General features: G+C 73.8%; 49 protein-coding genes and 1 riboswitch (1 of these 50 running past the window's edge). Of the genes, 22 read left to right on the top strand and 27 right to left on the bottom strand.

Annotation, left to right across the window (positions count from 1 at the left end; genetic code table 11):
- The 9 genes from ACFVXH_RS15015 to ACFVXH_RS14975 all read right to left on the bottom strand — a co-directional run.
- Positions 1 to 922, bottom strand: partial view of a hemolysin family protein gene (locus ACFVXH_RS15015; RefSeq protein ID WP_387823507.1) — the 5' portion only. 422 nt of this gene lie to the left of the window's left edge; 922 of the gene's 1,344 nt are visible here — the first part of the coding sequence; its start codon is at positions 920 to 922; its stop codon lies beyond the left edge, outside the window.
- A 246-nt stretch (positions 923 to 1,168) separates the two neighbouring features.
- On the bottom strand, positions 1,169 to 1,609 hold the full coding sequence (locus tag ACFVXH_RS15010; protein WP_049651343.1) for a PH domain-containing protein: 441 nt from the start codon (positions 1,607 to 1,609) through the stop codon (positions 1,169 to 1,171).
- 108 nt (positions 1,610 to 1,717) lie between these two features.
- A complete protein-coding gene (gene hisG, locus ACFVXH_RS15005) occupies positions 1,718 to 2,566 on the bottom strand; it encodes an ATP phosphoribosyltransferase (protein WP_049651342.1) in 849 nt (282 codons plus the stop codon).
- A gap of 57 nt (positions 2,567 to 2,623) precedes the next feature.
- Positions 2,624 to 2,896, bottom strand: a complete 273-nt coding sequence (locus ACFVXH_RS15000; protein ID WP_049651341.1) for a phosphoribosyl-ATP diphosphatase — start codon at positions 2,894 to 2,896, stop codon at positions 2,624 to 2,626.
- A 112-nt stretch (positions 2,897 to 3,008) separates the two neighbouring features.
- Entirely contained in the window at positions 3,009 to 3,482 is a 474-nt protein-coding gene (gene ribH, locus ACFVXH_RS14995) for a 6,7-dimethyl-8-ribityllumazine synthase (protein WP_049651340.1), read from the bottom strand.
- 48 nt (positions 3,483 to 3,530) lie between these two features.
- Positions 3,531 to 4,814, bottom strand: a complete 1,284-nt coding sequence (locus ACFVXH_RS14990) for a bifunctional 3,4-dihydroxy-2-butanone-4-phosphate synthase/GTP cyclohydrolase II (RefSeq protein ID WP_117491499.1) — start codon at positions 4,812 to 4,814, stop codon at positions 3,531 to 3,533.
- Positions 4,815 to 4,819: 5 nt separating this feature from the next.
- Positions 4,820 to 5,467: a nicotinamide mononucleotide transporter family protein gene (locus ACFVXH_RS14985; protein WP_049651339.1), complete on the bottom strand. Its 648-nt coding sequence runs from the start codon at positions 5,465 to 5,467 to the stop codon at positions 4,820 to 4,822.
- Complete coding sequence (locus tag ACFVXH_RS14980) at positions 5,464 to 6,210, bottom strand: riboflavin synthase (protein WP_387823502.1); 747 nt, start codon at positions 6,208 to 6,210, stop codon at positions 5,464 to 5,466. The genes ACFVXH_RS14985 and ACFVXH_RS14980 overlap by 4 nt, the downstream gene beginning before the upstream one ends.
- Positions 6,211 to 6,433: 223 nt before the next feature.
- Positions 6,434 to 6,561, bottom strand: a riboswitch (FMN riboswitch).
- Between the two features lie 202 nt (positions 6,562 to 6,763).
- Positions 6,764 to 7,078, bottom strand: coding sequence for an antibiotic biosynthesis monooxygenase family protein (locus ACFVXH_RS14975; RefSeq protein ID WP_380743535.1), 315 nt, complete (start codon positions 7,076 to 7,078; stop codon positions 6,764 to 6,766).
- Between the two features lie 228 nt (positions 7,079 to 7,306).
- Here ACFVXH_RS14975 and ACFVXH_RS14970 point away from each other — a divergent pair, with 228 nt between their 5' ends.
- A complete protein-coding gene (locus tag ACFVXH_RS14970) occupies positions 7,307 to 8,011 on the top strand; it encodes an MSMEG_1061 family FMN-dependent PPOX-type flavoprotein (RefSeq protein ID WP_117486974.1) in 705 nt (234 codons plus the stop codon).
- A 234-nt stretch (positions 8,012 to 8,245) separates the two neighbouring features.
- On the opposite strand, the gene ACFVXH_RS14965 is transcribed toward ACFVXH_RS14970, so the two are convergent.
- Positions 8,246 to 8,434: a DUF1508 domain-containing protein gene (locus ACFVXH_RS14965; protein ID WP_049651337.1), complete on the bottom strand. Its 189-nt coding sequence runs from the start codon at positions 8,432 to 8,434 to the stop codon at positions 8,246 to 8,248.
- 183 nt (positions 8,435 to 8,617) lie between these two features.
- On the opposite strand from ACFVXH_RS14965, the gene ACFVXH_RS14960 reads away from it, so the two are divergent.
- The 4 genes from ACFVXH_RS14960 (at position 8,618) to ACFVXH_RS14945 (ending at position 12,831) form a co-directional block, all read left to right on the top strand.
- Positions 8,618 to 9,031: an HIT family protein gene (locus ACFVXH_RS14960; protein WP_387823497.1), complete on the top strand. Its 414-nt coding sequence runs from the start codon at positions 8,618 to 8,620 to the stop codon at positions 9,029 to 9,031.
- 155 nt (positions 9,032 to 9,186) lie between these two features.
- On the top strand, positions 9,187 to 10,251 hold the full coding sequence (locus ACFVXH_RS14955) for a serine hydrolase domain-containing protein (RefSeq protein WP_387823494.1): 1,065 nt from the start codon (positions 9,187 to 9,189) through the stop codon (positions 10,249 to 10,251).
- 547 nt (positions 10,252 to 10,798) lie between these two features.
- Positions 10,799 to 11,491: a hypothetical protein gene (locus tag ACFVXH_RS14950; RefSeq protein ID WP_387823491.1), complete on the top strand. Its 693-nt coding sequence runs from the start codon at positions 10,799 to 10,801 to the stop codon at positions 11,489 to 11,491.
- Positions 11,492 to 11,640: 149 nt separating this feature from the next.
- Positions 11,641 to 12,831 (top strand): alpha/beta hydrolase family protein, encoded by a 1,191-nt coding sequence (locus ACFVXH_RS14945; RefSeq protein WP_387823488.1) that lies wholly within the window; start codon positions 11,641 to 11,643, stop codon positions 12,829 to 12,831.
- Positions 12,832 to 12,934: 103 nt separating this feature from the next.
- On the opposite strand, the gene ACFVXH_RS14940 is transcribed toward ACFVXH_RS14945, so the two are convergent.
- The gene (locus ACFVXH_RS14940) at positions 12,935 to 13,480 is read right to left on the bottom strand and encodes a helix-turn-helix domain-containing protein (protein ID WP_049651332.1); all 546 of its coding nucleotides are present in this window, start codon (positions 13,478 to 13,480) and stop codon (positions 12,935 to 12,937) included.
- Positions 13,481 to 13,602: 122 nt separating this feature from the next.
- On the opposite strand from ACFVXH_RS14940, the gene ACFVXH_RS14935 reads away from it, so the two are divergent.
- Together ACFVXH_RS14935 and ACFVXH_RS14930 are read left to right on the top strand one after the other, a co-directional pair.
- Entirely contained in the window at positions 13,603 to 15,057 is a 1,455-nt protein-coding gene (locus ACFVXH_RS14935) for an MFS transporter (protein WP_387823484.1), read from the top strand.
- Positions 15,058 to 17,209: 2,152 nt separating this feature from the next.
- Positions 17,210 to 20,893: a SpoIIE family protein phosphatase gene (locus tag ACFVXH_RS14930; protein WP_387823481.1), complete on the top strand. Its 3,684-nt coding sequence runs from the start codon at positions 17,210 to 17,212 to the stop codon at positions 20,891 to 20,893.
- 83 nt (positions 20,894 to 20,976) lie between these two features.
- Here ACFVXH_RS14930 and ACFVXH_RS14925 read toward each other — a convergent pair whose 3' ends face one another.
- Together ACFVXH_RS14925 and ACFVXH_RS14920 are read right to left on the bottom strand one after the other, a co-directional pair.
- On the bottom strand, positions 20,977 to 21,735 hold the full coding sequence (locus tag ACFVXH_RS14925) for an SDR family NAD(P)-dependent oxidoreductase (protein ID WP_387823478.1): 759 nt from the start codon (positions 21,733 to 21,735) through the stop codon (positions 20,977 to 20,979).
- A gap of 137 nt (positions 21,736 to 21,872) precedes the next feature.
- Positions 21,873 to 22,850 carry a pseudouridine synthase gene (locus tag ACFVXH_RS14920; protein ID WP_387823475.1) on the bottom strand — a complete coding sequence of 326 codons (978 nt, stop codon included), beginning with the start codon at positions 22,848 to 22,850 and terminating at the stop codon, positions 21,873 to 21,875.
- Between the two features lie 214 nt (positions 22,851 to 23,064).
- On the opposite strand from ACFVXH_RS14920, the gene ACFVXH_RS14915 reads away from it, so the two are divergent.
- Positions 23,065 to 24,156: a PP2C family protein-serine/threonine phosphatase gene (locus ACFVXH_RS14915; protein ID WP_049655986.1), complete on the top strand. Its 1,092-nt coding sequence runs from the start codon at positions 23,065 to 23,067 to the stop codon at positions 24,154 to 24,156.
- Positions 24,157 to 24,331: 175 nt separating this feature from the next.
- Positions 24,332 to 24,727, top strand: coding sequence for a DUF3224 domain-containing protein (locus tag ACFVXH_RS14910; protein WP_387823472.1), 396 nt, complete (start codon positions 24,332 to 24,334; stop codon positions 24,725 to 24,727).
- Positions 24,728 to 24,765: 38 nt separating this feature from the next.
- On the opposite strand, the gene ACFVXH_RS14905 is transcribed toward ACFVXH_RS14910, so the two are convergent.
- A complete protein-coding gene (locus ACFVXH_RS14905; RefSeq protein ID WP_387823469.1) occupies positions 24,766 to 25,605 on the bottom strand; it encodes a poly-gamma-glutamate hydrolase family protein in 840 nt (279 codons plus the stop codon).
- Positions 25,606 to 25,812: 207 nt separating this feature from the next.
- Here ACFVXH_RS14905 and ACFVXH_RS14900 point away from each other — a divergent pair, with 207 nt between their 5' ends.
- Positions 25,813 to 26,802, top strand: a complete 990-nt coding sequence (locus ACFVXH_RS14900) for a DUF5995 family protein (protein ID WP_387823467.1) — start codon at positions 25,813 to 25,815, stop codon at positions 26,800 to 26,802.
- Here ACFVXH_RS14900 and ACFVXH_RS14895 read toward each other — a convergent pair.
- A complete protein-coding gene (locus ACFVXH_RS14895; protein ID WP_049656920.1) occupies positions 26,763 to 28,202 on the bottom strand; it encodes a GuaB1 family IMP dehydrogenase-related protein in 1,440 nt (479 codons plus the stop codon). The two genes, ACFVXH_RS14900 and ACFVXH_RS14895, sit on opposite strands and share 40 nt — an antisense overlap.
- Before the next feature lie 462 nt (positions 28,203 to 28,664).
- Between ACFVXH_RS14895 and ACFVXH_RS14890 the strand changes: the two genes are divergently transcribed.
- Positions 28,665 to 30,083 (top strand): SDR family NAD(P)-dependent oxidoreductase, encoded by a 1,419-nt coding sequence (locus ACFVXH_RS14890; protein WP_234348576.1) that lies wholly within the window; start codon positions 28,665 to 28,667, stop codon positions 30,081 to 30,083.
- Between the two features lie 21 nt (positions 30,084 to 30,104).
- Positions 30,105 to 30,647 carry an NUDIX hydrolase gene (locus ACFVXH_RS14885; protein WP_387823464.1) on the top strand — a complete coding sequence of 181 codons (543 nt, stop codon included), beginning with the start codon at positions 30,105 to 30,107 and terminating at the stop codon, positions 30,645 to 30,647.
- A gap of 26 nt (positions 30,648 to 30,673) precedes the next feature.
- Here the strand turns inward: ACFVXH_RS14885 and ACFVXH_RS14880 are convergent, their stop codons facing one another.
- Genes ACFVXH_RS14880 through ACFVXH_RS14870 form a run of 3 tightly spaced genes read right to left on the bottom strand, consistent with a single transcriptional unit; the run spans position 30,674 to position 34,112 of the window.
- Entirely contained in the window at positions 30,674 to 32,902 is a 2,229-nt protein-coding gene (locus ACFVXH_RS14880) for an FtsX-like permease family protein (RefSeq protein WP_387823461.1), read from the bottom strand.
- Positions 32,899 to 33,591 (bottom strand): ABC transporter ATP-binding protein, encoded by a 693-nt coding sequence (locus ACFVXH_RS14875; RefSeq protein ID WP_049656924.1) that lies wholly within the window; start codon positions 33,589 to 33,591, stop codon positions 32,899 to 32,901. The genes ACFVXH_RS14880 and ACFVXH_RS14875 overlap by 4 nt, the downstream gene beginning before the upstream one ends.
- Positions 33,588 to 34,112, bottom strand: a complete 525-nt coding sequence (locus ACFVXH_RS14870) for a PadR family transcriptional regulator (protein WP_049656925.1) — start codon at positions 34,110 to 34,112, stop codon at positions 33,588 to 33,590. Before ACFVXH_RS14870 ends, ACFVXH_RS14875 begins: the two co-directional genes overlap by 4 nt.
- A gap of 417 nt (positions 34,113 to 34,529) precedes the next feature.
- On the opposite strand from ACFVXH_RS14870, the gene ACFVXH_RS14865 reads away from it, so the two are divergent.
- Entirely contained in the window at positions 34,530 to 35,186 is a 657-nt protein-coding gene (locus ACFVXH_RS14865; protein ID WP_387823457.1) for a hypothetical protein, read from the top strand.
- 163 nt (positions 35,187 to 35,349) lie between these two features.
- On the opposite strand, the gene ACFVXH_RS14860 is transcribed toward ACFVXH_RS14865, so the two are convergent.
- Positions 35,350 to 36,027, bottom strand: coding sequence for a YoaK family protein (locus tag ACFVXH_RS14860; RefSeq protein WP_387823454.1), 678 nt, complete (start codon positions 36,025 to 36,027; stop codon positions 35,350 to 35,352).
- Positions 36,028 to 36,142: 115 nt separating this feature from the next.
- Positions 36,143 to 36,877: an MgtC/SapB family protein gene (locus ACFVXH_RS14855; protein WP_375874863.1), complete on the bottom strand. Its 735-nt coding sequence runs from the start codon at positions 36,875 to 36,877 to the stop codon at positions 36,143 to 36,145.
- A gap of 360 nt (positions 36,878 to 37,237) precedes the next feature.
- On the opposite strand from ACFVXH_RS14855, the gene ACFVXH_RS14850 reads away from it, so the two are divergent.
- The 3 genes from ACFVXH_RS14850 to ACFVXH_RS14840 all read left to right on the top strand — a co-directional run bounded on the left by ACFVXH_RS14850 (position 37,238) and on the right by ACFVXH_RS14840 (position 41,360).
- On the top strand, positions 37,238 to 38,038 hold the full coding sequence (locus tag ACFVXH_RS14850; protein WP_117486990.1) for an ABC transporter ATP-binding protein: 801 nt from the start codon (positions 37,238 to 37,240) through the stop codon (positions 38,036 to 38,038).
- Complete coding sequence (locus ACFVXH_RS14845; RefSeq protein WP_387823450.1) at positions 38,035 to 40,776, top strand: FtsX-like permease family protein; 2,742 nt, start codon at positions 38,035 to 38,037, stop codon at positions 40,774 to 40,776. The genes ACFVXH_RS14850 and ACFVXH_RS14845 overlap by 4 nt, the downstream gene beginning before the upstream one ends.
- Before the next feature lie 212 nt (positions 40,777 to 40,988).
- Positions 40,989 to 41,360 carry a BlaI/MecI/CopY family transcriptional regulator gene (locus ACFVXH_RS14840; RefSeq protein WP_387823447.1) on the top strand — a complete coding sequence of 124 codons (372 nt, stop codon included), beginning with the start codon at positions 40,989 to 40,991 and terminating at the stop codon, positions 41,358 to 41,360.
- A 214-nt stretch (positions 41,361 to 41,574) separates the two neighbouring features.
- Here ACFVXH_RS14840 and ACFVXH_RS14835 read toward each other — a convergent pair whose 3' ends face one another.
- From ACFVXH_RS14835 to ACFVXH_RS14825, 3 genes are all read right to left on the bottom strand, one after another.
- Positions 41,575 to 42,594, bottom strand: coding sequence for an acetamidase/formamidase family protein (locus ACFVXH_RS14835; RefSeq protein ID WP_387823444.1), 1,020 nt, complete (start codon positions 42,592 to 42,594; stop codon positions 41,575 to 41,577).
- Complete coding sequence (locus tag ACFVXH_RS14830; protein WP_387823441.1) at positions 42,591 to 44,078, bottom strand: APC family permease; 1,488 nt, start codon at positions 44,076 to 44,078, stop codon at positions 42,591 to 42,593. The genes ACFVXH_RS14835 and ACFVXH_RS14830 overlap by 4 nt, the downstream gene beginning before the upstream one ends.
- Positions 44,079 to 44,204: 126 nt before the next feature.
- Entirely contained in the window at positions 44,205 to 45,281 is a 1,077-nt protein-coding gene (locus ACFVXH_RS14825) for an ABC transporter substrate-binding protein (protein WP_387823438.1), read from the bottom strand.
- A 55-nt stretch (positions 45,282 to 45,336) separates the two neighbouring features.
- Between ACFVXH_RS14825 and ACFVXH_RS14820 the strand changes: the two genes are divergently transcribed.
- A complete protein-coding gene (locus tag ACFVXH_RS14820) occupies positions 45,337 to 45,852 on the top strand; it encodes a MarR family winged helix-turn-helix transcriptional regulator (protein WP_117486994.1) in 516 nt (171 codons plus the stop codon).
- 108 nt (positions 45,853 to 45,960) lie between these two features.
- On the opposite strand, the gene ACFVXH_RS14815 is transcribed toward ACFVXH_RS14820, so the two are convergent.
- Positions 45,961 to 47,046, bottom strand: a complete 1,086-nt coding sequence (locus tag ACFVXH_RS14815; RefSeq protein ID WP_074002559.1) for a C40 family peptidase — start codon at positions 47,044 to 47,046, stop codon at positions 45,961 to 45,963.
- A gap of 561 nt (positions 47,047 to 47,607) precedes the next feature.
- Here ACFVXH_RS14815 and mutA point away from each other — a divergent pair.
- The 4 genes from mutA (at position 47,608) to ACFVXH_RS14795 (ending at position 54,010) form a co-directional block, all read left to right on the top strand.
- Positions 47,608 to 49,476 carry a methylmalonyl-CoA mutase small subunit gene (gene mutA / locus ACFVXH_RS14810; protein WP_380739657.1) on the top strand — a complete coding sequence of 623 codons (1,869 nt, stop codon included), beginning with the start codon at positions 47,608 to 47,610 and terminating at the stop codon, positions 49,474 to 49,476.
- On the top strand, positions 49,473 to 51,692 hold the full coding sequence (scpA, locus tag ACFVXH_RS14805; protein WP_387823432.1) for a methylmalonyl-CoA mutase: 2,220 nt from the start codon (positions 49,473 to 49,475) through the stop codon (positions 51,690 to 51,692). The genes mutA and scpA overlap by 4 nt, the downstream gene beginning before the upstream one ends.
- Positions 51,693 to 51,704: 12 nt before the next feature.
- On the top strand, positions 51,705 to 52,691 hold the full coding sequence (meaB, locus tag ACFVXH_RS14800) for a methylmalonyl Co-A mutase-associated GTPase MeaB (protein ID WP_387823430.1): 987 nt from the start codon (positions 51,705 to 51,707) through the stop codon (positions 52,689 to 52,691).
- 299 nt (positions 52,692 to 52,990) lie between these two features.
- Positions 52,991 to 54,010 carry a hypothetical protein gene (locus ACFVXH_RS14795; RefSeq protein WP_387823427.1) on the top strand — a complete coding sequence of 340 codons (1,020 nt, stop codon included), beginning with the start codon at positions 52,991 to 52,993 and terminating at the stop codon, positions 54,008 to 54,010.
- A gap of 73 nt (positions 54,011 to 54,083) precedes the next feature.
- On the opposite strand, the gene ACFVXH_RS14790 is transcribed toward ACFVXH_RS14795, so the two are convergent.
- The 3 genes from ACFVXH_RS14790 to ACFVXH_RS14780 are packed head-to-tail and all read right to left on the bottom strand — an operon-like array spanning position 54,084 to position 56,134.
- Positions 54,084 to 54,665 carry an HD family hydrolase gene (locus ACFVXH_RS14790; protein ID WP_387823424.1) on the bottom strand — a complete coding sequence of 194 codons (582 nt, stop codon included), beginning with the start codon at positions 54,663 to 54,665 and terminating at the stop codon, positions 54,084 to 54,086.
- 33 nt (positions 54,666 to 54,698) lie between these two features.
- Positions 54,699 to 55,268: a class IV adenylate cyclase gene (gene cyaB, locus ACFVXH_RS14785; protein WP_074002552.1), complete on the bottom strand. Its 570-nt coding sequence runs from the start codon at positions 55,266 to 55,268 to the stop codon at positions 54,699 to 54,701.
- A gap of 14 nt (positions 55,269 to 55,282) precedes the next feature.
- Positions 55,283 to 56,134 carry a helix-turn-helix transcriptional regulator gene (locus ACFVXH_RS14780; protein WP_074002551.1) on the bottom strand — a complete coding sequence of 284 codons (852 nt, stop codon included), beginning with the start codon at positions 56,132 to 56,134 and terminating at the stop codon, positions 55,283 to 55,285.
- 310 nt (positions 56,135 to 56,444) lie between these two features.
- On the opposite strand from ACFVXH_RS14780, the gene ACFVXH_RS14775 reads away from it, so the two are divergent.
- Positions 56,445 to 56,615 (top strand): hypothetical protein, encoded by a 171-nt coding sequence (locus ACFVXH_RS14775; protein ID WP_241852882.1) that lies wholly within the window; start codon positions 56,445 to 56,447, stop codon positions 56,613 to 56,615.
- The last annotated feature ends 102 nt before the right edge of the window (positions 56,616 to 56,717 follow it).

Genomic DNA, 56,717 nt, shown 5'->3' with positions numbered 1-56,717 from the left:
GCAGCTGGTCGAGCAGCCGCTCGGCGGGCAGCGTCTCGGGCACCAGCAGCGGCGGCGAGGCCAGCTCGGCGACCCGCACCAGGCCGCGCCGGGCGGCCGGGACGGCCAGGGCGTCCTTGAGCGTGACGATGCCGGTGACCTCGTCCAGGCTGTCGGTGTGCACCGGGAAGCGGGACAGGCCGGTGGCCCGGGTCAGGTTGATGACGTCGGAGGCGGTGGCGTCGCGCTGGAGCGCGGCCACGTCGACGCGCGGGGTCATCACGGACTCGGCGGTCAGCTCGCTCAGCGCGAGGGTGCGGACGAACAGGGTCGCCGACTCCTCGTCTATCGCGCCGGCCTTGGCCGAGTGACGGGCCAGCGAGACCAGCTCGTCGGGGGTGCGGGCGTGCCCCAGCTCCTCCTGCGGCTCGACGCCGAAGGCCCGTACGGTCCGGTCGGCGGTGCCGTTGAGGAAGCTGATCAGCGGGCGGCAGACCCGGGAGAAGGCCATGTGCGGGGCGGCGACCGCGCGGGCCACCTGGAGCGGGCGGGAGATCGCCCAGTTCTTCGGCACCAGCTCGCCGATCACCATCTGGACGACGGTGGCCAGCACCATGCCGACGATCACGGAGACGCCGCGGGCGGCCGAGTCGGGCACGCCGATGCCGGACATCACGGGTGCGAGCAGGGTCGACAGGGCCGGCTCGGCGAGCATGCCGACCACCAGCGAGGTGACGGTGATGCCGAGCTGGGCGCCGGACAGCTCGAAGGAGAGGTGCCGCAGGGCCCCGGCGACGCGGCGGGACTTGGCGTCGCCCGTCTCCGCGGAGCGTTCCACCTCACCGCGCTCGACGGTCACGAAGGCGAACTCGGCAGCCACGAAGAGGCCGTTGGCGAGGATCAGGAGAACGGCTGCGAGCAACAGCAGCCAGGCGGTGATCACAGTGCCGCCTGCCTTCCGGGGAGCGGAAGCGAGGCGGCGCAGGTACTACCGGACGGATCGTCCATCGAGGGGGAGTGTCACTCCTCTGGTCGGGTTCGGGCACTCGATTTTCGGGCAGGGCGAACTTTGCCCTGCTTTTACCAGCGTAGACCATACCCGGATGGGCGTAGGAAGCCCGTTCGGCCCGCCGGGGGCGGGGAACCCCAGGTGGGGGGCGTCCGCCCGGCTGCGGGCCGGGGCGCGGGCTCAGGCCTGGGCGTGGTGCTCGACCAGGTCGCGCAGCGCCCGGGCGTCCGCGATCGCCTGGTCCTTGCCGACGCCGGACTGGATGCCGACCGCGGCGAGCGAGGTGCCGTCGGCGAGGTCGAGGGTGGCCCACGGGTCGCCCTGGCGGAAGTTGACCCGGACGATCTCGGCCCAGGCCAGCCGGCGGCGGCGGACGAAGTTGACCACCGTCACGCCCTCCGCGTCGGCGCTCACCTTGGGGCGGGCCAGCATCAGGCCGACGCCGGCGAACAGCAGGCCGCTGGCCGTCATCATGATCCGGTCGTTGAGCTGCCAGTTCTCCGGGAGCAGCACGGCCATCGCGGAGAACAGCACCACCATCAGCACGCAGACCGGCAGCAGTACGGCGCGGGTGCGGCGCGGAGCCCAGGTGACGGGGAACTGGACGGACGGCGTGGACACGTGGGTTCTCCGGGGGTGGTTCTGGGGGCGGCAGCACGGCGGGGCGGGGACGCCGACCGGCGTCCCCGCCCCATTGAACCGTTCTTTACCCGCGCTCGGGCGGGCGGGTCAGAGGCGGCAGGCGTGGATGTTGGTGACCAGGATGGCCCGGGCGCCGATGCCCCAGAGGTCGTCCATGATCTGCTGAGCCTCCTTGCGGAGCACCATCGACCGCACCGCGACCCAGCCCTCGGTGTGCAGCGGCGAGACGGTCGGCGACTCCAGGCCCGGGGTGAGCGCGACGGCCGCGCCGACCTTCTCGGCGCGGATGTCGTAGTCCATCAGCACGTAGCGGCGGGCCACCAGCACGCCCTGGAGGCGGCGCAGGAACTGCTCCACCCGGGTGTCCTCGCCCGCGCCCTTGGGCCGGATCACCACGGAGTCGGAGACCAGGATCGGCTCGCCGAACACCTCCAGGCCGGCGTTGCGCAGGCTGGTGCCGGTCTCCACCACGTCGGCGATCACGTCGGCGACGCCCAGCTGCACCGCGGTCTCGACCGCGCCGTCCAGCTTGGTGACCGTCGCCTTCACGCCGTGGTCGGCCAGGTGCTGCTCGACCAGGCCGGTGTACGAGGTGGCGATCCGCAGGCCCTCCAGGCCCTTGACGTCCTCGACGTCCACGCCCTCGGGGCGCGCGAAGCGGAAGGTCGACCCGGCGAAGCCGAGGGCGAGCACCTCCTCGGCGTTGGAGTGCGAGTCCAGCAGCAGGTCGCGGCCGGTGATCCCGACGTCGAGGCGGCCGGAGCCCACGTACACCGCGATGTCGCGCGGGCGGAGGAAGAAGAACTCCACCTCGTTGTTCGGGTCGACGAGGACGAGCTCCTTGGGGTCCTTCCGCTGGCGGTAGCCGGCCTCATGGAGCATCTCCGCCGCGGGACCCGAGAGCGAACCCTTGTTGGGGACGGCGATGCGCAGCATGGGAGGTTGCTTCCTTACCTGTTCGGAGGATGGGGGTGCTCGGGAGAGCGGGGGTGTCTAGAGGTACTTGTAGACGTCGTCGAGCGTCAGTCCGCGGGCGATCATCATCACCTGGAGGTGGTAGAGGAGCTGCGAGATCTCCTCCGCCGTCTGCTCGTCCGTCTGGAACTCGGCGGCCATCCAGACCTCGGCGGCCTCCTCGACGACCTTCTTGCCGATCGCATGGACGCCCTGCTGGACGAGCTGCGCGGTACGGGAGGACGAGGGGTCGCCGGTGGCGGCCTTCTGCTGGAGCTCGGCGTAGAGCTCCTCGAATGTCTTCGAAGCCATGATGGGGCCACCTTACGGCGTGCGGGCGGACGGACGGTAAACGGTCCCGGAGCGTGGACAGTCGGGTGGACGTCCGCGCTCCGGGACCGGACGGACCGGGTGCGGCCCCGTGTCAGAGCGCGGCGCGCAGCGCCACGACGGTGGCGACGGCGGCGGTGACGGCCTCGTGGCCCTTGTCCTCGGCGGAGCCGGGCAGGCCGGCGCGGTCGATCGCCTGCTCCTCGTTGTCGCAGGTCAGCACGCCGAAGCCGACCGGGACGCCGGTGTCCACGCTGACCTGGGTGAGGCCGCTGGTGGCCGCCTGGCAGACGTAGTCGAAGTGCGGGGTCCCGCCGCGGATCACCACGCCGAGGGCCACCACGGCGTCGTAGCCGCGCTCGGCGAGGCGCTTGGCGGCGACCGGCAGCTCGAAGGTGCCGGGCACCCGCAGCACGGTCGGCTCGGCGACGCCCAGCTCCTTGAGCGCGCGGTGCGCGCCGTCCAGCAGGCCGTTCATCACCGTGTCGTGCCACTGGGCGGCGACGACGGCGACCTTGAGGCCGGCGGCGCCGTCGATGGTCAGCTCGGGGGCTCCGTGACCGCTCATGTTCTCTTCCGTTCCCTGGTGTCGTCGCTGGTTCTGAGGTGTGCGGCTTCAGGAGCCGAGGCCGGGCAGGTCGTGGCCCATCCGGTCGCGCTTGGTGCGCAGGTAGCGCAGGTTGTGCTCGCCGGGCGCGATCTCGACCGCTTCGCGCCCCTTGACCTTGAGCCCGTGCTCGGTGAGCGCGGTCAGCTTCTGCGGGTTGTTGGTGAGCAGGGTGAGCGAGCGGACGCCGAGGTCCACCAGCATCTGGGCCGCGATGCTGTAGTCGCGGGCGTCGGCGGGCAGGCCGAGGTCCAGGTTGGCGTCGACGGTGTCCCGCCCCCGCTCCTGCAGCTCGTACGCGCGCAGCTTGTGGGCCAGGCCGATCCCCCGCCCCTCGTGGCCGCGCAGGTACAGCACCACGCCGCGCCCGGCCTCGGCGACCCGCCGCAGGGAGGCCTCCAGCTGCGGGCCGCAGTCGCAGCGCAGCGAGCCGAAGACGTCACCGGTCAGGCACTCGGAGTGGACCCGCACCAGGACGTCCTCGCCGTCCGGCAGCCGCCCCTCCGCGTCCAGGCCGCCGGCCACCAGCGCGAGGTGCTCGACGCCGTCGATGGTCCCCCGGTAGCCGACGGCGGTGAACTCCCCGTGCACGGTGGGCAGGCCGGTGGCGGCGGCCCGGTCGACGTGCAGCTCGGTACGGCGGCGGTAGGCGATCAGGTCCTCGATGGAGATGATCGCCAGGCCGTGCTCGCGGGCGAAGGCGACCAGCTCGGGCAGCCGGGCCATGGTGCCGTCGTCGTTGACCACCTCGGCGATCGCGCCGGCCGGCGGCAGCCCGGCGAGCCGGGCCAGGTCGACGGCGGCCTCGGTGTGGCCGGGGCGGACCAGCACGCCGCCCTCGACGGCGCGCAGCGGGAAGACGTGCCCGGGGCGGGTGAGGTCGCCGGGCTCGGTGCCGGGCGAGGAGAGCAGCCGTACGGTGCGGGCGCGGTCGGCGGCGGAGATGCCGGTGTCGACCCCCTCCCGGGCGTCCACCGAGACGGTGTACGCGGTGCCCTTGCGGTCCTCGTTGACCTGGGTCATCGGCGGGAGCTTGAGGCGGTCCAGCTCCTCGCCGGTCATCGGGGCGCAGATCACGCCGGAGCTGTAGCGGACGGTGAAGGCCATCAGCTCGGCGGTCGCGGCGGACGCGGCGAAGACGATGTCGCCCTCGTTCTCGCGGTCCTCGTCGTCGACCACGACCACGGCGCGGCCGAGCGCGATGTCGGCGATCGCCCGCTCGACCGGGTCGAGGACGAGCTCGGGGTCGGAGTCGGGCCCGGTGGCCCCGTGGCTGGACTGGTTCTCGGTCATCTCGGTCATACCGTGGCTCCCTGCGGGACGGTGGCGGACTTGGCGCGCGGCTCACGGGTGCTCAGCCACCAGGACCGCAGGCCGAGCAGCACCAGGACGAAGTAGACGGAGTAGGTGAGGCCGGAGAAGGTGTAGCCGCTGTTGAAGGCGAACGGCACGCCGACCGCGTCGACCGCGATCCAGGCGAACCAGAACTCCACCCAGCCGCGGGCCTGGGCGACCATCGCGGCCAGCGTGCCGACGAAGACGTAGGCGTCCGACCAGGGGCTCCAGGACAGGCTGGGGTAGGACGTGAAGAGCAGGGCGAGCGCGACCGTGCCGGCCGCCGTACCCGCCGCCAGCGCGATCCGCTCGCGCCAACTCGCGAACCGTACGGCGATCGTGCCGCCCTCACGGCGGCCCCGCTGCCACTGCGCCCAGCCCCAGGCGGCGGTGACGATCACGATCAGCTGCTTGCCGATCAGGCCGGGGACGTGGCCGCCGAGGTAGGCCGCGATCAGCACCGCGCCGGACAGCAGCTGGACCGGCCAGCTCCAGACCGAGCGGCGCCAGCCGAGCGCGAGCCCGCCGAGGCCGAGGATGTTGCCGAACATGTCGGCCCACTTGACGTGTTCGCCGAGGACGGTGAACGCCTCGCCGCTGAGCCAGCTCACTCGGACTCCCCCGGGGTTCCGTCGACCGGCAGGCCGGACGGGGTGGACAGGCTGGAAAGGTCGGACGGGTGGGGCGGGTTGGAAAGGTTCGGCAGGTTCGGGAAGTCGGGCAGGGTGCGGGACTCCAGGAGGCGCTCGACGTACTTCGCGAGCACGTCCACCTCGAGGTTGACGCCCTCCCCGACGGCCTTGGCGCCGAGCGTGGTCAGCGCGAGGGTGGTCGGGATGAGGCTGACGGTGAAGCTGTCCGCAGCCGCCTCCACCACGGTGAGGCTGACGCCGTCGACCGTGATCGAGCCCTTCTCCACCAGGTAGCGGGAGATCGTGCCGGGCAGCGAGAACCGCAGCACCTCCCAGCGCAGCTCGCCCGCCGCGTCGCGCTCGCCCGGCTCGCGGCTCAACAGCCGCCCGGTGGCGTCGACATGGCCCTGGACGAGGTGGCCGCCCAGCCGGGCGCCGAGCGCCATGGCGCGCTCCAGATTGACCCGCGAGCCGGGCGCCAGCTCGCCGAGGCTGGAGCGGTGCAGCGTCTCGGCCATCACGTCGGCGCTGAACTCACCGGTGCCGGCGGCCAGTTCCGCCGGGCTGTCGACAACGGTCAGGCACACGCCGTTGACCGCGATGGAGTCGCCGTGCCGGGCACCCGTACAGACCACCGGGCCGCGCAGGCGGATCCGCGAGGAGTCGCCGATCTCCTCGATCGACACGACCTCGCCGAGCTCTTCGATGATGCCGGTGAACACCCGGGTTCTCCTCGCGCTTGGGGCGCGGACTCCGGGGCGGCATGGGAGATGACACGGACGGGCACCGGCGCACGGACCCGGGACACGCCCGTCGCCGGGGATGCCGAGGCCACCGGGAGATCGCTCGCCCGGCACGGGAGACACCGCTCCCGTCGTTCACCTGACCGGGGCCCGGGAGGCAGTCTCCTGCCACTGGACCCACGGGTACTGCTCTTCGTCCGCCCGCGCACGCCTCCCATCCGGACTTTAACCGTCGGTCCAGGAATTTCACCTGGTCAACCGGCCGCTGGCTGCGGACGGGTCGCGGACTGTAACCGCCGGTTCGGATTTTCACCGACCCCGGAGTGCGCTGAACGTCACTGCTTGATGCCGTCATTGTGCCACGGTCGGCGCAAGGGCAGGGAGGGCCTCCGGCTGTGGTCTGTTTCACGGGCTTGCGGGGAATGCGCGGCGGGGTGCTACCGCGGCTCCGCCGGGGGGCGAGCGTACGTTGGAGGGCCATGTGCGCGGGGGTGCGCGTGTTCGGCGGGCCATGCGCTCGGAGGGCCGCGGCTCAGAGGGCCGCGGGGGCGGTGATCGACGTGAAGTGGGTGACCTCCGGCGGGTGGGCGAGGTAGCTCAGCTCGCCCTCCGACCAGACCGGCCGGATCCGCCACATCGGCCCCGCGTACCCGCGCAGCGCCTCCTCGTCGCGCCAGCGGCTCAGCACCAGCACCCGGTGCCCGTCCTCGGACACCGAGCGCAGCAGCTCGCCGCCGAGGCAGCCGTCGGTCCGCCCGAGCTGCGGGATCACCTGGGCGGCCAGGTGCGCGCAGAACTCCTCGATGCGACCGGCCGAGACCTGCCCGGCCCAGATCCTGACGATCACGACCACCACCTCCGGCTGCGGCTGGCGTCCCGCGCCCGGGCATCCCTCGCCCGGGCGCGCTGACCACTGACCCGGCGGTCCCCGCCCGGCGAGCCCCGAGCCAGTGGTCCCTGGCCCCCATTATGAGCGGAAACCCGCTGGTGGGGAGGGGTGGAGCCGGAATTTCACGGAGGGTTGCCAGGGCCCGGGGAACGGGGTGCGCCGAGCGGCCTCGGCTACATTCCCGGTATGACGACCACACCGGAATCTGTCGTTTCGTCAACCACCGCAACCACCGCGCCGAACCGGCCGGGCAGCCTGTTCGACGCCCTCCACGCGGGCGCGCTCAGCGATCCCGCCCAGCTGCGCGAGATCTACGAGCAGCCCGGCGACCAGGCGCGCCGCAAGCAGGTCGACCACCTGCACGAGGTCGCCCAGCGCCTGATCGCCTGCTCCCCGCTGGTCTTCGTGGCCAGCGCGGACGCCGCCGGGCGCTGCGACGTCTCCCCGCGCGGCGGGCCGGCCGGGCTGGTCTCGGTGCTCGACGAGTACACCCTGGCCATTCCGGACGCCACCGGCAACAAGCGCTTGGACACCCTGCACAACATCCTGGAGACCGGCCGGGTCGGGCTGCTCTTCGTCGTCCCCGGCCGGGACGCCACCCTGCGGGTCAACGGGCGGGCCTGCGTCTCGACCGACCCGGAGCTGCTGCGGCAGCTGACCGCCGTCGGCAAGCCGCCGCGCAGCGCCATCGTGGTCGCCGTCGAGGAGGTGTACGGGCACTGCCCGAAGGCCTTCCTCCGCTCCTCGGCGTGGAAGCCGGAGAACTGGCTCGCCAAGGACGCGCAGCCGAGTTCGGCGGAGGTCACGCTCTCGCACCTGCGGGACGAGTCGCTGACCGTGGAGATGATCGAGCAAATCGAGCGGGAGGCGCTGCTGTACCGGTACGAGTGAGGCAGCGGGGACTTCTCCGCTCGGGGTCCCCGTCTCGCTGTGAGTGTCCGGCGGTCGGTTTGGCGGGTGCCCGGCGAGGTGCTCGGCGAGGTGCCCGGCGGCCGGCCCGGCGCCCGACCCACCGGGCCGCGCGCCCGGCCTGAGCCTCGGGGCTCCGGCCGCCCCGTGGCTCAGGCCGCCTCGGGTTCAGGCGGCGGTGGGCTCAGGCCGCCTTGGGTTCGGGCGGCGGTGGGCTCAGGCCGCCTTGGGAAGGTCCACCACGGGCGCGCCGTCGGCGGCCCGCTGGACCGCCTCGACGCCCTTGTGGGCCGCGTCCTTGCTGGCGTAGCCCTGGCCGGTGGCGACGATCTCGCCGTTGCCCGCCTTGAGCCGGAACCGGTACTTGCCACCGGCGTCCTGATAGACCTCGAACTTGCCCGACATCGGGGCCACCTCCTCGCGGGGCCTCCTCGTGGAGCGCTCGATGCGCCCGCTGTCCGGCCCCCGGCGCCACCGTGCGCCCGGCACCGCCCAGGCCGCACCCGGGCGGCGGCCGGACGGGTGATGCCGGGCCCACCGGGGTTTGCGGAGGTGCCGGGGCGGCCGGCCGGTGGTTTGAATGGACGGATGGACTGCGTCTTCTGTGCGGTGGTGGCGGGCGAGGAGCCGGCGCACCGGGTGCTGGACGACGAGGTGGCGGTGGCCTTCCTGGACCGCCGGCCGCTGTTCCCCGGGCACGTCCTGGTCGTGCCGCGCGCCCACCACCCGACGCTGGCCGACCTGCCCGCCGCCGAGGTCGGGCCGTTCTTCCTGCGGGTGCAGCGGGTGGCGGGGGCCGTCGAGCGCGGGCTGGGCGCGGCGGGCAGTTTCGTGGCGGCGAACAACCGGATCAGCCAGTCGGTGCCGCACCTGCACGTCCACGTGGTGCCGCGCAATCCGAAGGACGGGCTGCGCGGGTTCTTCTGGCCCCGGCGGCGGTATCCGGACGAGGCGGGGGCGGCGGAGGTCGCGGCCCGGCTGCGGAAGGCGCTGGAGGAGTGACGGGGGCAGGGCTCCGGCTCCGTGCCCTGCCGTGGGGATCGCGCGGGGGGTCGGTTGGGGGTCGGCGGGGTCGTACCTCCGCAGGAGCATCGGCGGGGTCGATATCGTTTTCCGGGCGGACGATCCGGCCGAACCGGGCGCCTAGGCTCGCGAGCATGAACGAACTCGCCTGTCTCGTGCAGCAGACGGCCGACCGGCTCGCGGGCCGACACGTCGGCGCGGTGGTCGCCGGGCTGGCCGGCGACCACGTGGAGATCCGGGGTGCCGGGCGGACCGGTCCGGGCGGTGGGATACCCGGGCCGCACACGCTGTTCGACATAGGCTCCGTCACCAAGGTGTTCACCTCGCTCGTGCTCGCACGGCTGGCGCTCGACGGAGCCGTCCGGCTGGACGAACCGCTCGCCGAGGTGCTCACGGGGGCCTCGGGCGGTCGGGCCGTCGTCCCGGCCAGGGGCCCGCAGCCGATCACCCTGCGGCACCTCGCCACCCACACCTCTGGGCTCCCCCGGCTGCCCCGGGGCATGCTGGCGCAGTCACTGCTGTCCCCCAACAAGCCCGATCCGTACGCCGGTTGCACCACCGAGCGGGTGCTCGACGGGCTCGCGCGGACGCGGTTGCGGACCACGCCCGGGCGCGGCTTCCGCTACTCCAACCTCGGCGCGGGGCTGCTCGGCCTGGCCCTCGCGCAACGGTCCGGCGTCGGGTACGAGGAGTTGGTGGCGCGCGAGGTCTGCGCACCGCTGGGCCTGGTGGACACCTGCGTGCGGTCGGACGAGGAGCAGTCCGCGCGGCTGGCGCACGGGCACACGCCGGGCGGCCGGCCGGTGCCGCACTGGAGCTTCGGGGCCGTGCCCGGCATGGGCGGGCTCCGGTCGACCGCCGCCGACCTGGTGGTGTTCCTGCGGGCCCAACTCGCCGCCGGGCGCGAGCCGGAGGCGCCGCTGTCGGCCGCGATCGCCCTCACCCGGGAGACCCGCCACCGGGTCAACCCCTTCGCCTGGACGCACCTGGGCTGGCTCGGGCACCGGCTGCACACCCAGCAGGGCGGGCACCTCCAGATCTGGCACAACGGGGGCACCGGCGGGTTCCGTTCGTTCGTGGCCTTCGACCCGGAGAAGCGGGTCGGCGCCGTGGTGCTGGCCAACACCCGCCGGTCGGTCGATCCGGCGGGCACGGCGCTGCTGCGCGGGCTGCAGAACGGGTTCGCGGCGACGGGGTGAGGGTGGTGGCGGGGGTTCCGGCGGCGACGGGGGTTCCGGCGGTGACGGCGGGGGATTTCCGTCGGAATGTGCCGATCGGCACTGTCGGCGGGCGCGGTGAGGAGTCGATCCTGGGCATCCGATGGTTGCGGCCCTCCTGAGGGGTTGCCGCGGAGCGGAGGGAGCTCGGTATGACGGTGGTGCGGGCCGCCCGGGCGGGCGTTGCGGCCCCGCCCAGGGGCACCTGGGCCGTTCGTCCCCACCCCCGTGGCGGGCGGCTGCGGCCGGGGCGCGATGATGGCGGGGTCTAACCAGGCCAAAAGGTGCTGATTGGCACTGTCGCCGGGGGCGGCGCGCGGTCGATGCTGGGGTTCTGGAAGTCGCGGTTCCGTTGGGGGAGCCCTCCGACTGAGCCGAGTGAAAGGGGGCCGACGTGGCGGTGACGTGGTCGCCGACGCGGGTGCGGTCGGCGGGTGCGACCGGTTCTGCCGACCTGGCCGCTTCTGCCGGTGCGGCCGGCGTGGCTGGTTCGGCCGGCGCTGCCGGTCGACTGGGCCCGGTGCTGCGGGTGCACAGACGGTTCCGGCCGCTGTCCTGGCCGGCGCGGGTGTGGCTGCACTCCTGCGGGGTGGCCGTCTCCGTGGTGGTCTGTCTGGCGCTCGGCGAGTGGTGGCCCGCGCCCGTACTGGCCGCCGCCGCGGTGGTGGCGGTGAGCGGGTACGAGCGGCTGCGGCCCACACCCGGGCTGCGCTCCGTACGGGTCCACGAGGGCGGGCTGGTGCTGGTCTCGGCCGGCGGCGGCGAGGAGCCGCTGCCCTGGCGCGCGATGGAGGCCACCGAGTACTCCCCGGGAGGGCCGCACGGGGAGTACGAGCACGGGCGAATATGGCCGGCGGGCGCGGACGAGCCGCTGGTGCTGGCGCACCTTGGCGGGCTGGGCAGGCTGTTCCGGGAGCTGGAGGAGCGCCTCTCCCCCGGGCTCCGGGCCGCCCTGCACGAGACGCTGCGCGCGGAGGGGAGCGTCCGCTTCGTCCGGGGGCGACTGACGGTGACGGCCGGCGGGCTGGTGCACCGGCCACCGCACCCGCTCGCCGCGACGGAGGCCTACCGGTGGCCGGAGGTGCACTCGGCCCGGGCCTCCGCCCTCGGCGAGCTGGAGGTCCGGACGCACTCGGCCGGTCTCCCGCTCACCTTCCCGGTGCCCAACGCCCGTGCGGCCGCAGGCTTCCTGGAGGACCTCCGGACGGCCTCCACCGGCTGACGGCCCGCCCGGGCCGAGCAGCCCCGGTGCAGGTCCGCACAGGTCCGCCCAGGCCCGTCCCCTAGGGGGCCCCACAGCTCCTTCCGGAAGGGATCAGTACGCCGCTGAGTGGACGTCAGTTCCGTGGCGGGCGGCCTACGGTCGCTGACATGAGCCGACTCCGTACGACCGCCGCCGCTGCGGCCCTGCTGCTCGCGCTGCCGCTGTCCGTCGCCGCCGCCGCGCCGGCCCTGGCGGCCGCGCCCGCCAGCTCCGCCACCGCTCCCGCGAACCCGACCACCCGGACCGCCGCCCAGGTCGAACTCCCCCGCCCGACCGGGCCGTACGCGGTCGGGCAGGAGGTCCTGCACCTCGTGGACCAGAACCGTCCGGACCCGTGGGTGCCCGCCGCCGGTCCGCGCCAGCTGATGGTCTCGATGTACTACCCCGCGCACGCCGGGACGGGCACCCCCGCCCCGTACATGACGCCCCCCGCCGCCCGCGCGCTGCTGGACGGGAAGCTGCCGGGCAACACCATCCCGACCGAGGCGGTGTCCGGCACCCGGACGTGGGCGGAGTCCGGGGCCCGCCCCCAGGGCGGCCACTACCCGCTGGTGGTCCTGTCGCCCGGCTTCACCATGCCGCGCGCCACGCTCAGCAGCCTCGCCGAGGACCTGACCAGCCGCGGCTACGTCGTCGCGCTGGTCGACCACACCTACGAGAACACCGGGACCACCTTCCCCGACGGCCGGACGCTCCCCTGCGAGGTGTGCGGGACGCTGAGGACCCAGGAGGCCTGGGAGGCCCTGGACGCGAGCCGGGCGAAGGACGTCTCCTTCGTCATCGACCAGTTGACCGACCGCCCGCACCCGGCCTGGCGCTACGCCCGGCTGATCGACCGCGACCGGATCGCCATGGCCGGACACTCCGCCGGTGGCGCCGCCACCGTCCCGGCCCTGCTCACCGACGACCGGATCCGGGCCGGGGTCGACCTGGACGGCACCATGGACTACCTGGTGCCCGAGTCCGGCATCAAGGGCAAGCCGTACCTGATGATCGGCCACCCGCTGCCCGGCGGCGGCGAGGACGAGAGCTGGCTCAGGAGCTGGCCCCGGCTGGACGGCTGGAAGCGCTGGCTGACCGTCGACGGCACCGACCACGGCAGCTTCACCGACTTCCCGCTCTTCTTCGACGGGCTCGGCCTCCCCAAGGGCCCGGACACCACCATCGGCAGCCAGCGGGCCGTCGCCCTCACCCGGCAGTACGTCGGGGCGTTCTTCGACCTCCAGCTGAAGGGCGTCCCCCAGCCGCTGCTCGACGGGCCGAACGCCGCCAACCCGGAGGTGCGGTTCACCTCCTGACGGCCGTCCCCGGGGCAGCGATTTCCGAGTGACAGCGGTTCCCGGGCGGGGCCGTCGGCAACGCGCCAGCGGCCCCGTCGGCGTACGGGCGCCCTGCCTACGGTCAGCCGGGCAGCACCGCCGCCGAGGCGATCGGTTCGAGCAGCGGGTGGGGGCGGACCAGGGCGCGGGAGACCGGGTCCTCGCGGTGACCGCCGGCCCGGGCGGGGTTGGGGCGCATGACGACCGCGGTCGGCGGGACGGGCCCGCCGCCGCAGGCCGGGCAGACGCCGACGAGGTCGAGGTCGGTGCCGCAGACGGCGTGCGCGAAGAGGTGGTACGGGCCCCCCTCGGTGGCATGCCGGCCGCCCCAGCGACTCAACTGGTAGAGCGGGCCCCAGAGTTCGAGGCCGGTACCGGTCAGCAGGTAGCCGTGGCGCAGCGGCGCCCGCTGGTACGGCTCCTTTCGCAGCACCCCGGCCGCGACCAGGGCGTTGAGGCGCGAGGTGAGGACGGCGCGCGGGATGCCGAGGTGGGCGAGGAAGTCGTTGAAGCGCTGCACACCGTAGAACGCGTCGCGCACGATCAGCAGGCTCCAACGCTCGCCGACCACCTCCAGGGCGCGGGCCAGCGCGCACTCCTGCAGTTCGTAGTCGGTTCCCAGGGCCATGGGCGTCAGCCTAGTCCACCCCTCTAATAGGTTCAATGAACAGACCAGCGGTGGTAGCGTGCCATTCGAGACGAAGGTTCATTCACCAGACCATAAAGGTCCGGCCCTCGGAGGGAACACCCATGCCCCCCGCACCACCTGGCTCCTCACCCACCTCCTCCCCCGCCACCCCCACCACCCCCGCCGCCCCGGGTCCGCGCGTCCGGCCCGGGGCCACGCTGGCGACCACCGCGGCGGCGACCGCCCTGACCACCGTCGCGTACACCGCCCCCACCGCCTCGCTCGCCGCCACCGCCCAGGCCGCCCACCTGGGCGCCTCCGGCCGCACCTGGATCCTCACCGGCACCCTGGTCGGCATCTCGGCGCTGCTGCTCACCGCCGGGAGCGCCGCCGACGACCACGGCCGCAAGCGGGTCTTCACCTTCGGCGTGCTGCTGTTCGCCGCCGCCGAGGCGCTGGCCGCCCTCGCCCCCGGCGGCGCCGTCTACCTGGCCTCCCGGGTACTCCTCGGCGCCGCCTCGGCCGCCGTCCTGGCCCCCGCGCTCGGCCTGATCAGCCACGCCCACCCGCCCGGGCCCGGCCGGATCCGGGCGCTCGGCGTCTGGGGCGCGGCGGTCGGACTGGGCATCGCGATCGGGCCGGTGTACGGCGCCCTGGTCCAGCAGTGGGCCGGATGGCGCGCGGTCAGCGGCGGGATCGCGGTGGCCGCCGCCGTGGTGGCCGGCTGCGCCGCCGGGGTCCTCACCGAGTCACGGGCCGAACGCCCGCGTGCCCTCGACCCGTACGGGGTGCTCACCCTCGCCGCCGGCACCTCCTGCCTGATCGCCGGACTGGCCGAAGGCCGCGGCGGCTGGGGACAGCCCGCCGTGGTGGCACTGCTGGCGGGCGGGGTGCTGCTACTGGCGGCGTTCGCCGTGGTCGAGGCGAAGGTCCGGGAGCCGATGCTGGACCTCGCCCTGTTCCGCAGCCCCGGCTTCATCGCGGCCACCGGCGGGGCGCTGTTCACCGGGCTGGCCCTGGTCGGCTTCATGAGCTACCTGCCCACCCTGCTCCAGGGCGTGCTCGGCCTGTCCGGCCCGGCCGCGGCCGGCGTGCTGGCCCTGTGGTCGGGCCTCTCGGTGGTCTCCGCGCTCCAGGCCCGCCACCTGGCCACCCGCCTGCCCGCCACCGCCCAGGTCGCCCTCGGCCTGCTCGTCTGCGGCACCGGCGAGGCCGCGCTGTACGGGCTCACCCCCGGCTCGTCCTGGCTGCGACTGGCCCCGGGACTCGCCGTCGCGGGCATCGGCAGCGGCATCCTCAACGCGGCGCTCGCCCGGCTCGCGGTCAGCAGCGTCCCCGCGCACCGGGCCGCCATGGGCTCCGGCGCCAACAACACCTCCCGCTACCTGGGTTCGGCCCTCGGCGTGGCCCTCACCGTCACCGTCGCCGGCTCCCCCCACCCCACCGCCCACACCCTCGCCGCAGGCACCGACCGGGCCACCCTCACCGCCGCCGCCCTCTGCCTCCTCGGCGCCCTCCTCGCCCTCGCCGCCCACACCACCGAATCCCGCACCACCCACCCCACCCCCGTCCCGTGAGCCACCAGACCCCCCTCCCACCCCCGCGAGACACCAGAAGTCGGCCCATCCGACTTCCGCCGCGGCAGCTGAAACGCCTCCCCACCTGTGGCAACACAGGCACCGGTTTTGTCGGCCAACGGTTGAGGTTCTGGACGACTTTCCGTGACCCAGAACCCAAATTGAGCCGCTGCCGATGCCATTTGCCGCAACATGTGGCCTGAAGCAGCGAACCCCGGAGCCGCCGGCGCCGATCCAGGCGCCAGCACCGCGCAACCGGTCCGCCCGAACCACCATCCCAAGGCCTACGCGGAAGGCCTCCGGACGACCGCGCCGAGGCCAACGGACAATTCGCGAGCAGACCGGGAGCCCACACACGGAAATCCCACCCTCCAAGCGCACGAGAAGTCGGCTCAATCGACTTCCCACGCACACCCAGGCGGAAGGACCCTCCCCGGCTCCGCCGACATCAACCGGGGCTCGCCCGCCTGAAGTGCGAGCCGGACACCGGCGAAGCGAGCCCCCCGACCAAACGCCCCGTACTGAATAGCGTCACTGGGCGAGGCACGAGAAGTCGACTGGATCGACTTCCCATGCGCTACTCGTCGGTTCGTCGCGGCAGCGGGGGCCACATCGCCATGGACAACACCTGGGAATGGAGCGTGGGAAGTCGGCCCGGTCGACTTCCCACGCGGGAGCTGCCGGTTCGAATGGTGGTGGAGGCCGCGCCGCCGTGGGTGGCACCAGAGGGTAGGGGCGCGAGAAGTCGACTGGGCCGACTTCTCGTGCGGGAGCTGTCGGTTCGGGGCCCTGGCGGAGGCCGGAACGACAGGAACCGCGCTCGGGCAGGAAGCACGGAAAGTCGGCTGGATCGACTTCCCGTGCGCTACTCGCCGGTTCGTCGCGGCAGTCGGGGCCGCACCGCCATGGACAACTCCTGGGAATGGGGCACAGGAAGTCGGCCCAGTCGACTTCCTGCGCACAATCGGGGTCAGCGGCTCTCGGGCGGACCCTCCAAGGCCGACGGATGGCACCGGCCCCTGCTCGCGCCACTGCGGCTCGACACAGGCAAAGCGAGCCCTTGGCAAGGGGCTCCCTGACGAGCAGCGTCACCGGAACAGGACGTAGGAAGTCGGCTCGGCCGACTTCCTCTACGGACACCGCTTGGGGACATGGTGGAGGCCTCACCGACAGGAATCGCACTTGGGTCGGACGCGAGAAGTCGACTGGATCGACTTTCCGCGCGGACACCGGTTGGGAGCCGGGTCGAGGCCGCAGCGACAGGAACCACGCTCGGGCGGGAGGCCCAGAAAGTCGGCTAGATCGACTTTCCGCGCGCAACCCACCGATCCGTCGCGGCAATGAAGGCCACACCGCCATGGACAACACCTGGGAATGGGGTGCAGGAAGTCGGCGCGGTCGACTTCCTGCGCGCAGCCGGGGTGGGCTGCTTCCGGACGCTCGCGCCGAGGCCAACAGATAGCGCGGCACAAGCGAAGCAAGCCCTGGCAATACGCCGCCTGGCGAGCAGGATCACTGGAGCAGGACATGGGAAGTCGGCCAAGCCGACTTCCTGCGCGGGCACCGCTTGGGGGATGTGCTGGAAGCCTCGCCGGCAGGAACCGCACTCGGACTCGAAGCACGGGAAGTCGACTGGACCGACTTCCTGCACGGGACCCGTCGATTCGTCGCGGCAGCGGGAGGCCGCACCGGTATGGAGAACGCCAGAGGGTGCGGGGTGCAGGAAGTCGGCCAGGCCGACTTCCTGCACACAACCGGGGTGAGGGGCTCGGGGCAGTCGCTCCGAGGCCGACGGATGGCACGGGAGCTGCCGGTTCGAGTGGTGGTGAAGGCCGCGCCGCCGTGGGCGGCGCCTGAGGGTAGGGACGCGAGAAGTCGACTGGGCCGACTTCTCGCGCGGGCACCAGCTCGGGGCGTGGTGGAGGCCGCAGCGACAGGAACCGTGCTCGGGTAGGGCGCACAGGGAGTCGGCTGGATCGACTTCTCGTGCGGGAGCTGCCGGGTCGGGTGGTGGTGGAGGCCCTGCCTCCATGGGCAGCGCTTGAGGGCGGGGTGTGGGGGCTGGGGCGGCTGCGGTGGGTGGGGGTGCGTGCGAAGATGGCAGGGCTGGTGGGAACGATCTCCGGACGGTTTCTGGGACGGTTCTCTGGCCATGGTGGACGAATACGCGCAGCGCGCGGGGCAGCCTCGGCAGGACGCCCTGCTGATGGTGCCGATCGCCACGGCGCTGATCGACGCCGACGGGCGGATCCTGCACTGGAGCGGTGACGCGGAGGCGTTGCTCGGGCACCCTGCGCAGGAGGCGGTGGGGGCGCGGGCGGCGACGCTGCTGACCTCCGAGGAGCACCGGCCGGAGGTGCTCCAGCTGTTCCGGCAGATCCTGGCGGGCCGGCCGTGGTCCGGGGTGTTCCCGGTGCGGCACCGGGACGGGCACCTGGTGAACCTGGAGTTCCGTACGTATCCGATCCGCGGCCCGGGCGGTGCCCCGATGGTGCTGGCGGTGGCCTCCGAGGTGACGACGCTGCACCGGCTCCAGGCCGATCTGGCGCTCCTCGACGGGTTCTTCACGCAGTCCCCGGTCGGCATGGCGGTGTTCGACACCGGCCTGCGCTTCGTCCGGTTGAACGCGGCGCTGGCGGACGCGAACGGCCTGGGCGTCGAGGAGCCGCTGGGCCGTCGGCTCACCGAGGTGCTGCCGGGGATCAACGCCCCGGAGTCCGAGGCGGTGATGCGCCGGGTGCTGGAGAGCGGCGAGCCGGTGGTGGACGACCTGGCGCACGGCCGTACCCCGGGCGACCCGAGCCACGACCACGCCTGGTCGGCCTCGTACTTCCGGTTGAGGGACCGCGGCGGCCGGGTGCTCGGGGTGTGCGCCACGGTCATCGACATCACCGAGCGCTTCCATGCCGACGCCCGGGCGGCCCGCGCCCAGGAGCGGCTGTCCCTGCTGGTCGACGCGACCGCCTCGATCGGCACCACGCTGGACCTGCGGCAGACCGCCCGGGAGCTGGTCGACGCGATGGTGCCGAGGGTCGCCGACATCAGCGCGGTGTTCGGGCTGGAGGAACTGGTGGCCGGCCGGAACGTGGAGCCGCCCGCGCCGGACGTCCCGCTGCTGGTGCGCCGCCTGGCGATCGCCTCCGCCGACGCCGTCTACCCGGCCGATTCGCTGCCGGTGGACGCGGTGTACGAGCTGCGGCCGGACTCCCCGTACGCCCGGGCGCTGGCCGGCGGGCGCACGGTGGTGGTGCCCTCCTGGGAGCTGCCGATGCTGAGCGAGCCCGTCCACGAGAGCCGCCGCCAGGCCTACCTGGGCGACCGCCCGCGCTCGGTGCGGATCACCCCGCTGGTGGCGCGCGGTACGACGCTCGGCATGGTGGTGTACTCGCGGCGCGGCGCGCGGGAGTCCTTCGCGGCGGCCGACATCACGCTCGGCGACGAACTGTCCTCGCGCGCGGCCGTCGCGATCGACAACGCCCGGCTGTACCTGCGCCAGCACCAGACCGTGCTGGCCCGGCAGCAGGCGCTGCGCGAGGCGAGGGCCGCGCAGGAGCGTCTGGCGCTGGTCAACGTGGCCTCCGCCCGGATCGGCACCACGCTCGATCTCGCCCAGACCGCGCAGGAGTTGGCCGAGGTGGCAGCACCGAGGCTGGCCGACACGGTGGTGGTGGAGGTGCTGGAGGAGCTGGTCCGCGGCGAGCGCGAGGCGACCGCCCCGGTGGACGGCTCGGCGCTGCTGCGGCGGATGGCCTTCCACTCGGTGCCCGGCTCGACGCTGGCGCCGATCGCCCGCACCGGCAACCTGCACCGCTTCGTGCCCGGTTCGCCGTACGCCTGGTGCCTGGCGCACCGCAAGCCCGTCCTGGTGCCCAGGATGGACGAGGAGGGCATGGCCTGGTTCGCCGACGACCCGGTGCGGCAGGCCGCCGTACGGGAGCAGAACGTGCTGTCGTTCATGGTGGTCCCGCTGATCGCGCGCGGCACCCCGGTCGGCGTGGCGGGCTTCTACCGCACCCGGGTCGAGCGCCCGTACGATGACGACGACGTGGCGCTGGCCGGGGAGTTGGCGGTGCGGGCGGCCGTCTCGATCGACAACGCGCTGCTGTTCACCCGCGAGCGCGACGCGGCCGCCGCCCGGCAGCGGGCGCTGGACGAGGCGTGGGCCGCCCAGCAGCGGCTGTCGCTGCTGAACGAGGCCAGCAACCGGATCGGCACCACGCTCGATCTGCACCGCACCGCCCGGGAGTTGGTGGAGGTGGTGATCCCGCGCTTCGCCGACTTCGTGACGGTGGACCTGCGCGAGGCGGTGCTCAGCGGCGAGGAGCCCGGGGCGGTCCCGGCGGAGGGCCCGGTGCTGATGCGGGCGGTGGCGGTCGGCGACACCGGCCCGGACGGCGGCATGCTCGGGGCGGCCGACCAGGTGGGCGAGACCTCGCAGTCGGCCGGGCTGTACGCGCAGAGCCTGCGCACCCGGCGCTCGATCCTGGTCTCCGAGGTGACCGAGGAGGAGCTGAGCCGGATCGTCGCCTCGCCCGACCGGGTGCAGCCGAGCCTGGACGCCGGGGTGCACTCGTACCTGATGGTGCCGCTGGTGGCGCGCGGACAGGTGCTGGGCGGCGCGGAGTTCGTCCGCTCCCGCAACCCGGTGCCGTTCGGGTCGGCGGACCGTTCGCTGGCCGAGGAGCTGGCCGCCCGAACCGCGCTGGCGATCGACAACGGACGGCTCTACCGCCGCGAACGGGACACCGCGCTCACCCTCCAACGCAGCCTGCTGCCACAGGAGGTGCACCGCACGCTCGGGCTGGACCTCGCCTACCGCTACCTGCCGAGCAGCGTGGTCAGCGAGGTCGGCGGCGACTGGTTCGACGTGGTGCCGCTGTCCTCCGGGCGGGTCGCGCTGATCGTCGGCGACGTGATGGGCCACGGCATCCGGGCCGCCGCCACCATGGGTCAACTCCGCACGGCCGCACGGACGTTGATCACCCTGGACCTGGACCCCGAGCGGGTGCTGTACCGGCTGGACGAGGCGACCGCGGGAATCGGCGAGGGCCAGTTCGCCACCTGCGTCTGCGTGGTCTACGACCCGGTGGACCGCCAGTGCACCGCGGCCAGCGCAGGGCACCTGCCGCCCGTGGTCGCCGACACCGAGGGGCGGGCGCACCTGGTCGAGCTGCCCACCGGCGCCCCACTGGGGGTGGGCGGAGTCGCCTTCGAGAGCGCCGAGTTCACCCTCCCCGAGGAGGGCATCCTGACCCTCTACACGGACGGGCTGGTCGAGCGCCGGGGCCAGGACCTCGACGAGGGACTGCAGTTGCTGTGCCGGACGGTCGCCGACCGGCGCGGCTCGCTGGAACAGACCTGCGACGCCGTCCTGAAGCGGCTCACCGAGACCACCGGCGAGGACGACATCGCCGTCATCATGGCGCAGGTCCGCCCGAAGGGTGCGGACCGGATCGCCACCCTGCGGCTCACCGGCGACCACGCCATGGTCGCCCACTCGCGCCGCTTCACCCGCGAGACGCTGGCCTCCTGGGGACTCGACGCGCTCATCGACTGGGCCGAGCTGCTCACCAGCGAGCTGATCACCAACGCGCTGGTGCACGCCGGATCGCCCACCCAACTGCGGCTGTACTGCAACCGGGTGCTCACCGTCGAGGTCGCCGACCAGGAGTCCGAGGTGCCGCGGATCCGCCGCGCCCACAGCGAGGACGAGGGCGGCCGGGGCATCCACCTGGTCAACGAGCTCGCGCACCGCTGGGGCAGCCGCCGGACCAAGGACGGCAAGGTGGTCTGGTTCGAGCTGGAGCTGCCCCCGGGGGCAACACCCTCCGCCTGAACGACCGGCGGCTGTCGCACCGCGTCTCTCGGCCGGTGCGCGAGAGGCGAGTTGGGGCGGGACACCGAGATCGGGGGGTGTCGTCAGCGGCCGGCCAGGTCCTCGGCGCGGTAGCGGCCGGAGGGCCTGCGGTCGCGAAGCAGGCCGAGCAGGGCCGGTGCCACCCGCTCGGGCAGCGGCGCGCCGGAGACGTCCTCGCCGGGGCCGGCCTCCTGGAGCATCCGGGTGCGCATGCTGCCCGGGTCCACCGACCAGACCCGCAACTCCGGCTCCTCCCGGGCGAGTACGTCACCGGCGAGGTCCAACGCGGCCTTGCTGGCACCGTAACCGCCCCAGCCGCGGTAGGGCACCACGGCGGCCTCGGAACTGACGTTGAGGACGGCGCCGGCGTGGGCGCGCAGCTGGGGCAGCACGAGCTGGGTGAGGGCGATCGGGGCGAACGTGTTGACCTCGAAGGTCTCCAGCAGGCCCGGCAGCGGGAAGTCGGCCAGCCGGGGCAGCGGTTGCCCGCCGGGGCCGGGGGCGCCGTTGAGCGTTCCGGCGTTGTTGACCAGCAGGCTCGCGCCGCCGAGCTCCTCCGCGGCCCCGGCCAGGTGGGCGCGGTGGTCGTCGTCGACGACGGAGCCGGGCAGGGCGACGACCCTGGTGACGGCGGCCAGATCGGCCGCGGCGGAGGCGAGTTCGGCCGCTCCCCGGGCGGTGATCACCAGCTGCCAGCCGTCGGTGGCGAGGGCGCGCGCGAGGGCCAGGCCGAGGCCGCGGGAGGCTCCGGTGACCAGGGCGACGGGAGCGCTCCGCGGTACGGCGGCGCGGCGCGCCCCGCCGGTGCCTGCGCTCGTCACGCCTGCGCTCCTGCCCGCGTTGTTGTCTGCGTTGGTTCCTGCGTTGGTGCCTGCGTTCATGCCGCACACCATCCCGCCGCCGGGCCGGTCGGCGGATCGGCCGCCGGAACGGGGACCGGCTCGGACGTTGGCCCTAGCTAGATCGTTCGGAGGTCCTGGGGCCCGGGACCGGCGTCGTCGGCCCAGCCCTGCGGGTCGGTCCAGGCGGTCAGTGTGCGGCGGGTCGCGAAGCGGCGCTCCCGACCGGTCAGCGGATCGGTGAACTCGATCGTCGAGGCGAGCAGTTGCAGCGGGCGGCGGAAGTCGTCGGGGGCCGGCTCGGGCAGCACGACCGGGTAGACCGGGTCGCCGAGGATCGGCAGCCCGAGGCCGCACATGTGCAGCCGCAGCTGGTGGGTGCGCCCGCTCAGCGGCCGCAGCCGGTAGCGGGCGAGGCCGTCGCGGCGCTCCAGCAGGTCGATCCGGCTCTCGCTGTTCGGCGGCGCGTCGATCTCCTGGGCGGCGATCACCCCGCGCTCCTTGACGATGTGGCTGCGTACGGTGCGCGGCAGGCTCAGCTCCGGGTCGTACCCGGCGACCGCCTCGTACTCCTTGCGCACCAGGCGGTCCCGGAACAGCGTCTGGTAGGCGCCGCGGTCCTCCGGGCGGACGACGAACATGGCCAGGCCCGCGGTGAGCCGGTCCAGGCGGTGCGCGGGGCTGAGCGCGGGCAGGTCGAGGGCGTGCCGCAGCCGGGACAGCGCCGTCTCGGTGACGTGCCGGCCGCGCGGGGTGGTGGCCAGGAAGTGCGGCTTGTCGACCACCACCAGGTGCTCGTCGCGGTGCAGTACGACCAGCTCGAACGGGACGCGCACCTCCTCGGGGAGGTCCCGGTAGAACCACAGGTGGGCGCCGGGGCTGAACGGCTCCGCCGGGGCGATCGGGCCCTGCTCGCCGACGATCTCGCCGTCCCGCAGCGCGGCGTCGATCCGCTCGGCCGGGACGGCGGGCAGTCGGTCCACCAGGTGGTCCCGCACGGTCGGCCAGGGGCCTTCGAGCGGCAGCCGGAGGTGGACCGGGTCCACACCGTGGCGCTGCGGGAGGGGGGAGGCCGGGCGGCGGCTCTTGCGTCTCATCTCCCGGCCCAGCCTAGTGCGCGCCGGCGCGCGCCCCTCGGCCGAGGTGCTGACCCGGGGCCGGGCAGGGAAAGTGGACCGGAGGCCCTCGTGATGCCGGGGGCCTCCGACCGTCCGCCGGCCGTCCACCGGGCATCCGGCGGGCCGGAGGGCTGAGGGCCGAGGGACCAGCAAACCGACGTCCGGCCCACCGGCCGGCACCACTGGAGGACGCGTGACCGCCGACGGCCCGGACGGGGTGCCGCCGCTGCACCTGCCGAGGCGGACCCGGCTGCTGCTCTACGGCTCGCTCCTGCTGCTGGTCGCCGCCGTGGTGGCCGCGCTGGCCATCGGGCCCGGGACCACCCTGGCGCCGCTGCTCGCGGTGGCCCCGGTGCTGGCCGGTGCGACCACCCGGCGGGCCCGGGTGCCGCTGCTGGTCGGCGCGGCCGCGGTGGTCGCCGTCGGCCTGCTGGAGTCGGCCAACGCGCAGCTGCCGCTCTCGGTCCGGATCAGCGTGCCGGTCACCGTCCTGGCCTCGACCCTGGCCAGCGCGGCCAGCGTCGTCCTGGTGGCGGCCCGCGAGCGGGAGCTGTTCCAGGTCCGGACGGTGGCCGAGGCGGCCCAGCGGGCCCTGCTGCGCCCGCCGCCGGAGCGGATCGGGCCGCTGCGCCTGGCGGTGCGGTACGTGGCGGCGGCCGCCGAGGCCCGGATCGGCGGGGACCTGTACGCCGTGGTGGAGACCCGCTTCGGGCTGCGCATCCTGCTCGGGGACGTCCAGGGGCACGGCCTCCCGGCGGTGGAGACGGCGGCGGACGTCCTCGGGGTGTTCCGGGAGGCCGCGCGGACCGAGCCGGACCCCGGGCGGCTCGCCGAACGGCTGGACGCGGCGCTGGCCGCCCGGCCGTCGGAGGAGGGGCGGTTCGCCACCGCGCTGCTGCTCGACGTGGCGCCGGACCGGGGGCCGGTGCGGCTGGTGAACTGCGGCCACCCGCCCCCGCTGCTGCGCCGGGCGGGCCGGGTGAGCGAGCTGGAGCCCCCGTTCCCGGCGCCTCCCCTGGGGCTGCTCGGGCTCACCGACGACAGCTACCCGGACCGGCGGTTCGACCCGGAGCCGGGCGACCTGCTGCTCCTGCACACCGACGGGGTGTCGGAGGCCCGGGACGCCGCAGGCCGGTTCTACCCGATCGCGGAGCGGCTGCCCGGACTGCACGGCGGCACCCCGGCGGACCTGCTGGACGCCGTGCTGACGGACGTCGGCGGCTGGGTCGGCGACGCCGGGCTGGCCGACGACGCGGCGGTGCTGGCGATCCGCTGGGAGCCGTGACCGGGCCGCGCCGATGGCTCGGGAGGGCGGTCCGGAAAGCGGTCCGGAGAACTGCCCGGAGAGCAGCTCCGGTGAGCTTCCCGGCCGCGATTGTCAGTGGTGTGTGCAAGGCTCGGTCCACGGTCGGCGGGGAGTCGGCCGCAGGGTGGTCGCGGATCGACGAGGGGACGGTGCCATGGGGAGCGGGAGCAGGGCGAGCGGGTCTTTCGAGGTCACGGCGTTCGAGCCGGTGGAGACGGAGGAGCGGGAGGGCGCGGCGTTCGGGCGGGTCCGGATCGCCAAGACCTTCACGGGCGGGCTGAGCGGGGAGAGCGAGGTGCGGATGCTCTCCGTCGCGGGCCCCTCCGGCAGCCCGGCCTCGTACGTCGCGGTGGAGCACGTGACGGGTGAACTGGACGGGCGCAAGGGCTCGTTCGTGCTCCAGCACGCGGCGTGGGACACCACCGGCGCATCGATACGCGTGGTGCCGGGCACGGGCACGGGCGAGCTGGCCGGGATCACCGGCGAGTTCCACCTGACCGTCGACGGGTCCGGCACCCACACCTACGTCCTGGAGTACGGGCTGGGCTGACGCCGGCCGCGGCGCGCGCGGCCGGCGGCCCCGGTCCGTCAGAGGATGGGCTGGGTCGCCTCCAGCCGCTGGATCGCGGTCCGGACCGCGGTCGCGTAGGCCCAGAACAGCGGCAGGGTGTTGGCCGCCCGCTCGGTGCGGGTGTTCTTGCCCGGGGCGAACATCGCGGCCCGCAGCTCGGTGGTCATCTCCAGCTGGGCGCCCATGCCGAGCAGGCTGCGGTTGCAGATGTTCTCCGGGGAGATGCCCGCGATCTCCTCCTCGCCGGAGGCGGTCACGGCCCGGATGCCCGCGGCCGCGAACTCCTCCATCAGGTACTGGCGGAAGGTGGGGTTCAGGCCGCCGACCAGCACGGCCTGGGCGCCGACCTCCAGTCCGGCCTGGGCGGCGGTGCAGCCGTGCAGCGACAGCACGTTGCGGCTGCCGGCGCACATCGCGCGGGCCACTCCGTCGTCGCAGTGGGTCGAGGTGACGTGCAGCTCGCTGTTGTTGGAGGAGCGCAGGCCCTCGAACATCCAGAAGTCGTGCGTCGGCCCGGCGGCCGGGGCCGGGGCGAGGTCGGCCGGGTGGTAGCCGGCGATGGCCAGGCACAGTTCGGAGGTGCCGCCCTCGATGCCGCCGCCGTGCGGGGCGATGACGGTGGTCCGGACGAACGGCGTACGGCCCTGCGGGCTCTGGTCGTCGACCAGGTGCCGGCGGTAGCGGCGGCCGTAGTCCACGCCCTCGACCACGGTCGGGTTGACGTAGAGGGCCGTATTGGAGGGGTACAGGTCGGCGGCGGCGCTCGCGGGGGTGCTGCCCACGGCGGCGCCGAGGGTGCTGAGGGCCGGGGCCGCGGCGAACGCGGCGATCAGGGTACGACGGTTAATCACGGTCACGGATCATGACAGGAGGTGGGGGATCGGAAAAGTACCGGCAAGGCTTTGGCCAAGTCGACGCCATGTCACGACGGGACCGGCCCGGTCGTGCGACACCGGCCTGACCGTGCGACACCGGCCCGACGGAGGCGTGCCGCATCCGCCCGGGCACGGGCAGCGCTGTCACGATGATGCGATCAGTGCACGATCGACATCGGAGGGTGGCGCATGCCCGACACGGCGGTGGATCGTACGACGGCAGTGGTCGTGGAGGCGCGGACGGTCGAGCAGGTGGTCGGCCGGCTGCGGGAGATCGGGGCGGGGCTGCCCCCGGCCGACGGGGTGGGGGTGTTCAACCGGCTCTACCTCACCGTGACGGAGGCGGTCCGCGACCGGCTGGACGGCGGGCGCTTCGCCGACCCGTCGGCGGTGGCCGAGCTTGACGTGGTGTTCGCCGGGCGGTACCTGCGGGCCGTGGCCGCCGACGCGGCCGGGCAGGAGCCGCCCGCCTGCTGGCGGCCGCTGTTCGCGCTGCGCGCCCACCCGGGGGTGCACCCGCTGCAGTTCGCGCTGGCCGGGATGGCCGCCCACATCCAGCACGACCTGCCGCTGGCCGTCGTGGACACCTGCCGCCGCCGGGGCTGCGAGCCGTCCGACGTCGAGCCGGACTACCACCGGATCGACCGGGTGCTGGCCGAGGTGGAGACGGCCGTCCGGGAGCAGCTGATGCCCGGGCCCGACCTGCTGGAGCGCGCCGAGCCGCTCACCCACCTGCTCGGCGCCTGGTCGGTCGGGGCCGCCCGCGAGGGCGCCTGGGGCACCGTCGAGGCGCTCTGGGAGCTGCGGCACCTGCCGGGCGCCGCCCGGGCCCTCGCCACGGCGCTGGACGGTTCGGTCGGGCTGCTCGGCCGCGTCCTGCTGCTCCCGCTCGGGCACGGCGGGAGGCCGGGCGGGAGGCACGGCGGCGGACCGGAGGACGGGCGGAGCACCGGAGCGGCCGGTGGCCGGATCAGCGGCCAGGCCCCCGGGCACCGCACCCCCGTAACGGCCCCCGCGACGCCCCCCGCAACGGCCGCGGCCGCCCGGCTCCCCGAGGCGAGGAACCGGACGGCCGACGGTGCGGGCCCCGACGCGGCGGTCCCGGCAGGCACAACAGGCGCAGCGGGCGCCGGAGCCGGTCAGGCCCAGCTGGAGTGCAGCGGCTTGCCCTCGGCGTAGCCGGCCGCGCTCTGGATGCCCACGATCGCCTTCTCCTGGAACTCCTCCAGGCTGCCGGCGCCCGCGTAGGTGCAGGAGCTGCGGACGCCCGCGATGATCGAGTCGATCAGGTCCTCGACGCCGGGGCGGGTCGGGTCGAGGAACATCCGGGAGTGCGAGATGCCCTCCTCGAACAGCGCCTTGCGGGCCCGGTCGTACGAGGAGTCCTGGGCGGTGCGGTTGCTGACGGCGCGGGCCGAGGCCATGCCGAAGCTCTCCTTGTACTGGCGCCCGTCGGCGGCGGTCTGGAGGTCGCCCGGGGACTCGTAGGTCCCGGCGAACCAGGAGCCGATCATCACGTTGGAGGCGCCGGCGGCCAGCGCCATCGCGACGTCGCGCGGGTGGCGCACGCCGCCGTCGGCCCAGACGTGCTTGCCGAGCCGGCGGGCCTCGGCGGCGCACTCCAGGACGGCGGAGAACTGCGGCCGGCCGACGCCGGTCATCATCCGGGTGGTGCACATGGCGCCGGGGCCGACGCCGACCTTGAGGATGTCGGCGCCCGCCTCGACGAGGTCGCGGACACCGGCGGCGGAGACCACGTTGCCGGCCACGATCGGGACCCGCGGGTCCAGGCCGCGCACCGCGCGCAGCGCGCTGATCATGGACTCCTGGTGGCCGTGCGCGGTGTCGACCACCAGCACGTCGGCGCCGGCCTCGATCAGCGCCGCGGCCTTGCCCGCGACGTCGCCGTTGATGCCGACGGTGGCGGCGATCCGCAGCTTGCCGGCCTCGTCCACGGCCGGGGTGTACAGGGTGGCGCGCAGCGCGCCCTTGCGGGTGAGGATGCCGACCAGTCGGCCCTCGCCGTCCACGACGGGGGCCAGCTTGCGGTGGGCCTCGGTGAGCTTCTCGAAGGCGGTCCGCGGGTCGATGCCCTCGTCCAGCAGCAGCAGTTCGCGGGACATGATGTCGGCCAGGCTGGTGAAGCGGTCCACGCCCTGGCAGTCGGACTCGGTGACCACGCCGACGGGCTTGCCGTCCTCGACCACCACGAGGGCGCCGTGCGCGCGCTTGGGCAGCAGCGAGAGCGCCTCGGCCACGGTGGCGCCGGGGGCGAGCGTGATCGGGGTGTCGAACACCAGGTGGCGCTGCTTGACCCAGGAGACGACCTCGGCGATGACCTCGGTGGGGATGTCCTGCGGGATGGCGACCAGGCCGCCGCGGCGGGCGACGGTCTCGGCCATCCGGCGGCCGGCGATGGCGGTCATGTTGGCCACGACCAGCGGGATGGTGGTGCCGGTGCCGTCGTTCGAGGAGAGGTCGACGCCCTGCCGGGAGCCCACGGCGGAACGGCTGGGGACCATGAAGACGTCGTCGTACGTCAGGTCGTACGAGGGCTTGAGGTCGTTCAGGAAGCGCATGAAGGAGGGCTCTCTGGCTGGGGGGATACACCTCGGGTGCGGTTGCGGCGATGCCGCCGGAGCGCACTCGGGCGCCCGGCACCCAGCGTTCGATTCTCCGTGAGGGTGGGGGCAAAAGCCAGTTCGACGGGCATTGCTGGGGCTGCGTACAAACCGTGATCAATACTCCGCGCGTAGACATGGAGGATCATCCAAAGACCCCCTCCGACGTCGGCTTTTCGCCCCGGTCCGGACCGCTCCCGTAGCATTCACGCGGTAAGGGGCTTGGCTTCACGCGTGTGGGCGTGGCGAATCGGGAAAGCGGCAGCAGGCGTGAGCATCGGTCAGACGGACATCGACCAGACGGACCTCCGACAGGCGGGCATCGAGCAGACGGGCACCGGGCGGACGGACCTCGGCCAGGACCCGGTCGAGGGCGCCGAGGAGGAGACCGACTTCGGTCCCGGCCTCGACCCCGAGCGGCTGCGGCTCTGCCTGGAGGTGCTGGCCGAGCTCGACGAACTGCACGTGGACCACCCGGACGCGATCACCGTCCGCAAGGCCGTCGGCGGCATATTCCGCACCCTCAAGCAGCGCCGCCGCCAGGAGACCCGGGCCCGCAAGACCGCCAACGACCGCGAGGTCACCGCCCGTACCGCCACCGGCGCGCCCACCCGGATCGACGACGAGACGGCCGGCGCCTTCGGCCTGACCACCGTCACCACCACCGAGATCGCCGGCATCCTGGAGCGTCCGCGCTCCTGCTACACCTGCAAGCAGCGGTACATCGAGGTCGACGCCTTCTACCACAACCTCTGCCAGGACTGCGCGGTCAAGAACCGCTCCCGCCGGGACGCCCGCGCCGACCTCACCGGCAAGCGCGCGCTGCTCACCGGCGGCCGGGCCAAGATCGGGATGTACATCGCGCTGATGCTGCTGCGCGACGGCGCCCACACCACCATCACCACCCGCTTCCCCAACGACGCGATCCGCCGCTTCACGGCGATGCCGGACAGCGCCGAGTGGATCCACCGCCTCAAGATCATCGGCATCGACCTGCGCGACCCGGCCCAGGTGATGGCCCTGGCCGACGAGGTCGCCGCCGACGGCCCGCTGGACATCCTGATCAACAACGCCGCGCAGACCGTGCGCCGCCCGCCGGAGTCCTACCGCGAGCTGGTCAACGCCGAGTCCGCCCCGCTGCCGGCCGGCGAGCTGCCCCAGGCCACCACCATCGGCCGCTTCGGCAGCGGCAGCGTCGACCTGCCCGCCCTCCCCCACCAGGCGGGCGGCGACACGCAGCGGATCACCGCCGAGGACGTCACCTCGCTGGCCCTGGTCACCGGCTCCGCGACGCCCGACCGGATCGCGGCCGGCACCGCGATCGACGCCGGCGGCCTGGTGCCCGACCTCGCGGACACCAACAGCTGGGTGCAGACCGTCAGCGAGGTCGGCCCGATGGAGCTGCTGGAGGTCCAGCTCTGCAACTCCACCGCGCCGTTCATCCTGATCAGCCGGCTGCGCCCGGCGATGGCCGCCTCCGCGTCCCGCCGCAAGTACGTGGTCAACGTCTCCGCGATGGAGGGCGTCTTCTCGCGCGGCTACAAGGGCGCCGGCCACCCGCACACCAACATGGCCAAGGCCGCGCTCAACATGCTCACCCGCACCAGCGCGCAGGAGATGTTCGAGTCCGACGGCATCCTGATGACCGCCGTCGACACCGGCTGGATCACCGACGAGCGGCCGCACCCGGACAAGATGCGCCTCGCCGACGAGGGCTTCCACGCCCCGCTCGACCTGGTCGACGGCGCGGCCCGGGTGTACGACCCGATCGTGCGCGGCGAGGCGGGCGAGGACCTGTACGGCTGCTTCCTCAAGGACTACGACCGCTCCAACTGGTAACCAGCCGAAGGGGATGGCGAGTTGAGCACCGCACCGACCGGGCCGACCGGACCGACCGCGCCCACCGGACCCGCCGGGCCGGCCGCGCCCGCCGCGCCGGTCCCGCCGACCGCGCCGCTGCTCGGCGCCGGGGTCATCGTGCCCACCGGGGACGGCCGGGTGCTGATCGGCCGCCGGACCACGGCCGGCGAACCGCCGACCTGGAGCCTGCCCGGCGGCAAGGTCGACCCCGGCGAGTCCTTCGAGCGGACCGCGGCCCGCGAACTCGCCGAGGAGACCGGCATCGTGCTGCCCGCCGAGGAGATGCGGGTGCTCGCCGTCCACCTCGACCACGAGCTCGGCCGGCCCCGGCTGACGGCCGCCGTGCTGGCGCCGCCGAGCCTGGCCGAGGCCGTGGTCACCGAGCCGCACGCGTGCGGCGGCTGGGAGCGCGTCCCGGTGGACGCGCTGCCCGAGCCGATGTTCTACCCGTCCGCGCTGGTGCTCGGCAGCTGGCTGCCGCGGCTGTCGCCGCGGCTGCTGGCCGGAACGCACGGCTACCCCGTCGCCCGCTGGAACGGGTGACGGGGCAGCCGACCGCCTGACGGCGCTCAGCCGTTGCGGGCCGCCTCCGGTCCGGTGATCCGCTTCAGCAGTGGCAGCGTCGAGGCGATGATCCCGAGCGAGGCGGCCAGCCCGAAACCGGTCAGCCCGTAGTACGCCGGGCCCGGGGACACCAGGTCGTAGTCCTTCTGCGCCTTGAGGAACATCGCGGCCGCGGCGAAGCCCGTCCCGATCGCGAGCGCCGAGACCACCAGCAGCGGCAGCGCGCTCTCCAGTCCGACCACCCTGCGCAGCAGCCGCAGCGGTGCGCCGGTCAGCCGCAGCATCGCGAACGGCCGCCGGCGGTCGGACAGTCCGGCCACCACGCTCACCGCGAGGCTGCACCCGGCGATCGGCAGGGTGGTCAGCAGCACCACGTTCGCCAGCTGCCGCCAGCCCTGGAGCTTCTTCTGCCCGGCGGAGGACCAGTCCTCGGCCAGCCGCGCCTCGTAGTGCGGGAACTCCTTCATGAACAGGGTCCGCAGCTGTTCCTTGGCCGCCTTGGAGCCGTCGGTGGTCGCGTAGAGCATCCGCACCGGGAGCCCGGCCGCCTCGGCCTCGGAGACCGGTGCGGCCGGCCACTCGCGGTCGGAGGCGTCCACCAGGCCGACCAGCTGGTAGGGGTCGACGGCCGCGACGGCGGCGCCGGGAGCGCAGTGGCCGACCACGGGGATCTGCGCGAGGTCCGCGCAGCTCACCAGGCCGGGCACGATGCCCCGCCCGCTCCGCTGGCCCGTACCGGCCGGGTCCTCGTGCACCAGGGCGATCCCCTGGAACCCGGGGACGGCCCGCGCCCGGGCCAGCACGCGATCGGGCACCGACGGCAGCAGGGCCGCGTCGTTCCGGTTGCCGAAGGGGGCGTCCACGATCGCCTTGCGCACCTCGGGGGCGCCGTTGAGCATGCCCTGGTTCGCGTTGATGGTGCTCATGATGGCCAGGGTCGCGGTGGTCACGAACAGCGCCAGCACCACGCCGGCGACCGACCGGAAGCCCGCCCCCGGGTCGTCCGCCAGGCGGCGCATCGCGATCAGGGCGGCCGGACGGCGGGTGCGCCGGGCCACCGCCCGGGCCGCGGCCATGGTCAGCCACGGCCCCGAGACCACCAGCCCGAGCATCACCAGCACGAAACCGGTCAGGTAGGCCGTGGACTGCCCGTCGGTGGTCTCCGGGCGGTTGCCCACGAAGTAGCCGAGTTCGGCGAGGCCGGCCACCAGCGGTGCCAGCCGCCAGGCGCTCGGCGGCTTCGGGGTGACCCTGCGGGAGACCCCGAGCGGCGAGACGGTGACCCGGCGCAGCGCGAACCGGGCGGCGAGCGCCGCCGCCACCGGCACGCCCAGCACCACCCCGGCCGCCTGCGGCAGGGTCAGGCTCAGGTCGGAGGCGAAGAAGCGGTCGCCGGTGAACGGCACGTCGGCCACCACCGGTTTCAGCGCGGCGAACAGGCCGAAGCCGAGGGCCGTGCCGATCACCGCGGCCAGGGTGGACTCCACCGCCGAGATCACCGACACCTGGCCGGGCGTCGCGCCCACCAGGCGGATCGCGGCGTAGCGCTGCTCCCGGGTGGCGGCGGAGAGCCGGGTCGCGGTGCCGATGAAGACCAGTACCGGGAAGATCAGCGCGGCGGCGACCACGGTGAGCACCAGGACCATCGCGTCGCCGTGCACGCCCGCGCCGTAGCAGTCGTACTCGCAGTCGTGGGGCAGGACGGTGGCGAGGCTGGTGACGGTGGTGGCCCTCGGCAGGGCCTTGACCTCGTCCGCGGTGCGGCCGACGACCAGCGCCAAGGTGTCTGGGGAGGGCAGCCCGTCCTCGCCGAGGGTGCCGACCTGCCGTCCGGGGAAGCGGTCGCCCAGTTCGACGGCCGGGGTGTCGCGCAGCAGCTTCTCCAGCGCGGGCGAGGCGTAGTACTCGCCGGGCGCGGGCAGCCGGCTCAGACCGGGCGGCAGCGGCGAGGCGGGACCGGTCGGGGCGACATCGGCCCGGAAGACGGTCCTCCCCCGGTAGTAGTCCATCCGGGCGCCCCACCAGAGCGGGTCCGCCGAGGTGACCGCGGTCGCGCCCTTGACGCCCGTGTTCATCCAGAGCTGCCGCTCGTTGGCCCGGTCGATCGCGCTCACGCCGGCGAAGGTCGAGAGCAGCAGCCCCACGCCGACCGCGACCGCCGCCGCGATCATCAGCAGCCGGGCCACCGCCTCCCGGCCGCCGCTGACGGCCAGCCGGAGCGAGAAGGCGATCACGGGGCCACCGTTCCGGCGCCGGCCGAGAGCGTACGGGCCCGGCCGTCGCGGACGACCGCCTCGCGGTCCGCGTACGCGGCGACCCGGGCCTCGTGGGTGACCAGGATGACGGTGGTGCCCTGCTCCTTGGCCGAGGCGACCATCAGCTCCATCACCTGCTCGCCGGTCAGCGAGTCCAGCGCGCCGGTCGGCTCGTCGGCGAACAGCACCCGCGGCCGGGCCACCAGGCCGCGGGCCAGCGCGACCCGCTGCGCCTGACCGCCCGACAGCTCGCCGGAGCGGCGCTGCTCCATGCCGTCCAGGCCGAGCCGGGCGAACCAGGGACGGGCCTGGGCCAGCGCGGCGGAGCGGCGCACGCCGTTCAGCAGCAGCGGCAGCGCGACGTTCTCCTCGGCCGTCAACTCCGGCACCAGCTGGCCGAACTGGAAGACGAAGCCGAACCTGTCCCGGCGCAGGGCGCTGCGCCGGGCCTCCGGCATGGTGTCCAGGCGCTGCCCGTCGAACAGCACCTCCCCCGCGTCGGGCACCAGGATGCCGGCCAGGCAGTGCAGTAACGTCGACTTGCCGGAGCCGCTGGGGCCCATGATGGCGAGCACCTCGCCGGCCTGGACGGACAGGCTGGCCCCGCGCAGGGCGGGGGTCTCCCCGAAGGCGAGGGCGATGTCCCGGGCCTCGATCACGGCGGTCACGCGTTCACCTCCGCGGCGAGCGCGTCCAGGCGGGCGGCGGTGAGGTCGATCCAGCGCAGGTCGGCCTCCAGGTGGAACAGGCCGTGGTCGGCGAGCAGGGCGTCCACCAGGGCTCCGGTGCGGCGCAGTTCGGTGAGCTCGCGCATCCGGCGCAGGTGGGCGGCGCGCTGGGTGTCCAGGTAGTGCTCGGCGTCCCGGCCCAGCATCAGGGCCAGCACCACCTTGGTGAACAGCACGGACTGGAGGTTGGGCTCGGGCGCGACCGGCTCCTGGAGCCAGGTCTCGAACTCGGTCGCCCCGGTCTCGGTGATGACGTACCGCTTGCGCTCGGGCCCGTCGCCGGGCTCCGCCTCGCCGGCCACCACCTTGCCGTCGCGGGCCAGCCGGCCGAGGGTCGAGTAGACCTGGCCGTACGGAAGGGGCTTGCCGCGGCCGAAGAGGGCGTCGTAGTCGCGCTTGAGGTCGTAGCCGTGGCTCGGCTCTCGCTCCAGCAGCCCCAGAAGGGTCAAAGGAACACTCATGGGGGAAACATACACCCGGCGTATACCCCGAGTGTATATCTGGGCAGAATACGGCCCCGACCTGGGACATCGTCAGTTCATCGGCGAGGAAAAGGCGGAGAACGGGCCGGAGCCGGACACGGCACAGGCAGGGGGTGACCCCACGACCACCCCCTGCCCCGTACCTCGGCCCGGCGCCCCCACGGCCGACCGGGCCACGGCCGCGCCCAAGCACCGGGAGGACGCCGCCACACCCCAGCCTGCCCGGACCGGGCGCGGATGCCGAGGGCCGAACGTCCCGACCACCGGGCCGACCGGCCCTGACCGGCAGGTACCGGCGGTCCTCCGAACGCGCACGACTCTTGTGCGCGGGGGGCCGCCGGGTGGACATTGGGGCGTAACCGCCCAGCGTCCCCGCGCCCCTGAGGAGCCCTCACCGTGTCCAGCACTCCCCGCCCGGCCCTGCCCGCGTCGCTCCCGCGGCGCACCGGCCGGCGGCTGCGGCGGGCACTCGGTGCCCGGCACGAGCCGCTCGCCCGCCCCCTCGACCGCTCCCGCGCCCGCGCCTGGCTGTCCGCCGTGCTCGGCGCGGTGCTCGCCCTCGCCCTGTGCACGGGCGGCTCGCTGCTCCTCTACCGCGCCACCGCGCACCGGGCCGACGCCGACCGCGGGCGGCTGCAGCAGGTCGACGCCGTGGTCAGCGGCGTCCCGGACCGCGCCACCGCCACCGGCAGCCGCTTCGCCGGCGGCTACAGCAACCAGGTGGACGTCGACGCGGACTGGACCGCCCCCGACGGCAGCCCGCGCCACGGCACCGTCCAGGCCCCGCACTCCGCCGTCACCGGCAGCCGGATCCCCGTCTGGGTCGACGCGGCCGGCACCGTCTCCGTCGCCCCGGCCGACCGGGTGGCCCTCGCCGTCTCCGCCGCCTGCACCGGCGCCGGCGGCCTCCTCGTCCTGCTGGCCCTGCTCGCCCTCGCCCTCCGCCTGCGCCTCCAGGCGCTCGACCGCCGGGCGGAGGCCGCCTGGAGCACCGAGTGGGAACGCCTCGAACCCCTCTGGAGCGGCCGCGCCGGGCACCGCAGCGAGGACTGAGCCGGTCACCCCGGCCGGTCGCCGGAGGTCGAGGCCGCCCGGAACGCCGTCCGGGCCGAGGGCCGCCGGCCGGCAGCCCGAAACCCCCCGAGGAACACGGGGGTTCGACACCGTCCGTGCCGGGCGCCGGTCGCGGACGGGCGGCGGATCACCGGACGCCCGGTCAGCGCGGGTGGGTCCAGGCGGGGGCGGGGACGGTCCTGGCGGCGCGGTGGGTGAGGGCCGCGACGGCGAGGAGCAGCGCGAGGGCCAGGGCCAGGGCGAGCGGGATGTCGGCGTGGAGGACCAGGAGGGCGCCGAGGAGGGCTCCGGCGAACATCCAGACGGCGGAGGCCAGCCGGCGGGGGCCGGTGCGGTCGGCGGCGAGGGCGGTGATGGTCATGGTCAGCACGGTGGTGGTGAGGTCGGGGACCTTCAGGGCGCGGACCACCGCGTTCTGGCCGCCCATGGCGAAGCCGAGCAGCCCGATCAGGGTGTAGCGGGCCGGCTCGGAGGTGTGGCCGGCCACGGCCGCCAGCACGGTGGCCGCCGCGACCAGCGCCGACTGGACGGCGACGGCGGCGGCCAGCAGGTACCCGCGGTGGCCGGGCAGGCGGCGGGCGAGGTGGCCGCCGGCCAGGGCGCCGAGCAGGAAGGCGGCGAGGGCGGCCAGCGAGGCGGTGGCGGAGAGGTTGGCCGCGCCGGCCAGGGCGAAGCCGAGGAACACCACGTTGCCGGTCATGTTGGCGACGAAGACGTGGCCGAGTTCGAGGTAGCTGACCGCGTCCACCACTCCGGTGACCACGGTCAGCACCAGCAGCATCGGCACCAGCGGCCCGTGCTCGGGATCGGGGGTCGGCATCCTGCCTCCAGTCGGTTCGGGCGGGGGTTCGGGTGACCCGGTCCGGGTGACGCGGTCTCCGGTGACACGGTCCGGCGACGCGGTCCGGGTGGTGACGGTACGTCCGCGCCGCCCGTCAGGCGAGCGCCGGGTTGCCGGGGTCCTCCGGCTCGTCCTCCAGGTGCCAGTGCAGGTCGCGTACGCCGGGCTCCAAGGACAGCCGGGTGACGACCTGTTCGAGTGCCGGGGCGACCTGCCCGGTGATCGCGACGGTGGCCCGCAGGCTGGTGGCGTCGCCGTTGTCGGTGCGGCGGGCGCGCAGGCCGGTCGGGGAGAGCCCGGAGCCGGCGAGGGCCTGGAGCAGCAGGGCCCGGATATGGGTCTCGGACTTGCGGTCGCATTCCAGGTGGACGGTGGCGCGGGTGGTGGAGTCGGGGTCGCTGCCGGCCTGCGGGGCCCGGTCGAGGAGTCGGCCGGCCGGGCGCAGGACCAGGTGGACGACGAGGACGGCGAGTGTGCCGAGGACGGCGAACCGCAGTTTGCCGGAGGCGGCGAGCACCCCGACGGCGGCCGAACACCAGAGTGTGGCGGCGGTGTTGAGGCCGCGTACGCCGGCGCCGTCGCGCAGGATGACGCCGCCGCCGAGGAAGCCGATGCCGGAGACGACGTAGGAGGCGACCCGGGTGGGGCTGCCGGCGTCGCCGACGGCCTCGCTGTAGAGCACGAACAGGGTGGCGCCGGCGGCGACCAGGGCGTTGGTGCGCAGGCCGGCCATCCGGGCCCGCCACTGGCGTTCGACGCCGATCAGCGCGCCGCAGGCGACGCCGGTGGCGAGCCGTACCAGGAAGTCGACGGTGGTCAGGGTGTGCACGACGGCACCTCCTTCACGGGAGGAGGGGTACGGACGGTGGCACGCGGTCGATGCTCCCGGCAGGCCGGGCGACCTCGATGATGGCCATCGCCACGGTGGTCGGCGGGGAGGCGCGCAGGGCGCGGGGGCCGGCCGTGCGGTCGGCCCCGGACGACGTGACGGCGCGTCGGCGCATCGGAGGTCTCGGGCGCCTCCGGAGCCGTGAGCCGTCCCGAGCATAGACCGCCTCCGAACGACCGGGGCAGGGGTTTCCCGCTCTTCCTCGACAGCTTTGTAGAAGTTTGACCGAACCCGATCACCGCCGCCCGGGAACCGGCCCGCCTTGCGTCACGTCCTCCGACATATATAGTTCACCGACATATGCAGTTGAGCAGCTCACGAGGGGGAAGTGTGTCCCACACCGATCCGAACCGGCCCGCACCCGTCCTGCGCCTGGCCAACGTCACCCGCGTGCACGGGCGGGGCGCCGCCGAGGTGCACGCCCTGCGCGGCATCGACCTGGCCGTCCACCCGGGCGAGTTCGTCGCCGTCATGGGCCCGTCCGGCTCCGGGAAGTCCACCCTGCTGACCCTGGCCGGCGGGCTGGACCAGCCCAGCGACGGCGAGGTGCTGGTGGAGGGGGTCGCCCTCGGCGGCCTCGGCCGCGGCCGGCTCGCCGACCTCCGGCGGCGCTCGATCGGGTACGTGTTCCAGGACTACAACCTGATCCCGGCCCTGACCGCCGCCGAGAACATCTCGCTGCCGCGCGAACTCGACGGCGTCCCGGGCCGCCGGGCCCGCCGGGAGGCGCTGGCCGCACTGGAGGAGCTGGGCATCGGCGAGCTCGCCGACCGCTTCCCCGACGACATGTCCGGCGGCCAGCAGCAGCGCGTGGCCATCGCCCGCGCCCTGATCGGCGAGCGCCGGCTGGTGCTCGCCGACGAGCCGACCGGCGCCCTCGACTCGGCCACCGGCGAGGCGGTGCTCGCCGTGCTGCGCGCCCGCTGCGACGCCGGCGCCGCCGCGATGATGGTCACCCACGAGGCGGCCCACGCCAGTTGGGCGGACCGGGTGGTCCACCTGCGGGACGGCGCGGTCGCCTCGGAGGCCCCCGGCCGCCGCTCCTCCGCCCGCCTCGCCGCGGTGCACCCGTCCGGTGCGGTCGGCGAGGTGGCGCAGTGAGGCTCGGAGCCTGGCGGGTCGCCCTGCGCATCGCCCGCCGCGACGCGCTGCGCGCCAAGGGCCGCAGCGCGCTGATCGCCGCCATGATCGCGCTGCCCGTGCTCGGCGTCACCGGCGCCGACGTGGTCCACCGCAGCGGGCAGCTGACCCCGGCCGAACGGGTCGAGCGGGTGGTGGGCGGCGCGGACGCCCTGGTCACCTCGCTCGCCCCGGGCACACCGGTCGAGCAGGCCCCGATCGCCGAGGACGGCGCCTTCACCGTCCCGGCCCGCCCCGGCGACAAGCCGACGGCCGAGCAGGAGAAGGGCGCGAGCACCGACCCGGCCGCCCTGGTCGCCGCGCTGCTGCCGCCCGGCAGCGCGCTCACCCCGGCCCGGCCCGGGCCGGAGGCCGGCGCGGACTCGCCCGAGGGCCTGGTCCGCACCCTCACCACCGAGGCCGACCTCGGCGACCCGATCTGGCGCGGCCGGCTCGACCTGGTCGAGGGCCGCGCCCCGAGCGCCCCGCACGAAGTCGCCGTCACCCGGGCCTTCCTGGACCGCTCCGGGCTCAAGACCGGAGCCACCACCACCCTCCAGGGCCTGGAGCGCACCGGCTACACCATCACCGGCGTCGTGGAGCACCCGAGCGAGCTGGGACGGGTCGAACTCGTCGCCCGGCCCGGCGAGTTGATCGAGCCGCTGAACACCGCGCTGGCGGCCGGCGGGCCGGTCGCGGAGAAGCCCTCGGCCACCCGGTCCGGCTGGCTGGTCCGGCTGCCGTCCGGGGCCTCCCTCGGCTGGGCCGCCGTCCAGCGGTTCAACGCCCACGGCTACACCCTGACCGCGCGCTCGGTGGCGATCGCCCCGCCGCCCGAGCAGGCCGTCCCCTACTACCGCGACGCGTACCGCTACCACGACCCGACGGCCGCCAACAACACCAAGATGGTCGTCGCCGTCGTCAGCGGCATGGCGCTGCTGGAGATCGCGCTGCTCGCCGGGCCCGCCTTCGCGGTCGGCGCCCGCCGTTCGCGCCGCCAGCTCGCCCTGCTCGGCGCGGCCGGCGGGAGCCGGGCCCACGTCGGTGCCGTGGTGCTCGGCGGCGGCGTCGTCCTCGGCGCGACCGGGGCGGTGGTCGGCGTGGTGCTCGGCACCGCGGTGGTCGCCCTGCTGCGGCCGCGGATCGAGCAGTTCGGCGGCGTGCGCTTCGGCCACTTCGCCGTGCCGCCGCTGGACCTCCTCGCGATCGCCGGGATCGGCCTGTTCACCGCGCTGCTCGCCGCCGCGCTGCCCGCGCTGCAGGCCGCCCGGCGCAGCGTCACCGCCGGGCTGACCGGCCGGGACACCGTCCGCGCCCCCAGCCGGCTGGTCACCTTCGCCGGCCTGGGACTGCTCGTCCTCGGCGCCGTGCTCGCGATGTACGGCGCGGGCGCCGTGAAGCGCGACCAGCCGGGCGCGGGCGGCTACGACACCCGTACGCTCACCGTGCTGGGCGGCTCGGTGACCGCCGAGATCGGCCTGCTGCTGTGCACCCCGATGCTGGTCGCCCTGATCGGCCGGGCCGCCGGGCGGCTGCCGCTCGGCCCCCGGCTGGCGCTGCGCGACGCCGCCCGGCACCGCTCGCGCACCGCTCCGGCGGTGGCCGCGGTGATGGCCGCGGTGGCCGGCGCCGTCGCCATCGGCGTCTACTCCACCAGCACCGACGCCGAGGACCGGCGCGACTACCGGCCGCAGGCCCCGTACGGCGCCGTCCAGTTGATGACGTACGTCGACGGGCCCCGGCTCACCGAGGAGCGGGCCGAGCTGGAGAAGCAGCTGTCCGGGCTCGGCCCGCGCGGCGACCTCGGCCAGGTGGAGTACCGCTTCTGCGACAACTGCTCCAGCGTCGTCCAGCTCCAGGGCCCGCCGGAGCGCCGCGGCCTGGGCTCGCCGCCGCACATCGCCGCCGGTGACGTCACCGTGCTGCACAACCTGTTCGCCGTCCACGACCCGGCCGCCGAACAGGCGCTGGCAGCAGGGAAGTTGCTGGTCTTCGACCGGTCCCTGGTGGGCGCCGACGGCAAGGCCGTGATGGTCCTGCGCGGCGGGGGCGGCGCTCCGCTGCAGCCCGGCGAGGTGCCCAAGCCGGACGTCCAGGAGGTCCCGGTCGACGCGGTGCTGGTCGACAACCCGGCCGCCGCCGACTTCGCCCAGGGCCTGGCGCTGCCCTCCGCGCTGCCCGCGCTCGGGCTCACGTCCCGGCCGTCCGGCTCGGTCTGGCTGCCCGCCACGCCGCCCGACCGCAAGGCCCAGCAGCGCGCCGCGGCGGCCGCCGTCCGGCTGGACCGCTTCGCCACCCTGGAGGTGGAGCGCGGCTACCAGCCCACGGGCGACGCGCTCAGCCTGGCGCTCACCGGCTTCGCCGCGCTGGTCGTGCTCGGCGCGGCCGGGATCGCCACCGGCCTGGCGGCCGCCGACTCCCGGCAGGACCAGGCCACCCTGGCCGCGGTCGGCGCGCCGCCGCGGATCCGGCGGAGCATGGCGGGCCTCCAGTGCACCCTGATCGCCCTGCTGGGCGCGCTGCTCGGGGCGGTCAACGGGTTCGTGCCGGCGGTGGGGCTGCTGAAGTCCCGGGCCAGCGGCTTCGGGGCCAAGCCGGCGCTGATCACCGCGCCCTGGGGCGAGCTGCTGCTGATCGTGCTGGTGCTGCCGGTGGTCGCGGGGCTGCTCGCGGCGCTGTTCACCCGCTCCCGCATCCCGCTCGGGCGGCGGCTGTCCTGACGGCCCCGTCGGCCTCGGACACGTCTTGCACACGTACCGACCACCGGCTGACACCGCTTGGGCACCACCCGGGCACCGACCGCTACGCGCCGGGCGTCCGTCCCCCTCACCCGGGGGCGGGCGCCCGGCGCTCGCCGTACCATGGGCCGCGATCCGGCGGGCCAAGGGCGTCGGCGTCCGGTTCGGCGAGGGAGCAGAGGGAGTAGAGGGCGGTGCTGCGGGGGTTCGGGGACCTGGAGGCCGAGATCATGGACCGGTTCTGGTCCTGGGACCGGCCCGCCACGGTGCGCGAGGTGGTCGACGACCTCCAGCGGGACCGGGCCGTCGCGTACACCACCGTCACCACGGTCGCGGACATCCTGCACACCAAGGGCTGGCTGCGCCGCGACAAGGTCGGCCGCGCCTGGGTGTACCGGCCGAGCTGCACCCGCGAGGAGTACACCGCCCGGCTGATGCACCGGGTGCTGGAGACCACCCCCGACCGGGCGGGCGCGCTGCTCCACTTCGTCGACCGGATCAGCGGGGCGGAGGCCTCGGCCCTGCTCGCCGCACTCGAACACGCGAGGTCCCGGGCGACGGGGTGACCTCGTGCCCGGGTCCGCCCCGGATCCGCCCCGGATCCGGTTCGGACCCGGCTCGGACCCGGCTCGGAACACACCCCCGTGGGCCCGTCGGCGTGGGGGTACCGACGGGCCCCGGGTGGGGGTGGGGGGTGGGGGTTCGTGGGATTTGCCGTGTCCTTGACCCGCGCGCCTGAACCCGCGCGGCCGGACCGGCGTTGTCACCGGTGCCTCGTCGTCACCGGTGCCGCAGGTACGCCTCCGCCGTCCGGCGCAGCCGGTCGTGCAGCCCGTCGTAGGCGCGGGCCCGGCCGAGCAGGGTCTTCGGCAGCTTGGCGACCATCGTGTAGTTGGTGTCGCAGACGTTCGCCGCCGGGGCCAAGCCGGCCTGGCTGACCAGCTGGTAGGCGTCCAGCTGGTCCAGGCCGAGCAGTTCGCCGGTCCAGCCGACCAGGTCGTGCTGGCTGATCCGGAACGCGTCCTCCAGCGGACGGGCGGAGCCGGTGCTGATCAGGAAGTCGTCGTTCTCCAGCCGGGGCCAGGCCGGTCCCCCGCCCTTGACCAGGTCGACGATCACGGTGGTGCGCATCGCCGCCTCCACCGCCGTGCCGCACACCTCGCCCTCGCCCTGGCGGGCGTGGCCGTCACCGATGGCGAGCAGGCCGCCCTCGACGTTGACCCGGAAGTAGGCGGTGGTGCCGGCCCGCATCTCGGGGGTGTCGAGGTTGCCGCCGTGCGCGCCCGGGGTGATCGAGGCCAGCACCTCGCCGGCCGCCGGGGCGACGCCGACCGTGCCGTGCATCGGGTCGAGCGGCAGGTCCACCGTGAACTCGCTGTTGCGGGCCCGGAACCGGCAGACGCCCGCCTTGGCGTCCAGCTCGTAGACCCAGACCCGCTCCTCCAGCGGCGCGTGCAGCATCGCGGTGGTGTGGGTCGCGGTCAGCGCGCCGAAGTGCGGGAAGGTGCTGGAGACGCCGTACTCCCGGGCCGGGGTGATCTCCGCGAAGTGCACCGCGAGGACGTCCCCGGGCTCGGCGCCCGCCACCGCGATCGGGCCGGTGACCGGGTTGAGGTAGGGGAAGACGCACACCTGGCTGGGCAGGTCCCCGGTGCCGCGCACCTTGCCGCCGAAGCAGTCCTCGGTGGTCAACTCGACGACGGTGCCCGGCTGGACGGTGACCAGCGGGGCGCGGCCGCCGAAGGTGTAGGCGTAGTCCTCCGGGGTCGGGGACAGCCGGACGGTCTCGGGCAGGCTCACTGCTTCTCCTCGGCGGGGGTGCTGTTCGTGGCGGTGCTGTTCGCGGCAGTGGTGGTCGTGGTGGTGGCGTTCCCGGCCGTGGCACCGGTGGCGACGGCCTCGGCATCGGCGACGGCCAGCCGGGGCCTGCGCCCGGTCGCCACCAGCCCGGCGAGCACGATCCCGCCGACGAGCAGCCAGACGAACCCGAGCCGCTGGGCGGCGATGTTGGCGTTGACCACCACGTACGCGAGGATCGCGAAGCCGAGCGCCGGGGCGATCAGGTGCCGCCAGTAGTCCTTGCTGCGCTTGCGGACCAGGTAGTGGACGACCACGGCGACGTGCAGGACCAGGAAGGTGGACAGCGCGCCGAAGTTGACCAGGGTGCTCAGCAGGGTGATGCCGTCCTCGCGCGAGGCCGTGTACAGGCCGAGCACCAGCGAGATCCCGGCGGTCAGCAGGGTCGCGTTGACCGGCACCCGGCGGGTGGGGTGGATGCGGGCCAGGAAGGCGGGCAGCTGGCGGTCGCGGGCCATCGCGTACAGCAGCCGGGAGGTGGCCGCCTGGGCGACCAGCGAGTTGGCGAAGCCCCAGGCCACGGCGGTGGAGGCGGCGGTCAGTGTGGCGAGCCAGCCGCCGGCGGCGGTGCGGGCCGCGTCGTAGAAGGCGGTGCCGTTCGGGTCGCCGTCCCGGATCAGCGCGTCGGGGTCGGCGACCAGCAGCGAGGCGACCCAGGTCTGCACGATGAACAGTGTGCCCGCGAGCAGCAGCGCGGCGACCATGGACCGGCCGATGGCCTTGGCGGAGTCCCGGTTCTCCTCCGAGAGGGTGGAGATGCCGTCGAAGCCCAGGAAGCTGAGCACCGCGATCGAGACCGCCCCGAAGGCCAGGCTCCACGAGAAGGTGTGCCCGTTGTACAGCGGCGTGAAGTCGAAGCCCCGGCCCTTGCCGTTGGCCAGCGCGATCACGCCGACCACCACGAACAGGGCCAGTACGACGAGTTCGCCGATCAGCATCGCCTTGTTGACCCGGTTGGTGGTCTCGATGCCCAGGTAGTTGACCACGGTGTTGAGCAGCACGAAGCCGATCAGCCAGAGCCAGACCGGGATCGACGGCACCAGCGAGTTCATCGCGACACCGGCGATCAGGTACAGCAGCCCGGGCACCAGCACGTAGTCGAGCAGGATCATCCAGCCGGACAGGAAGCCGACCGGGGCAGCGATGCCACGGCCCGCGTAGGTGTAGACCGAGCCGGCCATCGGGAAGGCCCGGGACATCTGGGCGTACGACAGGGCGGTGAACATCATCGCCACCATGCCGAGGACGTAGGCCAGGGCGACCATGCCGCCGGAGCCCTGGAAGACGCCGCCGAAGATGCCGAACGGTGCGATCGGCACCATGAACACCAGCCCGTAGACGAGCAGGTCGGTGAAGCCGAGCGAACGGCGCAGTTCCTGCTGGTAGCCGTAGCTCTCGATGCCCTGGGGTGCGGGTGTGTCGGCCATGGTGCTCTCTCTCCGTGACGACCCTGAGGGGGTGTGGGGAGACTGTAGAGGGAACTATTTCCAGATGGAAGGGTTTCGTTCCGACATTCCACCTGACGAGAACGGAGTGCCCGGAGCCGGCTTGACCTACCGGGGCAGGACGGCGAAGCCGAGGCCCTCGGCCCGGGCGAGGTGGATCGGCGCCCGGCCCGCGGCCTCGCCGTGCAGCAGCCGGCCCGCGGCCGCCAGCAGGCCGTCCGGGGCCAGGGCCCGACGGGCCGCCAGGTCGGCGAGCAGGCGCAGGCCCTCGTACAGGCCCACCGCGTAGGCGTCCAGGACCGGCGCCCACGGACCGCACAGGGCCCGGTGCCGCTCGGCGAGGCTCTGCCGGCGCTCCTCGGCCAGCGTCGCGAAGGAGGGCATCGCCGCGTACAGCGTCCCGGTGTCGTCGCCGCCGAGCGCGAGCAGGCCGTTCTCCTCCAGGGAGCCGGAGAGCCGCACCAGCCTCCGATCCAGCCCGCTGCGCCGCAGCGCCCGGTTGAACTGCACCAGGTCGCGCCCGATCAGACTGAGCAGCAGGGCGTCCGCGCGGGCCGAACGCAACGCGTCCAGCAGCGGGTCGAGCGCCTCCTCGACCGCCCCGAAGGGGACCCGCCGCTCCAGCACCACCCGGGCGCCGGCCCGCGCCGCGAGCCCCTCGGCGGCCCGGTGGACGGAGCGCGGCCAGATGTAGTCGTTGCCGATCAGCGCCCAGCGGGCGATCCCGTGACGATCCGTCAACTCCTGGATCGCCGGGCCGAATTGGCGGGACGGGTCGATGCCGGTGCAGAGCACTCCGGGCAGCCGGGAGCCGCCCTCGTGCGGCGGGGTGAAGACGTACGCGAGACGGCCCGCGGCAACGGTCTCGACCGCCCGGTGCACATCGCTGGTGTGGCACCCGGCGAGCGCGTCCAGCGCCCCGGCGTCCAGCAGGCGCCGCACCTCCCCGGCGACCGGGCCCGGCGCGCCGCCACCGTCCACCAGCACCAGCTCCAGCGGGCGGCCGAGGACCCCGCCGCCCGCGTTGACCTCGTGCGCGGCGAGCAGCGCGCCGTCCAGCGCGGACGGGCCGGTGAGCCCGAGCGGGCCGGACTGCGGCACGACGAGGCCCACCCGGAACGCCGCCCCGTCCCGAGCCGAGTGCAGCGCATCGAGCGGATCGATCACCCTCACCTCGATGCTCACGGTGCGAGTATCGTCGTACCGCCGATATCGGGGAAGGCCGGAACGGGAGGGTCCGATGACCGCAGCTGGTGCCGCACCGGGGGTCGACGGCCGTCCCGGCGATCCCGCCGCCCGGACCGCCGCCCCGGCCGCCGAGCAGACCGTCGCCGCCGCGGCGCGCCCCCCGGCCGCCCCGGAGCCGCTGCTGGTCGAGCTGGTCACGCTGGCCCACCGCAGGCTCTCCGGCGGCCTCGCCGCCGCCCTCGCCGAGGAGGACTGCACCGTCGACCAGTGGCGGCTGCTGCGCGTCCTCGCGGACGACCGGGGACACGCGATGGGCGAGCTGGCCCAGGCCCTGCTGATCCCGCAGGCGAGCCTGAGCCGGCTGGTGGACTCGCTGGCCGACTCCGGCTGGGTCTACCGGCGCCAGGACGACCAGGACCGCCGCCGGATCACCGCCCACCTCTCCCGCCAGGGCCGCACCCGGCTGACCCGGCTGGACGCCCTCGCCGCCGCCCACGACGCCGCCGTGCGCCGGGCCTGCGGCCTCACCGACCCGGCGCACGTACTGCGGCGGCTCGCCGCGCTCTGACCGGCCCGGCCCGGCCGCCCCAGGCACACGACGACGACCCGCACGGACGACGACGGCCCGCCCCCGCCGAAGCGGGAGCGGGCCGTCGCGGCGCGCGATCGGACGCGGTCAGGCCGGGCGGACCGCGCCCTTGTAGGGCATCACGGAGATCGGCAGGACCTCGATGTTCTTGCCCGTGTACGGGGCGTGGATCATCTTGCCGTCGCCGATGTACAGGCCGACGTGGTGCAGGTCGTCGTAGAAGAACACCAGGTCACCGGGCTGGAGGTTGGCACGGTCGACGTGCGGGCCGTCCTTCCACTGCTCCTCGGACGTCCGGGAGATGGTGACGCCCGCCGCGCGGTAGGCCTGGCTGGTGAGGCCGGAGCAGTCGAAGGTCGCGGGGCCGGTCTTGCCCCAGCCGTAGGGCTTGCCGAGCTGGGCCTGGGCGAACGCGATGATGGCGCCGGCCCGGCCGCTGGCCGACGGCACCGGGGCGTTCATGTCCGGGCGGTCGCTGGAGCGGGAGGCGCGGTCCTTGGCCGCGGCGGCGGCGGCCTGCTGGGCCTCGGCCTTGGCCTTCTCCGCGTTCTGCTGGGCGTTGATCTTGGCGCGGTCCTCGGCGCTGAGCTTGTTCAGCATCCCCTGGGCCTGGGCCAGCTTGGTCTGGATGTCCTTCTTCTGCTCCGCCAGCTGCGTGCCCACCGAGTCGAGCGCGGCCAGGGTGGCGGTGGCCTCGGCGCGGTCCTGGTCGAGCTTGCGCTGCTCGTCCTGGGCCTGCTTGAGCAGACTCGCCTGGGAGTCGGACACCTGGTTCTGCACCGAGGCGCGCTCCAGGTAGGCGGCCGGGTCGGAGTCGAGCATCAGCTGGACCGACGGGTCGATGCCGTTGGTGCGGTACTGGTCGGCGGCGACCGCGCCGAGCCGGGTCCGCAGCTCGTTCATCGCCTCCTGGCCCCGGACGACCTTCTCCTGGATCTGGTTGGCCTCGCCCTGGAGCTTCTGCTGCTTCGCCTGGAAGCCGTTGTACTTCTCGATCGCCTGCTCGGCGTCCTCGTTGAGCTGGTCGACCTGCTCCTTGACGGTGGCGAGGTTCGGGGTCGGCTCGGCGTGGGCGGTACCGGAGGCGAGGACCGCGCCGCCGGCCGCCATGGCCGTGGTGAGGACCGCCATGCGGGCCCGGCTCGGGGGGCTGGGCTTGCGGCGCTTTCCCATGGCGGTCGCTCTCCTTCGGGGGAATCTCGGGACGGTCCGGGCGGAGCGGGGGGACGGCTCGGCCGGTGCCTGGGGACGACGAAGGCGGGCAGGACGAGCAACGGGGGGGTGCTGCCCCGCCCACCTTCTTCGAAGTAACTTAATAGATGAGGGGCCGGGTTCCGCAATCCCCCTGATCATGACGTTTTGACAGCATGACAGGACATCGATCGCGTTCCGTGCCATCGGCGTTGACCTCGGACACCTCCGGACACCGCGGACACCTCCCACCACCCGACGACCGCCGGGCGGATCACCGACGACGGCCCGGACGCCCCCCGGACGACGGCCCGGACGACCGCGCCGCCCGCCTCCGCCGACACCCCGGACGACCCCACCCGGCGCCTCCGACCCCCTGACCTCCGACCCCCTGCCGACACCCCTATCGGCCGCGGGTGCCAGCCGTCCCCGCACGCCATGGCACCCCCCGCCCCGGAGAGTGCTCGCGAGCGGCCGAACCGAGGGAAAGGTCACATGAGATTCCTCTCCTGCAGCCCCGCGCACGGGCGCTAACCTGCGCACATGAAGGTCCCGCCCGAAGGGCTCCCCCTCGCTGCCGAGTTCCCGGCCGCGCACCGAGAGCAGTGGCAGCAGCTCGTCCAGGGCGTGCTGCGCAAGTCCGGTGCCCAGCCCGAGGACGGTCCCGCCGCCGAGCAGGCGCTCACCACCCGGCTCCAGGACGGGCTGAGCGCACGCCCCCTGTACACCGCCGAGGACACCGACGCCGACCCGGGCTACCCGGGCTTCCCGCCGTTCGTGCGCGGCGGCCGGCCGCAGGGCTCCGCCGTGGCCGGCTGGGACGTCCGCCAGCGGCACGCCGACCCGGACCGCCGGCGCGCCAACGAGGCCGTCCTGGCCGACCTGGAGCACGGCGTGAGCTCGCTCTGGCTGGAGCTGGGCGGCGCGGGCCTCCCCGTGGACGCCCTGCCCGAGGCGCTCACCGGCGTGTACCTGGACCTGGCCGCCGTGGCGCTCGACGCCGGCGCCGAATTCACCGACGCCGCCGAGCAGTTGTTCAACCTGTACGAGGAGCGCGAGGTCTCCCCCGGAGCCGCCGCCGGCAACCTCGGCGCCGACCCGCTCGGCCTCCAGGCCCGCACCGGCCGGACCGACCGCACCGGGGCGCTGCTCGCCGAGGCCACCGCGCTGGCCGCCCGCTGCGCCGCCGGGTACCCGGGCCTGCGGGCGCTCACGGTGGACGCCCTGCCGTACCACGAGGCGGGCGCCTCCCCCGCCCAGGAGCTGGGCTGCTCGCTGGCCACCGGCGTCGCCTACCTGCGCGCGCTGACCGCCGCCGGCCTCCCGGTCGACGACGCGCTCGGCCAGCTGGAGTTCCGCTACGCCGCCGACGGCGACCAGTTCCTCACCATCGCCAAGTTCCGTGCCGCGCGCCGCCTCTGGGCCCGGGTCGCCGAGGTCTCGGGGGCCGGTGCGGCCGCCTCGGCACAGCGCCAGCACGCCGTCACCTCCCGGGTGATGATGACCGCCCGCGACCCGTGGGTGAACATGCTGCGCACCACGATCGCCTGCCTGGCCGCCGGGGTCGGCGGCGCGGACGCCGTCACCGTGCTGCCCTTCGACAGCGCACTCGGCCTGCCGGACGCCTTCGCCCGCCGGATCGCCCGCAACACCCAGGCGATCCTGCTGGAGGAGTCCCACCTGGCCCGGGTGATCGACCCGGCCGGCGGCTCCTGGTACGTCGAGCAGCTGAGCGAGGAGCTGGCCCGGGCCGCCTGGGCCTGGTTCCAGGAGATCGAGCGGGCCGGCGGACAGCAGGCCGCCCTGGAGTCCGGCCTCGTCGGCGAGCGGATCGCCGCGACCTGGGCCGAGCGCTCGGTACGGCTCGCCAAGCGGCGCGAACCCGTCACCGGCGTCAGCGAGTTCCCGCACCTGGACGAGCAGCCGCTGGTCCGCGAACCGGCCCCGGCCGCACCCGGCGGCGGGCTGCCGCGGGTGCGCCGCGCCGAGGCCTACGAGGCCCTGCGGGACCGCTCGGACGCCCACGCCGCCGCGCACGGCGCCCGCCCGAACCTCTTCCTCGCCTCGATCGGCACCGCCTCCGCGCACACCGCGCGCACCACCTTCGCCGCCAACCTGTTCCAGGCGGGCGGCATCGCGACGGTCTCGGCCGAGTCCGTCGACCCGGCGGCCTTCGCCGAGGCCTTCCGGGCCTCCGGCGCGACCGTCGCCTGCCTCTGCTCCAGCGACGCGCTGTACGCCGAGCACGCCGCCCCGGTCGCCGGTGCCCTGAAGGCGGCCGGCGCCGAACGGGTGCTGCTCGCCGGGCGACCCGCCGAAGTACCCGACGGCGTGGACGAGTTCATCTTCGCGGGGGGCGACGCGGTCGCCGTCCTGACCTCCCTGCTGGACCAGATCGGAGCCGCTCGATGATCCCCGACTTCACCGGAATCGGGCTGGACGGCGCCGGCGGCAGCCTCACGGGCGGCCCTGGCGTCACCGACGAGCAGTGGCGGGCCGCCTGGCGCCAGTCCACCGGCAAGGACGTCGACGAGCTGCTCTGGGACACCCCCGAGGGCATCGGCGTCAAGCCGCTGTACACCGGGGCCGACCTCACCGGGCTGGACTTCCTGGAGACCTACCCGGGCATCGCCCCGTACCTGCGCGGGCCGTACCCGACCATGTACGTCAACCAGCCCTGGACCGTCCGCCAGTACGCGGGCTTCTCCACCGCCGAGGAGTCCAACGCCTTCTACCGCCGCAACCTCGCGGCCGGCCAGAAGGGCCTGTCCGTCGCCTTCGACCTGCCGACCCACCGCGGCTACGACAGCGACCACCCGCGGGTCACCGGCGACGTCGGCATGGCGGGCGTGGCGATCGACTCGATCTACGACATGCGCCAACTCTTCGACGGCATCCCGCTGGACAAGATGTCCGTGTCGATGACCATGAACGGCGCCGTGCTGCCCGTCCTCGCGCTGTACATCGTCGCGGCCGAGGAGCAGGGCGTACCGCCGGAGAAGCTCGCGGGGACCATCCAGAACGACATCCTCAAGGAGTTCATGGTCCGCAACACCTACATCTACCCGCCGCAGCCGTCGATGCGGATCATCTCGGACATCTTCGCGTACACCTCGCAGAAGATGCCCCGGTACAACTCGATCTCCATCTCCGGCTACCACATCCAGGAGGCCGGTGCGACGGCCGACCTGGAGCTCGCCTACACCCTGGCCGACGGGGTGGAGTACCTGCGCGCGGGCCTGGACGTGGGCCTGGACGTGGACGCCTTCGCTCCGCGACTGTCGTTCTTCTGGGCGATCGGCATGAACTTCTTCATGGAGGTCGCCAAGCTGCGCGCGGCCCGGCTGCTCTGGGCCAAGCTGGTCAAGCAGTTCGACCCCAAGAACCCCAAGTCCCTGTCGCTGCGCACCCATTCGCAGACATCGGGCTGGTCGCTCACCGCCCAGGACGTGTTCAACAACGTCACCCGCACCTGCGTGGAGGCGATGGCCGCGACCCAGGGCCACACCCAGTCGCTGCACACCAACGCCCTGGACGAGGCCCTCGCCCTGCCCACCGACTTCTCCGCCCGGATCGCCCGCAACACCCAGCTGCTGCTCCAGCAGGAGTCGGGCACCTGCCGGGTGATCGACCCCTGGGGCGGCTCCGCGTACGTCGAGAAGCTGACCCACGACCTCGCGTCGAGGGCCTGGGAGCACATCCAGGAGGTCGAGGCGGCCGGCGGCATGGCCAAGGCCATCGACGCGGGCATCCCCAAGCTGCGCGTCGAGGAGGCCGCCGCCCGCACCCAGGCGCGGATCGACTCCGGCCGCCAGCCGGTCATCGGCGTCAACAAGTACCGGGTGGAGAACGACGAGCAGATCGACGTGCTCAAGGTCGACAACTCCTCGGTACGGGCACGGCAGGTCGAGAAGCTGCGCCGGCTGCGCGCCGAACGCGACGAGGCCGCGTGCCAGGACGCGCTGCGCGCGCTGACGGCCGCCGCCGAGGCCGGCCCGCAGCGCGGCGGCTCACTGGACGGCAACCTGCTGCACCTGGCCGTCAACGCGGCCCGGGCCAAGGCCACCGTCGGCGAGATCTCCGACGCCCTGGAGAAGGTCTACGGCCGCCACTCCGGCCAGATCCGTACCATCTCCGGTGTGTACCGAGACGAAGCGGGCCCGTCGGCCTCCCTCCAGCGCACCCGCGACCTGGTCGAGCGGTTCGAGCAGGCCGAGGGCCGCCGTCCGCGCATCCTGGTCGCCAAGATGGGCCAGGACGGCCACGACAGAGGCCAGAAGGTGATCGCCACCGCCTTCGCCGACCTCGGCTTCACGGTGGACGTCGGCCCGCTGTTCCAGACTCCGGCCGAGGTCGCCCGCCAGGCCGTCGAGGCCGACGTGCACATCGTCGGCGTGTCCTCGCTCGCCGCCGGACACCTCACGCTGGTGCCCGCGCTGCGCGCCGAACTCGCCGCGGCGGGACGGGAGGACATCACCATCGTGGTCGGCGGAGTCATCCCGCCGCAGGACTTCGACGCCCTGTACGAGGCCGGCGCCGCGGCGGTCTTCCCCCCGGGGACGGTCATCCCGGACGCGGCGTACGACCTGCTCAAGTCCCTGGCGGCCGACCTCGGCCACGAGCTGTGATTGCCTGAACGCATGCCTCCGCGGACGATCGACCTCGACAGCTATGTGACGGGCGTACTCGACGGCTCGCGCGCCTGGATCGCGCGCGCCGTCACCCTCGTCGAGTCCTCCCGACCCGACCACCGCGCACTCGCGCAGCAGCTCCTCCAACGGCTGCTGCCGCACGCCGGCGGCGCGGTCCGGGTGGGCATCACGGGCGTGCCCGGCGTCGGCAAGTCGACCTTCATCGACGCCTTCGGGACGATGCTGACCGGCCAGGGCCACCGGGTCGCGGTACTCGCCGTCGACCCGACCTCCAGCCGGACGGGCGGCTCCATCCTGGGCGACAAGACCCGGATGGAGCGACTCGCCGTCGACCCTGCCGCCTTCGTCCGGCCGTCCCCGACCTCGGGGACCCTCGGCGGGGTCGCCAAGGCCACCCGTGAGTCGATGGTGGTCATGGAGGCGGCGGGGTACGACGTCGTCCTCATCGAAACGGTCGGCGTCGGCCAGTCCGAGACGACGGTGGCCGGGATGGTCGACACCTTCCTGCTGCTCAGCCTGGCGCGGACCGGCGATCAGCTCCAGGGCATCAAGAAGGGCGTCCTGGAGCTGGCGGACGTCATCGCCGTCAACAAGGCCGACGGCCCGCACGAACGCGACGCCAAGGCGGCGGCCCGCGAACTCACCGGCGCGCTACGGCTGTTGCAGGCCCCGGACGCCGCCTGGACGCCGCCGGTGCTCACCTGCAGCGGCCTCGACGGCGCGGGCCTGGACGTCCTGTGGGAGCGGCTGCAGCAGCACCGCAAGGTGCTGGACGCCACGGGCGCGCTGGCGGCGAAGCGCCGCGACCAGCAGGTCGAGTGGGCCTGGTCCATGGTCCACGACCAGCTCTACGCCCGCCTCCACGAGAACCCCGAAGTACGGCGCCTGACCCCCGAGTTGGAAACCCAGGTCCGCGCCGGCACCCTCCCGGCGGGGCTGGCGGCCCAGCAGATCCTGGACGCCTTCTTCGCCTGACCCAGGTCTCGTAGACCGAGCGCCGTGCCCCACCCCCGCGTGGGGCACGGCGCTTCTCGGGTTCTCCTGGGAATCCCATCCGGTCGCAGCTCGACAACTCCACGCCATGCCAGGCCCGTTCTGACCCTCTTCCGTCGCCCGAACGGCTGACAACGAGTCAACTCGGGTACACCGACGTGGAGAACCGGAGATGCTGACGCAGCCGTTGAACCGGTCGCACAGAGGACGGGACCGCGATGACCCCTCGACCGCGCACACCGAACCCCGAGCTCGCCGCACGGTCGATCGGCAGGTCCGACATGGACCCCTCACGCCGTGGCGTCCTGACCGCCGGTCTCTACTCACTGACCCTGACACTGCCGGAGTTCGACGAGAGCCCCGAGCGGATCACCCGTGCCGCCGCGGGCCGAACCGTGCGTGTCGGCGACGGCGAGGTCCAGACCGTACGGACGGTGACCGACCGGATCGCCGGCATCCTCGACGAGCTCGGCGCCGCCCACGCCCGCCCGATGGCTGCGGCGTTCCTGGTCAACTCGGTCGGGCCGTGGCTCCAGGCGTCCGGCACGACCCAGGTGAAGGCCGACCTGCTGTCGGCCGCCGCCGATCTCACCTACCTCACCGGCTGGATGGCGATGTACGAGACCGCCCACGGCCTCGGCCAGAAGTACTACGTCCAGGCCCTCAGGCTCGCGCGGGAGGCCCAGGACCACGTGACGTACTGCCGCACCCTGCGCGGCATGGCACTCCAGGCGTCCAACCTCGGCTACGGTCCAAAAGCCCTCGAACTCGCCGACTCGGCCGCCGAGGCCGCTCCGGCCTCCGGCCCCCGCCTGCGGGCCTTCCTCACCGGCCAACAGGCGCACGGCGCCGCCATGGTGAAGGACCGGCGCCAGGCCTTCGCACGCCTCGCCGAGACCGAGACGGCGCTGGCCCAGGCCGACGGCCGCAACGACTCCATCGGCGGCTACGACCAGAGCGCGTACCACTTCCATGTCTCGCACGTGCTGTACGAACTCGGCGACCTCCCGGGGGCAGTCAAGGAGCTCCAGCTCTCCGACCGGGCCCGCCCCGCCAACGAGAAGCAGGGCCGCGTGCACGGCAACGGCCTGCTCGCCCGTCGGCAGATGGAACTCGGCCACGTCGAAGCCGCCTGCGCCACCTGGGACACCTTCCTGGACGACTATGTCACGCTCAGCTCCGTCCGCGGCGACGAACACTTCCGCGCCCTGAACACCGCCCTCCCGGCCCACGCCGCCAACGGCACGGTACGCCGACTCCGGGAGCGCACCCGCGAGGTCGCGCGGCAGAAAGCCGCCTGAGCCATGAGCCTCCGCATCATGAAGGCGTCCCGGTCGGGGTGATCTGGCCAGCGGGAGCCCGCCGCCGACCGCGTCACATCGGCTTCTCGCCGAGAGCGGCCCGCAGCCAGTCGAGGGAATCGGTCGCCAGGACGGCATCGGCGAGGTCGTTCGCGGTCTTCGTGGTGAGCCGGCCGCGGCTGTTGTCGATCCACCGCTGCGCGTTCGCGTAGCCCTGCGCCTTGTACTCAACGCCCTGGATCAGGCATTCCAGCTTGTCCGCGTCCCGGGCGCAGACCGCCTCCAACGACTCCTTCGCCTCGTACTCCGCGACGAGGTCCCTGATGGTCGAGGCCAGGACGTCCGGCATTCCCGCGACTTGGTCGGCCGTCACCGCCACCGGATCCGCACTCGGCGCGTACTTCTTGCCCAGGTGGTTGACGTCCCCGGTGCGCGATTCCTGGGAGTCGTGCCAGACCGCCAGGAACGCGGCCTGCGCCGGATCGGCGCCTTCGAGCCTGGCGATGACCGAGGCGATCATCGCGGTCCGCCAGGAGTGCTCGGCGACCGACTCGGGGTCACGGACACCGGCCATCCACCAGCCCGTGCGCTTGGTCTGCTTGAGCGTCCCGGCTTCGAACAGGAACCTCGCCACCGAGCCCAGGTCGTCCGTCACTGCCGACTCCTCTCATCCACGCCACGACCGACGTTACGCGGGCCGGGCCGCCGCAACCGCATCGGTGTACAACTCGGTGGTCAAGTCGTCCTCGCTGATGCCGAGTTCTCCGAGTACGGCACGGACCAGGGAGAGGGCGGGGGCGAGTTCGGCCGCCGTCGCAGCCGATGTCTCCACCTCGATGAACGTCGCTCCATCCAGTTCCGGAACGCGAACGAGCGTGGCCAGCACAGGCCACCCGTCCTGCTGGAAGCTGTAGTTGCGGCACCGCTTCTCGAACGCGATTCGCGGGGTGAAGCCGAGGCCTCGGACGATCTCGTGCATCGCGTCGGCATCCGCGACCCTGGTCTCGGCCTCCGGCTTCGACCCGGACGCCTCGTCCACCCGAGCGTCCTTGTACGTCAGCACGGTGCGCGTGTCGTCCTGGCCGTGCACGGTACGGATCCGCAGCTCCCGGTCAGCGCCCATCAGACTGCCGTCCGGCGCGTCATAGTACGTGTCCCGGTAGACCTCGGCCCGGCCGGAACCGTACCGCTCCTCCAGCTGCTTGAGCACGCCCTCCGGGTCCCGCACGATCGCCTTGAGCTCCGCTTCGATCGCCATCCCTCTGCCTTCCCTCAGATCACACGCTCGGCACTGTCCACCATGGCATCGAACTGCCGACACCAGCCCCGGTACAAGGGGCCGTGCGGAGTGGGCAGCACCTTATAGGTTGCCGACTCGTGCCCTTCCCAATCCGCGTCGAAGGCTCCGACGAACAGGGTGCGGTCCAGCCGGATGATCCGCCACACAGGCATCGTGCGGTACCGGTAGACCTCGACCTGTCCGTAGTCGGACAGCTCCCGCAGCCGGGCCTCCGCCAGTCGGATACCTCCGGCCAGCGAAGCCGTGGATTCTCCGATCTCGGCGGCACGGAACTCGGCAGCCGGCGACTCCGGGTCAAGGAGCAACACCCGCAAGCGGGGGGCGGGGCCGCCGTCGCGGCGCAGGTGCTGACGCAACAGAGAATCGCGCAGGGCGAGGAGACCAAGGCCACGCACGGCCAGGACGTCCAGTTCGGCTGCCGATCCCGCCGCACACTGGATCTCGGCGGAGGCCGATTCCTGGTCGCCGTACACACGGACGATCTCGGGAAACGCCGCCAGATCAAAGGCGGATCCGGACGCCCGCCGGCCGTCCGGCCGTGGTGCCAGCCCGAGTAGCCGCCGCGCATCGTCGGGAAGGTTGAGCCCGTCGGCGATCCGCTCGAAGACGTTCAGCTTCGTCACCAGCCGACGGCCGTTGAGGATCTCGTTCACCCGGCCTTGCGTCATACCCACCTGAACCGCCAACCGGGCCTGACTCGCGCCGCTGTGGTGCTGCACATAGCGGAACAGCGCGGCGACATCGCGGTCCCGCAGCGCGCACCGCACCTGATCGTTCTGCCAGGCGAGGTCGGCCAGCCTGATCGGTTCGAGCGCAGTGCCCATGAGGCGAACCCCTCGTCAATCGATCCATTCCACCGTGAGATTACCGTCTGGATATCGCCGACTGCGTTCGGTGACGCGATTCTGGATGCGCGGCCGACAGTGCGGACGAGGGCGAACCGGATCGAACTCGGCAGTCCCAGAACGGCCATGACACGCGGACGCGGCGAACGACAGGAGCGGACACATGACCACCCCACAGCCCAAACCCCCGAGGCCACCGGCGCCTCCCGGCCCCGGGCCGGACATGCCGGTGAGCGGGCCGACCGGCCGCGACTCCACGACGACCACCACGACCAGGTAGGAGATTCCCATGGGATGGGGCCTCGGCAAGGGCGGAAGCTCCGGCGGCGGCAGCGGCGCCAACGACGGCGGTCAGGGCAAGCACTCCGGCAAGAAGGACTTCAACACGACCCCGCAGAACCAGGATCACCAGGCGGGAAAGTCCACCAGCAAGCACGGCAAGGACAACGACAAGAAGTGACCACCAGCCAGAAGAGTCTGCTGCAGGCTGTTTCCCGCCAGCTCGGCCACGACGTGGCCCCGGAGTCGCGCAAGGCGGCCGAAGCGACCCCGCGCCACCGTT

It is taken from the genome of Kitasatospora sp. NPDC058184, from assembly GCF_042883725.1.
GTDB lineage: Bacteria > Actinomycetota > Actinomycetes > Streptomycetales > Streptomycetaceae > Kitasatospora.
Note: the sequence above shows the minus strand (reverse complement) of the source record. Positions and strands in the feature narration are given on the sequence as shown.

Coding starts and splice junctions, on each gene's coding strand:
- hisG (WP_049651342.1), bottom strand. CDS start 2,566: ATGCTGCGCATCGCCGTCCCCAACAAGGGTTCGCTCTCGGGTCCCGCG.
- ACFVXH_RS15000 (WP_049651341.1), bottom strand. CDS start 2,896: ATGGCTTCGAAGACATTCGAGGAGCTCTACGCCGAGCTCCAGCAGAAG.
- ribH (WP_049651340.1), bottom strand. CDS start 3,482: ATGAGCGGTCACGGAGCCCCCGAGCTGACCATCGACGGCGCCGCCGGC.
- ACFVXH_RS14990 (WP_117491499.1), bottom strand. CDS start 4,814: ATGACCGAGAACCAGTCCAGCCACGGGGCCACCGGGCCCGACTCCGAC.
- ACFVXH_RS14970 (WP_117486974.1), top strand. CDS start 7,307: ATGACGACCACACCGGAATCTGTCGTTTCGTCAACCACCGCAACCACC.
- ACFVXH_RS14965 (WP_049651337.1), bottom strand. CDS start 8,434: ATGTCGGGCAAGTTCGAGGTCTATCAGGACGCCGGTGGCAAGTACCGG.
- ACFVXH_RS14960 (WP_387823497.1), top strand. CDS start 8,618: ATGGACTGCGTCTTCTGTGCGGTGGTGGCGGGCGAGGAGCCGGCGCAC.
- ACFVXH_RS14955 (WP_387823494.1), top strand. CDS start 9,187: ATGAACGAACTCGCCTGTCTCGTGCAGCAGACGGCCGACCGGCTCGCG.
- ACFVXH_RS14945 (WP_387823488.1), top strand. CDS start 11,641: ATGAGCCGACTCCGTACGACCGCCGCCGCTGCGGCCCTGCTGCTCGCG.
- ACFVXH_RS14940 (WP_049651332.1), bottom strand. CDS start 13,480: ATGGCCCTGGGAACCGACTACGAACTGCAGGAGTGCGCGCTGGCCCGC.
- ACFVXH_RS14935 (WP_387823484.1), top strand. CDS start 13,603: ATGCCCCCCGCACCACCTGGCTCCTCACCCACCTCCTCCCCCGCCACC.
- ACFVXH_RS14930 (WP_387823481.1), top strand. CDS start 17,210: ATGGTGGACGAATACGCGCAGCGCGCGGGGCAGCCTCGGCAGGACGCC.
- ACFVXH_RS14920 (WP_387823475.1), bottom strand. CDS start 22,850: ATGAGACGCAAGAGCCGCCGCCCGGCCTCCCCCCTCCCGCAGCGCCAC.
- ACFVXH_RS14910 (WP_387823472.1), top strand. CDS start 24,332: ATGGGGAGCGGGAGCAGGGCGAGCGGGTCTTTCGAGGTCACGGCGTTC.
- ACFVXH_RS14900 (WP_387823467.1), top strand. CDS start 25,813: ATGCCCGACACGGCGGTGGATCGTACGACGGCAGTGGTCGTGGAGGCG.
- ACFVXH_RS14895 (WP_049656920.1), bottom strand. CDS start 28,202: ATGCGCTTCCTGAACGACCTCAAGCCCTCGTACGACCTGACGTACGAC.
- ACFVXH_RS14870 (WP_049656925.1), bottom strand. CDS start 34,112: ATGAGTGTTCCTTTGACCCTTCTGGGGCTGCTGGAGCGAGAGCCGAGC.
- ACFVXH_RS14860 (WP_387823454.1), bottom strand. CDS start 36,027: ATGCCGACCCCCGATCCCGAGCACGGGCCGCTGGTGCCGATGCTGCTG.
- ACFVXH_RS14850 (WP_117486990.1), top strand. CDS start 37,238: ATGCAGTTGAGCAGCTCACGAGGGGGAAGTGTGTCCCACACCGATCCG.
- ACFVXH_RS14830 (WP_387823441.1), bottom strand. CDS start 44,078: ATGGCCGACACACCCGCACCCCAGGGCATCGAGAGCTACGGCTACCAG.
- ACFVXH_RS14820 (WP_117486994.1), top strand. CDS start 45,337: ATGACCGCAGCTGGTGCCGCACCGGGGGTCGACGGCCGTCCCGGCGAT.
- ACFVXH_RS14815 (WP_074002559.1), bottom strand. CDS start 47,046: ATGGGAAAGCGCCGCAAGCCCAGCCCCCCGAGCCGGGCCCGCATGGCG.
- mutA (WP_380739657.1), top strand. CDS start 47,608: ATGAAGGTCCCGCCCGAAGGGCTCCCCCTCGCTGCCGAGTTCCCGGCC.
- scpA (WP_387823432.1), top strand. CDS start 49,473: ATGATCCCCGACTTCACCGGAATCGGGCTGGACGGCGCCGGCGGCAGC.
- meaB (WP_387823430.1), top strand. CDS start 51,705: ATGCCTCCGCGGACGATCGACCTCGACAGCTATGTGACGGGCGTACTC.
- ACFVXH_RS14795 (WP_387823427.1), top strand. CDS start 52,991: ATGGACCCCTCACGCCGTGGCGTCCTGACCGCCGGTCTCTACTCACTG.
- cyaB (WP_074002552.1), bottom strand. CDS start 55,268: ATGGCGATCGAAGCGGAGCTCAAGGCGATCGTGCGGGACCCGGAGGGC.
- ACFVXH_RS14780 (WP_074002551.1), bottom strand. CDS start 56,134: ATGGGCACTGCGCTCGAACCGATCAGGCTGGCCGACCTCGCCTGGCAG.
- ACFVXH_RS14775 (WP_241852882.1), top strand. CDS start 56,445: ATGGGATGGGGCCTCGGCAAGGGCGGAAGCTCCGGCGGCGGCAGCGGC.